This window comes from Micromonospora sp. CPCC 205561 (assembly GCF_036906775.1).
Taxonomy (GTDB): Bacteria; Actinomycetota; Actinomycetes; order Mycobacteriales; family Micromonosporaceae; genus Micromonospora.
Map to the genome: position 1 here is coordinate 57,672 of NZ_JBAKHV010000012.1, position 54,081 is coordinate 111,752.

A 54,081-nucleotide genomic window follows, 5' to 3' on the forward strand; every position below is an offset into this window, starting at 1 on the left:
CCGCCGGTGGCCGTGGTGGTGGCCGCCGGGCCGCCGCTGGTCGCGGTGAGCCGCCGCACAGCCGGTCACGCGCGTCGACCCGGCACCGTCACCACCGTCGAGGCGCGGCGGACGCGCGACGGACGGAACGGAGGAAGCCCATGCGGGTACTGGTCACCGGGGCGAGTGGTCGGCTCGGGCGGGTGGTGCTGCCCCGGCTCGGCGCCGAGGGCTGGGAGGTCCTCGCGACGAGCCGACGGGCGCGTACCGGGTCGCCGGTGCGGTGGGTGGAGGTCGACCTGGCCACCGGGGAGGGGCTGGCGGGGGCGGTCACCGGCGTGGACGCCGTACTGCACCTGGCCTCGTCGCCGAACCGGGGGCGGCAGACCCGCCGGGTGGACGTGCTGGGCACCCGCCGGCTGGTCGTCGCCGCCGGCCAGGCGGGCGTACGGCACCTGCTCTACGTCTCGATCGTCGGGGTGGACCGGGTGCCGATCCCCTATTACCGCCACAAGCTCGCCGCCGAGCAGGCCGTGGCGGCCGGGCCGGTGCCGTGGAGCGTGCTGCGGGCGACCCAGTTCCCGGAGTTCCTCGACGGGATGCTGCGCGGGGCGAGCCGCCTCGGCCCGGTGATCGGTGATCCGGCGGTACTCGCCCAGCCGGTCGACCCCACCGAGGTCGCGGACCGCCTCGTCCGGCGGCTCGCCGCCGGCCCGCTGCGCGGCATCGAGGAGTACGGCGGCCCCGAGGTGCTCCGCTTCGACGCGGCGGCCCGCGCCTGGCGGGAGGCCCGCCGGTCGCGCCGTCCGCTGCTCCCGGTCCGGATCCCCGGGGCGGTCGGCCGCGCCCTGCGCTCGGGCGGCCTGGTCACCGAGGCCACCCCGACGGGCACCCGGAGCTGGGCCGACCACCTCGCGGACACGTACGGGGGAACCGGCGCAAGATGAACGCCCCGCGCGTTCGCGTCCGACCTACCGTGACGCCATGCTCGTCATGGTCACCACCGTCGTCCTCTACGTCGCCGGCTTCGTCTTCCTCTACGGCGTGATCCGGCTCGCCGTCCGGCACGCTCTCGAGGAGATGGAGGTGCGTCGGGTCCAGGCCGAGCGGGCGGAGGAGCGGGCCGCCGCGCGGGACCGCTCGCTGCTGCGCGAGAACGGCTTCCTCACCGGCGGCTGACCGGGGCGTCCCGGCCTGCCGTTACGGCAGCCCGGGACGGAGCCGGTGGTGCGGGCTAGAAGTCGGCGGCCACGGCGAGGTTGAACTTGTCGATCGCCTCCTTCTTCTCCGGCGGGAGCGCCTCGACGTCGATCCGGTCGGTCTCGCTCCGCTCGTCGTGGGTGTCGACACCGTTGATCAGGTGGGCGACGATCGAGTTCGCCTCGTCGGTGGTGAAGCCTGCGTCGGTCAGGATGTGCAGCGGAAGGTCACTCATGCCGGAGGCCGGTACCCGGCGCGATCCGGTTCCACACGCCGTACGGAGCGATCCCGGGGTGGATAGGGGTGACCCCCTGCCGGCGGTCGGCTCCGGTCACCCGTGGTCCCGTGCTGCCCCGGGCGCGGACGGGTGCGAGGATCGCAGGCGTGATGGGGACGCTGAAGACCGAACCCGCCCGTAGCCGGCTCGACCTGCTGGCCCCGCCCGTGGCCGCCGCCCTCGGGCAGTGGCCCGCCGAGGCGCCGGTGGACGCCGACGACGTGCTGGTGGCACCGATCGACGCCGAGTTGGCCGACACCGCCGCCTTCTGCGCCGCCTACGAGGTGGGGTTGGACGTGTCGGCCAACTGCGTGGTGGTGGCCGGCAAGCGCGAGGGCGTCGTCCGCTACGCGGCCTGCGTCGTGCTGGCCACCACCCGCGTCGACGTCAACGGCGTGGCCCGCCGGGCTCTCGACGTGCGTAAGGCGAGCTTCGCGCCGATGGCCGACGCGGTGGAGCTGACCGGCATGGAGTACGGCGGCATCACCCCCATCGGCCTGCCGGAGCAGTGGCCGATCCTGGTCGACGCGCGGGTGATCGCCGCCCCGCACGTGATCATCGGATCGGGCGTACGGCACAGCAAGATTGCACTGCCTGGCCCGGCGCTCGGCGCGCTGCCCGGGGCGCAGGTGGTGGAGGGCCTGGCCAGGTCGGCCTGAGCACTTACGTTCATCGATACCGTTGCACGTGAAACATCGCGTCGATCAATGTCCGGCCGGCTCTCGGCGTCGCGGGGCCGGCGGCCCGGGCCGTCGCGGCCCGGCGGGGCCGGCGGCTCAGCGGGTTCGACGGCTCAGTGGGGCTCGGCCTCGCGGCGGTCCGCCTCGGCCAGAGCGGCGAGCAGGGTCTCCGGTTCCTGGGCGCCGGTGACCGCGTACCGGCCGGCGAGCACGAAGGTCGGCACGCTGGTCACTCCGATCTGCCGGGCGGTGGCCAGCTCGTCGGAGAGTTCCGCCACCAGCTCGTCGGAGTCGAGGAAACGGCGCGCCTCGGGGGCGTCCAGACCCGCCTCGGCGGCCAGCGCGGCGAGGGCGTCGCGGGAGCCCACGTCCACGCCGTCGGTGAAGTGGGCGCGGTAGAGCGCGTCGACCGTCTCGGCGGCGCGTCCACGCTCGGTGGCCCAGGAGACCAGGCGATGCGCGTCGAAGGTGTTCGCGGCGAGCGCGCGGTCGAAGTCGAGCTTCAGGCCGAGCTGGGCCGCCACCTCCGTCACGTGCCCGAACATCTGCCGGACCCGCTCCGGCCCGCCGAACCTCGCGGCCATCGCGTCGACGAGCGGACGCGGCTGCGGCACCGGCGACGGGTCGAGCTGGAACGGCCGGTAGCGGACGGTCACCTCGCCGTCGTACGACTTCAGGGCCTGCTCCAGCCGACGCTTGCCGATGTAGCACCAGGGGCACACGACGTCGGCGTAGATCTCGATCTCCATGCCGGGTGACAACCCTCCGGTCAGCTGACCTGTTCCCGGACCTGCCGCTTGAGCCGGGCCAGAATCGCGGTGCCCCCGCGCACCCGCAGTGGGCTGATCGCCTGGGCGAGCCCCATCCGTTGGTAGAGGTCGTCGGGGACGGCGAGCACCTGGTCCGCGCTGGCACCGGCCAGCCCTTCCGCGAGGATGCCGGCGAAGGCGCGCGTGGTGGGCGCCTCCGGCGGGCAGTCGAAGAGCGTCTCCACCGTCTTCTCCGGGGTCACCCGGGCGCGCAGGAAGAACGCCGTCTGGCACTCCGGCACCTGCTCCATGCCCTCCCGGTCGGCGGAGCCGGCGGGCAGCGGCGGGATGACGTCGGCGTACTCCAGCAGCATCTCCAGCACCACGTCGCGGGGCGCGGCGGCGAACTCGTCGACGATCTCGGAAAGCCTGGCCGGCATGGATGACATGCCTCCGAGGCTACCGCCGTCGGAAGGGGACCCCTCCGCGACCGCGAACGTCGCGAGGGGCCCCTTCCGTACAGCTCAGACGGTGGGCGCCTGCTCGCTGATCTCGCTCAGCGCCGACTGCGGATCGAGCTGCATCGCGAGATCGCCGAGGGAGACGATCCCGACCAGCTTGCGCTCGCTGTCGCAGACCAGCACCCGCCGGATGCCCCGCTCCCGCATCAGGGCCGCCGCCTCGGCCGCGGTCGAGTGCTGCTCGATCATCACCACCTCGCGGGTGACGATCGAGCCGATCGTGGTGGTGGCCGGGTCGCTCCGCTCGGCCACCGCCCGGACCACGATGTCCCGGTCGGTGAGCATGCCGGCGAGGGTGGCGCCGTCGGTGACCACCACGTCGCCGATGTCCGCCTCCTTCATCACCCTGGCAGCCTCGTCCAGGGGGGTCTCCGTGGGCAGGTAGATGACCTGCTTCGTCATCACGTCGCTGACCCGGTAACCGGTCATGAGAGCCTCCAGAAACGCATACAGTCGATCAGACTGCGGTACCCCGTGGCGCATCCGCTACACCACGTCCCCGTTCCCGGTGTGCCCTTCCGGTGCGGTGTCGAGTCGTCCACCGTGAGTCGGCCCGAGCAGGCGGCGTGGGCCCTGGCCGGTCTCGCCGAGATGGTCGTCCGTGTTGCGCAGCAGGCAGCGGTCGATCGACAGGCAGCCGCACCCGATGCAGTCGGTCAGATCGTCGCGCAGGCGCTGGAGCTGGGCGATGCGATTGTCCAGTTCGGTCTGCCAGGTGCTGGAGAGCAGGGCCCAGTCCTCCCGCGTGGGGGTCCGCCCGCCCGGCAGGCCGGCCAGCGCCTCGACGATGAGCCGGAGCGGGATGCCGACCCGTTGGGCGGCCCGGATGAAGGAGACCCGCCGGATCACCTCGCGGGGGGTAGCGGCGCTGCCCGCCGCTGGTGCGCCGGCTCAGGATCAGCCCCTTGGCCTCGTAGAAGTGCAGCGCCGTGACGGCGACGCCGGTGCGGGCCGCGACCTGGCCGACGGTCAGTTCGGTGTGGTGGGGCGGAAGGCTGGCCATCTCGGCATGCTACCGACTTGACCTCGACCATGGTCGAGGTTGGACGCTCCACCAATGGAACGCATACGGATCGGAATCGTGGTGGGCTCCACCCGCCCCGGGCGGCGGGGCAGGGCGGTGGCGGACTGGGTGCACGAGGCGGCCCGCGAGCGGCACCCGGCCGTCGCGTTCGAGCTGCTCGACCTCGCCGACTTCGACCTGCCGCTGCTGGACGAGCCGCGCCCGGCGGTCTTCGGCGACTTCGCCGGGGAGCGGTTGGTTCCCGCCCCGCACCAGGAGCAGGTCCTGGGCGCGACGCTCGGCGAACTGCTCACCTGGACGGCCGCCCTGGCCCTGGTGCGGCGCGCCGCGTCGGAACCGGCCCACCCGGTGACCGGCCCGGCCCGGCCGACTTCGGACCCGGCCGGCCCGGCACCCGGCGCGGCCCACCCGCCGGCGGGCGCCGGTCGCCCGGCGGGGCACCGCTCGTGACGGGCGTCGCCGCGACGCCCGGCACGGCCGCCCCGGTCGCCGGCCGCCGGGTGGCGCTGGTCGTCCTGTTCGCCGGCTCCATGCTGACCGTCCTCGCGGGGGCGGTGCTGACCCCGGTGATCGAGCTGATCCGGAGCGAGCTGCGGCTCACCGGCACCGCCGCCGGGCTGGTCCTCACCGCGCACGGACTCTCCCTCGCCCTCGCCGGCCCGCTGGTCGGCCGGGCCATCGACCGGTGGGGGGTGCGCACCCCGCTGGCCCTCGGCCTGATCGGGTACGGGCTCGCCGGCGGCGCCGGCCTGGTCACCGAGAGCTACCCGTTGCTGATCGCCACCCGCCTGCTGTTCGGCGTCGGCGCGGCCGTGGTCTTCGCGGGAACCACGCTCGGCCTGCTCGACCTGCACGCCGGTGCGGAGCGCGACCGGGTGATGGGCCGGCGGTCCACCGCGATCAGCCTCGGCGGCGTGCTGTTCCCGCTGCTGGGTGGGGCGCTGGGTGGGCTCTCCTGGCACGCCCCCTTCGGCGTCTACCTGGTCGGGGTGCCGCTCGGCCTGGTCACGCTCTGGACGCTTCCGCGGCGGCGGCCGACCGGCAAGGTGCCGGGCGGCCGTCCGGGCCCGCCGGGGTCGATGTGGAGCCTGCTCCGCGGCCACCCGGCGCTCGTCGGCATCTACGGCCTCCAGGCGGTGACCAGCCTGCTGCTGTACGGGGTCCTGGTCTTCCTCCCGTTGCGACTGGCCGAGGTCGGCATCACCGAGACCGCCGTCGTGGCGGTCTTCACGAGCGCCCCGTCGCTGGTCATGAGCATCGTCGGGCTGGGCTACGCGCGGTCCCGGGCCCGCCTGGGCCACCTGCGGCTGCTCGCGGTCACCCTCGCCGTCTTCACGGTCGCGCTGGTCACCCTCGGGCTGGCCGGCGCCCCGGTGCTGATGCTCGTCGCGCCGGCCGTGTTCGGGATCGGCATGGGGCTGGCCGTGCCAGCGCTGACCGTCTTGGTGGCCGAGCACTCCCCGCCCGCCCGGCGCGGCCAGGCGACCGCCATGCTGGCCAGCGCGACCTTCGCCGGCCTCTTCGTCTCGCCCCTCCTGCTCGGGGCGATCCAGGAGGTCACCTCGACCCGCGGCACGTTCCTGGCCGCGGCGGCGTTGGCGGGTGCCACCCTGGTGCCGCTCGTCGTCCGCCTTCGTGGCCGGGACCGGTCCGGGCCGGCGGTCGAGGCGACGGGCGTCCCCTGCCGGGAGAACCACCGTGGTCGACGGCGACCACGCCGGAACGGGGGGTGCACCACCAGCACCCCGGGGAGCGGCTCGTGTGGACCCTCTGCCGGGTGAGTTCGACCCGTTGGCCCCGAAGACGGCCGGAGCCGTCGCGACACGGGGCGCGACGGCTCCGCGCGTCCGTCAGGAGCCCTGCCCGGTCGCGTCCGAGAACTGGCTCAGCAGGCCGGCGAGCCGTCCGGCCACCGCCGGGGCGTGCAGGTGCAGCCGGGCCACGTTGATGCTGTCCTCGCCGACCACGGCGAGCAGCGCCTGCGGGGCCACCGCGTAGACGCTCAGATATCCGGCGGCGTTGCGCACCGTCGACTGCTGGAAGTCGCCCTGCCCCAGCCGGAGCCCGACCTGGCGACCCAGCCCGTAAGTGGTGGCGGCGAGCGCCGCCAGGTCGTTCGGGTCGACGTCGGTCTGGAGGTTGTGCGTGATGAGCAGGCCGTCCACGCCGCCGAGGACGCAGCCGTGCACCCCGGGGATCTGGAGGCGCAGTTCCGACAACTCCTGCCGGATCGCCGGGTACGGCAGCGACGTGTTCCCGGACAGCGACGGCGGCAGCCGGCGCGGTTGCGGCAGCGTCCCCGTGCCGCGTGCGGTGCGGCGGGGAAGGGGTGTCTGGGTGTCGTCGATCCCGCTCACAACTCCAGGCTCTCCTCGATGGAGCGCAGCCGGTGGCGCGCCATCGCCAGGTTGGCGCCGTTCTTGCTGACCATCAGGTAGAGGAAGAGCCCCTTCCCGGTGCGGCTGGTCAGCGGGCGGATGAGGTGGTACTGGCTGCCGAGCGTGATGAGGATGTCCTCGATCTCGTCGTTCAGGTTCAGCATGTCGATGGTGCGCAGCTTGGCGCGGACGACGTCGGTGTTGCCGGCGGCCGCGACGGTCAGGTCGATCTCCCCGGTGCCTCCGGCCACGCCGAGCGTCATGCCGCTGTTGTAGTCGACGAGGGCGGCACCGATCGCGCCGTCGATGCTCATCGCGCTCTTCAGTGCCCCATCAAGGTTCGGCACAGTATTTCTCCCCAGGGACTGACGGGCGGCGTCACCATATGCTTTGCTGAGGGTCACTCGGCGGTGACAGGTGACACGGCCACGTGAGAATGGCTCGGACGAGGCTCGCATACCGGGGGTCACCGCGCATCCGGTAGCACCGCCATTCATCACACCGGCTCCTGCCGACCGGCCGACGGTCCGCATCCGCGATCGGTCCGGCGGATGGTCGATGTCGCGTCCGCCTGATAGGCCAGTCAGCACGCGGGAGCGTCTCCTCCCGCCCGCGGGAACGCCACGGCGCACCCGCGCCTGGTCCGGGTGGATGACCTACACCACGTTTGCCCGCGGCCGCCCCCCGCCGGCGGGCTCGCTGATGAAGACTGTCCCGCGTCGGGAAGGGACCCTTCCTCCACCGGAAGCGATCGCGACGTGCCCTTCCTCACCACAGCGGGGAGGGAACGCAGTGCGCTGGCGCAGTTACGTGGCGGTGGGGGACAGCTTCACCGAGGGCATGGACGACGCCTACCCGGACGGCAGCTACCGGGGCTGGGCCGATCTGGTCGCCACCCGGCTGGCCGCCGAGGTCGGCCCCGACTTCCGCTACGCGAACCTGGCCATCCGGGGCCGGCTCTTCCCCGGCGTGGTGGCCGAGCAGGTGCCCGCCGCACTCGCCATGAAGCCCGACCTGATCAGCTTCGCGGCCGGGGGCAACGACGTGCTCCGCCGCACCTTCGATCCGGACGCGCTGGTGGCCCGCTTCGACGACGTGGTGCGCCGGCTGCGCTCCGGCGGCGCGGACGTGGTGCTCTTCCGGTTCGCCGACGTGATGGCCCGGCTACCCGGTCAGCGGCTCGTCGCCCCCCGGGTCCAGCTGCTCAACCGTGCCGTCGGCGAGACCGCCGAGCGGTACGGGGCGATCCTGGTCGACCTGTACGCCGACGACGCCTACCTGAACCCGATGCTCTGGAGCACCGACCGGCTGCACCTCTCGGCCGCCGGGCACCGGCGGGTCGCCGCGCAGGTGCTCGACGCGCTGGGCGTCGGCTGCGACGAGGAGTGGCTGCTGGTGCCGCCGCGGCCGGCACCGACGCCCTGGCTGGCCGCCCGGGCCGCCGACCTGCGCTGGGCCGGGCAGCACCTGGCGCCGTGGATCAGGCGCCGGCTCACCGGCCGCTCCTCCGGCGACACCGTCACCGCGAAGCGCCCCACCCTCGACCCGATCGCCGACTGAGTCGTGCTCACCCTGCACACCGCGCCGCTGCTGCGGGCCGGGCCCGACGCCCCGCCCGCCGCCGGGGCGGCCGTCGTGGTCCGGGCCGACCGGATCCTCGCGCTCGGCCCGTTGGCCGAGCTGACGGAGGCGTACGCCGGGGCCCGGATCCGCCGCTGGCCGGGCACGCTCGGGCCGGGGCTGCTGCACGACGGGCCGGTGCCGGCCGCCGACACTCCCCGCGAGCGGGTGCACGCGCTGCTGCGCCGGGGGGTGACCGCGGTGCTGGCCGACCAGGTGACCGATCCCGCGCTGCGCGCCGCCGTGGACCGGGGCGACCTGCTGGTGCTGCCGGTCGCCGTACCTCCGGTGCTGGAATCCGGCGGGCGCGCGGACCTGGCCGTCCTCGACGCCCACGGTGCCTGCCTGGTGACGGTGGTGGCCGGCCGGATCGCCCACCGCCGCGCCTGAAGCCCGTCCCGCGCCGTCGACGGACCTACCGGCGTCGGCGGGCCCGTCGACGGTGCGTCGTCAGGAGATCCGGGTCCAGGTGCGCGTGACGCCGGAACCGACGCCGACGATTCGGGCGGAGGCCGTGGTCACGACGACCGTGTCGTCGCGCAGCACCTCGACGGACGGGCTCTCGTCGATGCCGGTGCGCAGCGCGGCGGTCACCGGGGGCGCGTCGACGTAGCGTCCGCCGGCCCAGAATCCGGCGCTGCCGTGGGCCCCGATGACGGCGAGGACCCCGCCGTTCGTGGCGGCGACGTCGGAGGTGCCGTCGGGCAGGCCCGGTCGTTGCTCCCACCGACCCCCGACCAACCGCCACACCTCCGTTGCCGCCGTCACGCTGAACTCGCTCTCGCTGGCGGTCACCAGCCAGGTGTCGGCTCCGTCGGGAGAGACGAGGAGTCGTCCGGCCCTCGCCCCCGTGCCGGTCGGCAGCTTCCGCCAGGTGGCCGCCTCGTCGTCGCTGACCAGGACGGTCAGCCGGCCTCCGTCGCGTACGGTCAGCCAGAGCCGCCCGTCGCCACCCTCGACGACCCGGTGGTCTGTCCCGCCGGTCAGGGGCACCGGGGGCTGCGGCCGCACGGGACCGGAGCCGATCCGCACCAGTTCTCCTCGGGGACACTCCATACCCCTCGTGCCCTGTCCGTCCCTCTCGGGGCAGCGGACGAAGAATCCGCTGCGGGTGGCGCTGCTCGCCTGCGTTACCGGCGGCGGGGAGCCGAACGGGTGGCGGGACCAGGCCGCGCCGCCGTCGGTGGTCACGAGGTACCCGTCGCCGACCCGCACCGTGAGCCTCCACTCGTCGACCGGCAACAGGTGCGCCAACCCGTTCGCGTCGGGGAGCGGGGTCGTCGGTCGCCAGGTCACCCCGCCGTCGGCGGTCCGCCCGACGGTCCGCCGGCAGTCGGTCGCGCCGGGATCGGGCCTGTCACAGGTGTCGAAGAGCGCCCAGCCGTTGCTGGCGTCGACGAATCGCAGTTCGGTCAGCCGGCCGGGCGTGCCGGGCAGGGAGACCTTCCGTTCGGGGAGCTTGCCGGTGGGTGTCGGCGACACGGCGGGGGCGGGGGTGGGGATCGGCGGGTCGGGGTCGGAGCCCCGGCCGGCGGCGAACGCCCCGGCCGGTCCGGCCAGGAGGAGAGCGCCCAGGCCCGCCAGCAGTCGCCCGCGACGTCGTCGCCGGTCGCGGACCCGGCGTTCGACCGCCGGTACGCCCGGCGGCCGGAAGCTGGCCATGGCGTCGGCCTCGAACTCGGCGAACATCTCGTCCAAGGCGTTCTCACGCACCGTGGGCCTCCTGCCGCTCGGTGAAGTAGGTGGCCAGCGTCGCCCGCCCCCGGGACAGCCAGGAGCGGACGGTGCCCTCGGGGGCGTCCATCTGGTCGGCGATCTCCGCGATGCTCAGGTGCGCCAGGTGGTGCAGCACGACGGCCCGTCGCTGACTGGTGGGCAGACCGGCCAGGGCCCGGCTCAGGGCCACCCGGTCCGGTTCCGGGCCGGGCACGTGTTCCTCCCGCTGCCGGGCCAGGTGCCGGACGGTGGTGCGGACCCGGCGCAGCCGGCTGGTGGCCAGGTTCCAGGCGACCCGGCGGACCCACGCGGAGGGGTCGTCGTACGTGCTGATCCGGTTCCAGCGCTCCAACACCCGGCAGAACGCCTCCTGGGTGAGGTCCTGCGCCTCGGCGTGGTCTCCCAGGTACGCGTAGAGCTGCACCGCCAGGCGGTGGAAGTGCGCCCGGTAGAAGTCGGCGAAGTCCACTGGTGACGCGGCGGCCCGGGGCGGCCCGGTCCGGTGCCGTACGGTCATGGCGATCCTCGATGGTCGGCGGGTCTCGCCACTGTCACGCGCGGCGCGTCGGATTCGCTGCACCGATTTCCGATGGCCGGTCGCCGGCCCGCGATCCGGCGTACCTTGGGGATCATGTCTGTGCCGAGCGATCCTGATCCCCGACTCCAGTCGTACGCGGACCCGCAGCGGTTGGTCACCACCGGGTGGCTGGCCGAGCACCTGGGCGACGAGGGCCTCGTCGTGGTCGAGTGCGACGAGGACGTGCTGCTCTACGACACCGGCCACGTTCCGGGTGCCGTCAAGGTGGACTGGCACACCGAGCTGAACGACCAGGTCACCCGCGACTACCTCGACGCGAGGAGCTTCGCCGAGCTGTGCGCCGCCAAGGGCATCGGCCGGGGCGACACCGTCGTCTTCTACGGCGACAACTTCAACTGGTGGGCCGCGTACGCGCTGTGGGTGTTCTCCCTCTTCGGCCACCCGGACGTGCGGCTGCTCGACGGCGGGCGGCAGAAGTGGGTCGCCGAGGGGCGCGAGCTGACCCGGGACAAGCCGGCCCGGCCGCACGCCGACTACCCGGTGCCACAGCGCAACGACGCGCCGGTCCGGGCGTACCGGGAGCAGGTGATGGCGCACGTGGCGGCGGGCCGTCCGCTGGTCGACGTCCGGTCGCCGGGCGAGTACACCGGCGAGATGCTGCACATGCCGGACTACCCGCAGGAGGGCGCGCTGCGCGGCGGGCACATCCCGGGCGCGGTCAGCAAGCCGTGGAAGTCCGCCGCCAACGACGACGGCACCTTCAAGTCGGCGGACGAGCTGCGCGGCATCTACGCCGATCAGCTCGGGCTCAGCCCGGACGACGACATCGTGGCCTACTGCCGGATCGGCGAGCGGTCGAGCCACACCTGGTTCGTGCTGCGGCACCTGCTGGGCTACCCGCAGGTGCGCAACTACGACGGCTCGTGGACCGAGTGGGGCAACCTGGTCCGGGCCCCCGTCGTCAAGGGCGACCAGCCCGGCGGCCTGGCGGACTGACGCCTCGGCCGCTCCCCGCGCGCCCGCTGCGGTCGCGCGGGGAGCGGCCCTCGCGGTGTACGCGGGCGGGGCCGACCCGGTCAACCGGCGGAGAGCGACACCGCCCCGAACAGGTTCCGCGTCACGCCCGTGATCTCGCGGGTCTCCGGCCGCCAGCGCAGCAGCCCGCCCGGGTTGTGGCGCAGCAGCACCGCGCCGTCCGAGTCCCAGCCGAGCACCTCGCAGCAGCCCTTCCAGCGGTCCCGCCCCAGGTCGAGCAGGTGGGTCACCACGTGGGTCTCGGCGTTCAGCAGCGCGACGCCCTCCAGCCCGCTCACGTTGCCGGTGGTGATCCAGCCGGCCCGGGCCATCCGGTCGCCGCGTTGCCAGCCCCGCCCGTAGAACTCCTCGACCCGGTGACCGGGCGGCAGCGCGCGGAAGTCGACCGCGCCGATGCTCCGGTACGTCCCGTCGCTGCCCCACCGGACCCGCGTCCCCTTCGGCGGCGTGCCGCCCAGTTCGTGCAGGACGTCCGGCGGGGCCGCCGGGTCGGGCGCGACCGCGTCCCAGGGCGACACGGGCAGCTTCCGGGCGGAGCCGGTGGCGCGGTCCAGCTCGTACGTGGTGTCGTCGTCGCCGACGAGCAGCCGGCCACCGGACCAGAGGACGTGCTCCAGGTAGCCCTTGAGCGGGTGGCGGCGAACGGCGGCGGTGGTCAGGTCGACCACGATCACCTCGTCGGTCTGGGCGAAGGCGGCCGTCCGCCCGTCCGGAGAGAGGCTCCCGGTCTTCAGGGGCACCGCCTCGTTGCCTCCGGCGTCACGGGTCGGGGCGGGGGTGACCACGTCGAGGTCGCGTACGACGCCGTCGTCGCCGAGCACCCGGATCCGGCCGGCGGCGCCGGAGCCCGGGTCGACCGGCTGGTGCAGCGCCAGCGCCCGGCGGACCGGGCGGGCCGAGAGTGTCGCGCCGACCGGGTCGCCGAGGCGGCCCAGCGGGTGCCCGGGATAGGCGAGGTCGGCCGGCGGCGTCTGCACGGGCACGGGGTGCGGGTTCGGGCTCCGGCTCGGCGTCGCGGTGGTGGCCGGCGGCGCAGCGGCGGGACGCAGGGCCACCGCCGCGCCGCCGGTGAGCAGGGCGACGGCTAGCACGGCGGTGCCGGCGGCCCGGCGGGCGCGCCGTAGGCGGCGGGCCCGCTCCCAGCCGCTCGCCGCCGGCCGGGCCGGCCGGACGTCGTCGGCGGCCAGGATCAGCAGCCGGTGCAGTTCCTCTTCCCTCACGGGTTCACCCCCACCCCGGTGACCAGGCCGTCGCCGGGCCGCCCCCCGTCGTGGCCGAGTTCCGGCGCCACCTCGCGGAGCCGGCGCAGCGCCGCGTGGCACTGGCTCTTGACGGTGCCGACGGTGACGCCGAGCGCCTCGGCGGTGGCCGCCTCGGTGAGATCCTCGAAGTAGCGCAGCACCAGCACGGCCCGCTGGCGGGGCGGCAGGTGACCGAGGGCGTCGCGCAGTGCCAGCCGCAGCGCCCCGTCGCCCTCCTGCGTGGCCCGCTCCGGCGGGTACGCGCTCAGCCACTCCCGGCGCCGCCGCCGCCACCAGGAGACGGCGTCCCGGTAGAGGATGGCCCGCACGTACGCGGCCGGGTCGCCGTGCCGCACGGCGGGCCAGCGCAGGGCCAGCTTGAGCAGCGCCTCCTGGAGCAGGTCCTCGGCCTGGTGCCGATTGCCGCAGACCAGGTAGGCGGCGCGCAGCAGCCGGTGCTGGTGGCACTCGACGAAGGTGACGTAGCTGTCCCGCCCGTCATCGGTCGCCGCCGCTCCCATCCGCCCTCCCTCCGGCCGGCCGTCGCTCTTCCGCGTCACCAGGCAGACGCACGGGGACCCGGAAAAGGTTGGGCGGCGACCGTCGATCGCGCGCGGACGTGCCGGGGCGGGGCGGCGGCCTAGGTGCGGTCAGGCGGCGGGCGTGCCCCGCAGGTAGCGCTGGATGGTCGGCGCGACCCAGGCGACCAGCTCGGCCGGGTCCGCGTCGGCGACCGGGGGCAGCCGGAGCACGTACCGGGTCAGCGCCAGGCCGAGGATCTGGCTGGCGACCAGCCCGGCCCGGCGCGGTGCCTGCGCCGGGTCGGGTGCGACCCGGGCCACGGCGGTGCCGAGCTGGTCGGCGCAGATGCCGCGCATCCGCTCGGCCGCCGCCGGGTTGGTGGCGGCCGTACGCAGCAGCGCGGCCATCGTCTCGTCGTTCTCCCACCGGTCGAGGAAGTGCCGGACGAGCAGCTCGCCGAGCCGTTCCGGCGGCACGTCGGTCAGCTCGGGCAGCCGCAGGTCGAACTCGGCCGCCGCCGCGAAGAGCCCCTCCTTGCTGCCGTAGTAGCGCATCACCATCGACGGGTCGATCCGCGCCTCGGCGGCGATGGCCCGGATGGTCGCCCGCTCGTAGCCGTCGGCGGCGAAACGCTCCCGGGCGGCCCGGAGGATCGCCGCCCGGGTGGCGTCGGAGCGGCGGGGACGGGTCGGCGCGGCCTCGGTCATGCCGACGACCGTATGCCAACGGTTGTTGACATTCCAGCCGCATCGGCCCTAGCGTTGCCAACATCGGTTGGCCAACATCTGTTGGCATAGGTGGACGCGGAGGTCGAGATGCTGCCCACGAGCACGGACGTACTGGTGGTGGGGGCCGGGCCGACCGGCCTGACCACCGCGCTCACCCTGGCCAGGCGGGGCGTACGGGTGAGCGTCGTCGACCGGCTGGACCGGCCGGCGCGCACCTCCCGGGCGGCCGTCGTGCACGCGTACACCCTGGAGACGCTGGACCGGATCGGCGCCGGCGCCCCCCTGGTGGCGCGCGGGCTGCGCTCGCCGGGGTTCACCGTGCGCGACCGCGACAAGCTGCTGCTCACCGTGCCGTTCCACACGCTGCCGTCCCGGCACGCCTACGCGCTGATGGTCTCCCAGGCGGTCACCGAGGAGGTGCTCGCCGGGCAGCTCGCCGCACACGGCGTCGCGGTGCTGCGGCCGTACGCCCTGACCGGGCTGACCCCCGACGCGGCCGGCGTGGCCGCCACCTTCGCGGACGGCGCCACGGTCCGGGCCCGCTACCTGGTCGGCGCCGACGGGATGCACAGCACGGTCCGGGAGCGGGCCGGGATCGGCTTCTCCGGCCCGGCCGGCGGGGAGGAGTCGTTCTCCCTCGCCGACGTCCGCCTGGAGAGCGCGCTGCCCCGCGACCGGGTGTCGCTCTTCCTGGCCCGCTCGGGCCCGCTGGTCTGGGCGCCGCTGCCCGACGGGGTGGTCCGGCTGGTCGCGGCGGTCGCCGACGCCCCCGCCACCCTCGACCGGACGTACCTCCAGGCGCTGCTCGACGAGCGCGGGCCGGCCCGCCGGCCCGACCGGGTGACCGAGGTGCTCTGGGGCTCCCGGTTCCGGATCCACCACCGGATCGCCGACACCTTCCGTCGCGGGCCGGTGCTGCTGGCCGGCGACGCCGGGCACGTGCACAGCCCCGCCGGTGGCCAGGGGATGAACCTCGGCATCGTGGACGCGGTCGACCTGGGCGGCACCCTCGCCGACGTGCTGGGCGGCGCGCCCGACACGCTGCTCGACGGGTACGCCGCCCGGCGCCGGCCGATGGCCGAGGAGGTGGTGTCCCTCGCCGCCCGGCTGACCCGGCTCGCCACCCTGCCGCCGGCCGCCCGACCGGCCCGCAACCTGCTGTTCCGTCTGCTCGGCGCCGTACCACCGGCCCGGCACCGGGTCGCGCTGCGCCTCTCCGGCCTGCACCACCGCCATGGAGCGAGCGGCTAGGCCACGCCGGTGGGCCCGGTGTGGCGGGACCGGGGTGGCGTGCTGCCCGCCCTGGCCGGCGTCGGCCGGCTGTTCCTGCTGGCCCTGCTCACCGCCGTGCCGGCGCGCCACCGGCGCGACGCCGCGACGCCCGGGGAATCGTGGCGGCGCGGCGTCGCCGAGGTGGGCGCGGTGGGCCGGCGTCGTGCTGCTCAACGCCACGGGCGCCGTCCTGGCCGGCCTGCTGTCCCGGTGCGGGTGGGCGCGGCGGAGGGTGCCGGCGCGGCCGGCCGCAGCACCCGCCACGCCGCGAGGGTGACCAGCACGAAGACCCCGGCCACCGCCGCCGCCACCGGTGCCACCCCGTACGCCGCGCCGCCCAGGCCGGCGAGCGTCGCCCCCACCGGCGCGGTGAGCAGGCCGACCAGTCGCTGGGCGGCGCCCACCCGGCCGAGCAGGGCGGCGGGCACGTGGCGCTGCCCGTACGCGGCCCACAGGCTGTTCCACACCGTCGTACCGGCCGCGAAGACGGCCAGCGCCAGCCCGCCGGGGAGCGGGTGCCGGGCCATCGCGAGCCCGGTGAGCGCGACGGCCTGGGCAGCGAGTACGACGCGCAGCGCGGGCACCGTGCCGAGCCGGGCGGCCAGCCGGCCCGCCCCCAGCCCACCCGCGAGGCCGCCGAGCACCGCGGCCGCGGTGAACAGGCCGTACCCGGTCGGCGACACCCGCAGCACGTCGAGCGCGTAGAGCACCAGCACCGCCATCAGCCCGCTGATCGCCAGGTTGCTCCCGGCGGTCACCACGGTCAACCGCCACAACGTGGCATCCCCCCGAACCCACCCCACCCCCTCCCACACCCCCCACCCACCCCCACCCCCACCCCCGCTAGCGGCGATCTTGCAGTTTCGGCCCCGACGGGGTGGCTTCTGGGCTGTTTTGTCGGGGCGGAAAGTGCAAGATCGCGGCGGACCGGGGGCGGGGGTGGGGGGCAGGGGCAGGGGCAGGGGCAGGGGCAGGGGGTGGGGGAGGGCGAGGGTGAGGAGGGCGGCGACGGCGAAGGTCAGGGCGTCGAAGACGAACGGGAGCGGCGCGGCCAGGGCGAAGAGCACCCCGGCGGCGGGGGCGCCGACGAAGCCCCCGGCCACCGCCGAGCCGGCCTGGAGGCGGCCGTTGGCCCGGGGCAGCGCGGCCGGCGGCACCACCGACGGGAGCATCGCGAACGAGGCGGCGTCGAAGAGGGTACCCAGCGTGGCCAGCAGGAAGGCCACCGTCACCAGCGCGACGACATCCGCCCGGTCGAGGGCGACGGCGGCGGCGAGGCCGCCCACCACGGCGGCGCGCAGCCCGTCCACCACGGCCATCGTCCGGCGGCGGTCCCAGCGGTCCGCGTACACGCCCCCGAGCAGGCCGAACAGCAGCGGCGGGAGCTGACCGGCGACGGTGACAGCGGCGATCACCCGGGGGTCGCGGGTCAGGGTCGCGGCCAGCAGCGCGAGTGCGGGCGTACGCAGGGCGTCGCCCAGCCGAGACGAGACGGCGGCGGACCAGAGCAACCGGTAGTCACGTCCGAGTGGAGGTGCGGTCATGCCGGCGAGCCTCGGCTCTCGACCGGGTCGAGGGTCAAGGAGCCGGGGCGCGCGTCCACCGGTCCGGACGTGAGCCAACCGACGGGTAACCGACCCTCCACGCTGAGCGCTCGCGGTCTAGGCTTGCCCGGTGACGGTGGAGCAGCAGGCACGGGGCAGAGCGAGCGGTGCCGCGGGGTCGGGCCGGCGCCGGTCCCGCAAGGACGAGATCCTGGAGATCGCGGTCGGTCTCTTCGCCTCCCGCGGCTACCACGGCGTCTCGATGGACGACATCGGCGCGGCCGCCGGGGTCACCGGCCCGGCGCTCTACCACCACTTCGCCGGCAAGGAGGCCATGCTGGTCGCCGCGCTGATCCCGGTCAGCGAGGAGCTGCTCGCCGGGGGCCAGGAGCGGTCCGCGGGCCACCCCGACGACCCGCGCGGGGCGCTGGAGTCGCTGATCGACTTCCACGTCGACTTCGCGCTGGCGAACCCGGCCGTGATCGCCCTGCACCTCAACGAGCTGGACCGCCTCCCAGACGAGCCGCGCCGCCGGATCCGCCGGCTCCAGCGGCTCTACGTGGAGGAGTGGGTGACCGTGCTGACCGCGCTGCACCCGGGCACGCCGGACGGCGAGGCGCGGGTGCTGGCCCACGCCGCGTTCGGCCTGATGAACTCGACGCCGTTCCTCGGCGGCGAGGTGGACCGTCGCCGCCGGGCCGAGCTGCTCCGCGCCGCCACCCTCGCCGCCCTCCTGACCCACCCCAACGCCTGACCGCGCCCTCCTGACGCAGCCCAACGCCTGACCTCCGCCCGGCACCGGACGCAGCAGGACCGGGTGCCGGCCTCGGCCCGGCACCGGCTGCCGGGCACGTGCGGCGGCGCCGGGCGGCCGCGTCGCGGGCCGCTCCGGCCGGGTGGGGGCGCGTCCCGTGGGGCACGGCCGCCCGGCCGTCGCGCCACCCGAGGCGCGGCACGCGACACGGCGCGACCGGCACCGCGGGAGTGGGCGGCTGCCCCCGACTCGTCGGCAGCACTCCGACCATGGTTCCCTGACATCCGTCCCGATCCCGGATGCTGGGAGGAATCATGATCGAGTCACTGCTGGTCGCCAACCGGGGCGAGATCGCCCGCCGGATCATCCGTACCGCCAGGCGGCTCGGCGTCCGCGCGATCGCGGTGCACTCGGAGGCCGACGCCGGCCTGCCGTTCGTGACGGAGGCCGACGAGGCCGTCTGCGTGGGCCCGGCCAACCCGGCCCAGAGCTACCGCGACGTCGAGGCCGTCCTCGCCGCCGCCAGGTCCACGGGCGCCCAGGCCATCCACCCCGGCTACGGCTTCCTGTCGGAGAACGCCGACTTCGCCCGTACCGTCGAGGCGAGCGGGCTGATCTGGGTCGGGCCCGGCGCGGACGCGATCACCGCCATGGGCGACAAGATCAATGCTCGGAACCTGATGGCGGCGGCCGGCGTGCCGGTCGCGCCCGGCACGACCGAGCCGGCGGCCGACCTCGACTCGGCGGTCGCGGCGGCGGCGGAGATCGGCTACCCGGTGATGGTGAAGGCCGCGGCCGGCGGCGGCGGCATGGGCATGGGCGTGGCCGTCGACGAGGCCGCGCTGCGCAGCGAGTACGACAAGGTGCGCTCCTTCGCCGAGCGGATGTTCGGCGACGGCTCGGTGCTGATCGAGCGGTACTTCCCCCGGGTGCGCCACGTCGAGGTGCAGATCCTGGGCCTGGCCGACGGCCGGGTGGTGGCGCTCGGCGAGCGGGAGTGTTCGGTGCAGCGGCGCAACCAGAAGCTGGTCGAGGAGTCGCCGTCCCCGGCGGTCTCCCCGGAGCTGCGCGAGCGGCTCCTCGCCGCCGCCGTGCGCGCGGGCGAGGCGGTCGGCTACCGCAACGCCGGTACGGTCGAGTGCCTGCTCGACCCCGCCACGCAGGAGTTCTTCTTCCTGGAGATGAACACCCGGCTCCAGGTCGAGCACCCGGTCACCGAGTACGTCTACGGCGTCGACCTGGTCGAGGAGCAGCTGCGCGTCGCCGCCGGCCTGGCCCCGACGTTCGACCCGGACGCGCTCGTCCCGCGCGGGCACGCCATCGAGCTGCGGATCAACGCCGAGGACCCGAAGCGGTTCCTGCCCGGCCCGGGCGCGATCACCGTCTGGACCGAGCCGACCGGCGAGGGCGTCCGCGTCGACTCCGGCTACGTCGCCGGCAACACGGTCACCCCGTTCTACGACAGCCTGATGGCCAAGCTCATCCTCAGCGGCGCCACCCGGGCCGAGGCGGTCGAGCGGGCGCGGGCGGCGGTCGCGGCGTTCGAGGTGGCCGGCCCGAAGTGCAACCTGCCCTTCTTCGCCGAGCTGCTGGAGAACGAGGAGTTCCTCTCCGGCGACTACGACACGGGCATCGTCGGCCGCATGCGCTGACGAGCCCCGGTCCGCCGGAGCGCTCTGTCACCCGCCCCCGCCGGCCGGACCGACGCGGCCCCCTCGACCGCGTCGGTCCGGCGGGCGGGGTGACATGCTGGAAGGCCCAGGACAGCACCGCGTCACAGTGAGGTGACCCCCATGGCGGAACTGCCAGCTTCCGTGTCGATCCGCGAGGTCGGGCCGCGCGACGGGCTCCAGAACGAGGAGCCGATCCCCACCGATGCCAAGGTGCGGCTGCTCGACGCGCTCTCCGGCACCGGGGTGAGGCGGATCGAGGCCGTCTCGTTCGTGCACCCGAAGGCCATCCCGCAGATGGCCGACGCCGACGAGGTGTGGCAGCGGGCGGCGCGGGCCGACGGCGTGCGCTACTCGGCGCTGGTGCCGAACACCCGGGGCGCGCAGCGGGCCCTGGCCGCCGGATTCACCGAGATCGAGGTGGTGGTCTCGGCCAGCGACACGCACAACCGGCGCAACGTGAACCGCTCCACCGCGGAGTCGCTGGACGACATCGCCGAGCTGATCGACCTGCTGCACGCCGCCGGCGCGCAGGCCGAGGTGATCGTGGCGACCAGCTTCGGCTGCCCCTACGAGGGCGACACCGACCCCGCCCGGGTGGCCGCCATCGTGGACCGGGTGGTCCGCGACGGCGCCGACCGGGTGGCCTTCGGCGACACCACCGGCATGGGTACGCCCCAGCGGGTCCGCGAGCTGCTGACCGCCGTACGCGACCGTAACGCGCACGTCCCGGTGCTGCTGCACTTCCACAACACCCGGGGCACGGCGCTGGCCAACATGCTGACCGCGCTGGAGCTGGGCGTCACCGAGTTCGACGCCAGCGTCGGCGGCCTCGGCGGCTGCCCGTACGCCCCGGGGGCCAGCGGCAACCTGGCCACCGAGGAGGCGGTGCACATGCTGCACGACATGGGCGTCGACACCGGCATCGACCTGGCCGCGCTGATCGAGGCGGCCGAGCTGGCCGAGGAACTCGTCGGCAGGAAGCTCCCCTCCGGCGTCCTCCGCGCCGGCCCCCGCACCCGCCTCACCCCCCTCCCCACCTAACCCCCCGCCCCCGCCCCACTTAGGCCGCGATCTTGCAGTTTGTGTCCCGCTGAATGCCGCGAATGCCGCATACCGGGGGCGGAAAGTGCAAGATCGCGCGAGAGGGGTGGGTGGGGACGGGGCGGAGCCGGGGGTGGGAGGGGGCGGGGTGGGGCGGGATGCGCTAACCTAACGATCGTTCAGGTCGGTACGGCGAGGGGGTCGGCGTGACGCTCGACGGTGAGGCTCTGGAGCAGCTGCGCAAGCGGGCCCGGGCCGGCGGTGCGGACAAGTACCACGCGGCCAACGCCGCCAAGGGCAAGCTCTTCGCCCGGGAGCGGGTCGCGTTCCTGGTGGACGAGGGCTCCTTCGTCGAGGACGGCCTCTACGCCAACGCGATGGCCGAGGGCCTTCCGGCCGACGGCGTGGTGACGGGCACCGCCACCATCGACGGCCGCCCGGTCTGCCTGATGGCCAACGATTCCACGGTCAAGGCCGGCAGCTGGGGAGCCCGCACCGTCGAGAAGATCATCCGGACCATCGAGCGGGCCTACTCGACCAGCGTGCCGATGGTCTACCTGGTCGACTCGGCCGGCGCACGGATCACCGACCAGGTCGACCTCTTCCCCGGCCGCCGTGGCGCCGGCAAGATCTTCTGGAACCAGGTCCGCGCCTCGGGCTCCATCCCGCAGGTCTGCGCGCTCTTCGGGCCGAGCGCGGCCGGCGGGGCGTACATCCCGGCGTTCTGCGACGTGGTGGCCATGGTCGACGGCAACGCCAGCATGTATCTCGGCTCCGACCGGATGGTCGAGATGGTCACCGGCGAGAAGACCACGCTGGAGGCCATGGGCGGCGCCAAGGTGCACTGCGCCGAGTCGGGCGTCGGGCACTTCCTCTGCAAGACCGAGGCCGACGCGCTCGACGTGGTGCGGCGTTACCTGTCGTACCTCCCGACGAACTGGACGCAGGCGCCGCCGGCCGCGCCCGCCGTCGCGGCGCCGGAGAAGGTCGACCTGGCCGCGCTGGTGCCGGCGAGCGAGCGGCAGGCGTTCGACATGCGGCGGTACGTCAAGGGCCTCCTCGACGACGGCTCCTTCTTCGAGATCCAGGCGCTCTGGGCCAAGGAGCTGACCATCGGCTTCGGCCGGCTGAACGGCGAGGTCGTCGGCGTGGTCGGCAACAACTCGATGTTCAAGGGCGGCGTGCTCTTCGTCGACTCGGCCGACAAGGCGACCCGTTTCGTGCAGCTCTGCGACGCGTTCAACGTGCCGCTGCTCTTCCTCTCCGACGTGCCCGGGTTCATGGTCGGCAGCGCGGTGGAGAAGCAGGGCATCATCCGGCACGGCGCCAAAATGATCACCGCGATCTCGGAGGCGACCGTACCCAAGATCTGCGTGGTGGTCCGCAAGGCGTACGGCGCCGGCCTCTACGCGATGGCCGGCCCCGGCTTCGAGCCGGACGCCACGATCGCGCTCCCCACCGCGAAGATCGCCGTGATGGGCGCCGAGGCGGCGGTCAACGCGGTCTACGCCAACAAGATCGCGGCGATCGGGGACGAGGCCGAGCGGGCGGCGTTCGTCGCCGCGAAGCGCGAGGAGTACGAGCGCGACATCGACGTGGTCCGGCTCGCCAGCGAGCTGGTGGTCGACGCGATCGTCGAGCCGCACGAACTGCGCGCCGAGCTGGTCCGCCGCTTCGCCGCCGCCCGCACCAAGGACCGGCAGTTCTCCCGGCGCCGGCACGGCGTCACCCCGGTCTGATCCCGGCGCCCGGCCCACCGGCCGGCGCGGGCCGGAACCGCACCAGCGACCCGTCCCGGCGTCACGAGCGCCCGGCGGCTGATCCCCACAGGAGGATTCCATGGACTTCCGGCTCACCGAGGAGCAAGAGGCGCTGCGCGAGAGCGTGCGGGAGTTCGCGCGCGAGGTGGTCGCCCCGGTCATCGCGGAGCACTACGAGAAGCACACCTTCCCGTACGAGGTGATCCGGCAGATGGGCAAGATGGGCCTCTTCGGTCTGCCCTTCGGCGAGGAGCACGGCGGCATGGGCGGCGACTACTTCGCGCTCTGCCTCGTCCTGGAGGAGCTGGCCCGGGTCGATTCCAGCGTGGCGATCACCCTGGAGGCGGCGGTCTCGCTGGGCGCGATGCCGATCTACCGCTTCGGCACCGAGGAGCAGAAGGCGCGCTGGCTGCCGAAGCTGCTCAGCGGCGAGGCGCTGGCCGGCTTCGGGCTGACCGAACCGGGCACCGGCTCGGACGCGGGTGGCACCCAGACCCGGGCGGTGCTCGACGAGTCCACCGACGAGTGGGTGATCAACGGGTCCAAGGCGTTCATCACCAACTCGGGCACCGACATCACCGCGCTGGTCACCGTCACGGCGGTCACCGGCACCCGCCCGGACGGCGCCAAGGAGCTCTCCACCATCATCGTCCCCTCGGGCACGCCGGGCTTCACCGTCGCGCCCGGGTACTCGAAGGTCGGCTGGAACGCCTCGGACACCCACGAGCTGACCTTCGACGACTGCCGGGTGCCGGCGGCGAACCTGCTCGGCGAGCGCGGCCGGGGCTTCGCCCAGTTCCTGCGCATCCTGGACGAGGGGCGGATCGCCATCGCCGCCCTGGCCGTCGGCCTCGCCCAGGGCTGCGTCGACGAGTCGATCCGGTACGCCAAGGAGCGCCACGCGTTCGGTCAGCCGATCGGCAACTACCAGGCGATCCAGTTCAAGATCGCCGACATGGAGATGAAGGCCCACACCGCGCGGCTGGCCTACTACGACGCCGCGGCGCGGATGCTCGCCGGCGAGCCGTTCAAGCGGCAGGCCGCGATCGCCAAGCTGCACGCCAGCACGATCGCGGTGGACAACGCCCGCGAGGCCACCCAGATCCACGGCGGCTACGGCTTCATGAACGAGTACCCGGTGGCCCGCTTCTGGCGCGACTCGAAGATCCTGGAGATCGGCGAGGGCACCTCCGAGGTGCAGCGCATGATCATCGCGCGCGACCTGGGCATGTGACGACGACGGGTCCGGCGGCGTCGGCGGTCGACACCGCGCCGCCGGGCCCGTCCGGCAGCCCGCGTCGCGCCGCCCCGTTGTCGGGTATCCGCAGCGGGGCGTCGGCAGGACGACGGTCGACTGCCGTCGGTCACACCCCCTCCGTACCCTTCCTGCGCATGACTCCCGATCATGGTCGATCGCGCCATCCGGGTGGTCGTGTCGGGCTGCCGGAGCTGCTGCGCGGGCACCGGCTCGCCGCCGGCCTCACCCAGGCCGAGCTGGCGGGTCGGGCCGGCGTCGGCGTCCGGACCGTCCGCGACCTTGAGCGGGGGCGCTCGTCCCGACCGCAGCGCACCACCGTCGAGTTGCTCGCCGGCGCGCTGGAGCTGACGGGGGCGGCCCGGTCGGCGTTCCTGGTCGCCGCGCGGGGGCCGGTCCCGGCCACCCCGCCGGTCACCCCGGGAGACGCGCCGCCGGCCGGCGCCGACGCCGACCACCTCGCGGGTACGCCGGCCGCGCTCCCGCCCCCGGTCGCGCTGATCGGTCGGGACCGTGACCTGACCGAGCTGGTCGCGCTGCTCACCGACGAGCGCGGGCCCCGGTTGGTCAGCCTGGTCGGGCTGGCCGGCGTGGGCAAGACCGCGCTGGCGCTGTCGGTGGCCCACGCGGCAGCGGGCCACCATCCCGGCGGGGCGGCGGGAGTGTTGATCGGCGAGGGCTCGGACGCCGCCGACGTGCTCTGCTCCTCGACCGCCGTCTTCGGCGCCGCCCGGATGCCCGAGCTGGCCGCCCGCCTGCACGGACGCTCGGCGCTGCTGCTCGTGGACGCGGCCGAGCGGGCGCCCGACGCGGTAGCCGAGACGGTGCACCGGCTCGCCCAGGCGGTGCCCTCGCTACGGGTCCTGGTCACCGGCCGACACCCGGTCGGCCTGCCCGGGGAGCGGGTGTGGCCGGTCGCCCCGCTCGACGTGCCGCCGCCGGGCGGCGAGCGGGACGGCCCGTCGGCGCTGGCCGGGTACCCGGCGGTGGCGCTCTTCACGGCCCGGCTCGCCCAGGTACGCCGGGAGCCGCCCGGCCCCGCCGAGCTGCCCGCCCTGGTCGCCCTCGTACGCCGCCTGGGCGGCCTCCCGCTCGCGATCGAGCTGATGGCGGCGCGGGGCCGGATCCTCGACCTCAACGAGCTGCTCGACCGGTACGGCGACCGCGTCCTCGACCTGGCCACCTCGTCCGGCCCGGCCGGGCGGCGGGGCTGGGACCCGATGGAACCGGGCCGGGCGGAGGGTCCACGGGCGGCGGTGGCGGAGACCCTGCGCGACGCGGTGGCGACCAGCTACCGCCTCCTCGCCCCGGCCGAGCGGGCCGCGCTGCGCCGGCTCGCCGCGTTCCGCAACCGCTGGTCGGTCGCGCTGGCCGAGGAGTTGCTCGCTGGTCCCGCCGACGGCGACGGGGCGCTGGTGGACCCCGTTCCGCTGCTCGACCGGCTTCTCGAACTCGGCCTGCTGAGCGTCCGGGGCAGCGGCCCGTTCCGGTTCCGCCTGCTCGACGCCGTGCGGGACTTCGCCGTCGAGCAGGCGACGGGCGCCGGCGAGCTGACCTCGATCCGGCGCCGGCACGCGCGCGTGGTCGCCGGACTGGTGGCGCGGGCCGCACCGGAGCTGGTCGGCACCGGTCTGCCTGCCGCGGTGCACCGGCTGGACGAGGTGACCGGCGACATCAGCTCGGCGCTGGCGCACGCCGCCGTCGACGAACCGTTGACCGCGTTGCGGCTGGCGGCGGCGCTGTCCCGATGGTGGCGGTTCCGGGGGCGGGACGTCCCCGGCCGGCAGTGGCTGCGGCGGCTGCTGGCCGATCCCCGTACCGCCGACGTCGACCCGACGCTGCGGGCGTGGGCGTCCCTGGGGGTGGCGCGGCTCGCCGCCGAGCACGGTGCCGGCGCGGAGGAGCTGCCCGCGGCGCGGTGGGCGCTGGCCGCGTTCCGGGAGGCCGGTGACCTCACCGGCGAGCTGGAGACCCGCACCGTGCTCTGCGCGCTGCTGGTCGCCCTCGGCGAGCACGACGAGGCGCGCGAGCAGGCCGAGGAGGTGCTGGCGCTGGCCGTCCGGGCGGGGCGGGTCCGGGACATGGCGGTGGCGCAGAACAACCTGACCTGGCACGACATCCGGGTCGGCGATCTGGCGACCGCCCGGCGCCGGCTGGCGGTGGTCGACCGGCTCGCCGCCCAGTGCGGGGAGCAGCGGCTACGGGTGCTCGCGCGGGCCAACCTCGCCGAGGTGTCCCGCCTCGAGGGTCGGTACGCCGAGGCCGTCGACCAGGGCCGGCGGGTGGTGGACGCGCTGGCGGACCTCGGCGATCCCAGCCATCGTCGCCGGGTGCTCGGCACGGTGGGACTGGCGTTGGCCCGGACCGGCCGGTACGCCGAGGCGGCCGAGGTGCTGGAGGAGCTGCGCCCGGCCCCGGGGCCGTCCGGGGCGGCCCCGGGCGCCGGTTGCTCCCGGGCGACCGCGACGCCCGGGGTGCGCCCGGAGGACGGGATCTGCGCGCTGATCGAGGGGAACCTCGCCCTGCACCGGGGCGACCGCGAGCTGGCCGCGGAGTGGTTCGCCGCAGCGGCGGAGGCGGGTGCCGAGGGTCAGGACCGGCGCGACGTGGTGGAGGCGCTGGTCGGGCTGGCCGCCAGCTCGGGGGATCGCGCCGTGCTGGTCGGCCTCGACCGGGCCTGCCGGCACAGCGGGGTCCGGTTGCTGCCGCACGAGGAGCAGCTGCTCGGGGCGCTCACCGCCGACCGGTACGCGCCGCCCGGGGAGATCGACCACGGTTGACGGCGCGGGGTCACGAGGTGGGACGGAACACGGCGTGGACCGTGGGTGGCGCGGGCGACGATGCCCTCTTGCTACCCCTCGCTCGTCGCCCGCGCCGTCACCCCCCGGTGCGTCCCCACTGCCCGAAGACTAGCCACCGATCGCCCGCGGATCCGTCCGGTTTGGTCGCCTATCGCCCCGTGGCCGCGACAGTTCTGCCGCTCTTTCTGCCGGTCGTCCACCGGCGGGCACCCCGCGGCCGGCGGGCCCGGCCGGACGGCTCGACAGGCCCGCCGGAGCCCCAGACGGGCGCGGGGTGGCGGTCGGTCCCGGTGGACGGGTCAGGGCGCGGTCGATCCGTCGCAGTGCGGGATCGGCTCGGTGCTGCCGGCGGTGGCGCCGGGGTGCACCGCGTCCCGCACCCGGCGCAGGCCGTCGAGCAGGGCGGTCAGGGCCTCCGGTTCGAGCTGACCGGTGAACCACTGCTCGATGATCCGCAGGTGCCCGGGCAGCGTCTCGTCGAGCCGTTGCAGGCCGGAGGCGGTGACGACGGCGAACGAACTGCGCCGGTCGGAGGGGCACGCCCGCCGGGTCAGCAGCCCGTCGCGTTCCATCCGGTCGACCACCCGCGTCACTCCGCTGGTGGAGAGCGACGTCTGCGCGGCCAGGTCGGTCATGCGTAGCTGGTTGCCGGGCGAGCGGGCGAGCCGGGTGAGCACCTCGAACTCGACCGGTGAGAGGCCGTGCTCCTCGTACTGGGCGGCGAAGCGGGCCGACAGGCCGGCGTGCGCCTCGACGAGCAGGCCGACGGCGGTGATCCGGGGGTCGTCGAACACGTTCTGTTTCACCCGTCCATCGTACCAGCACTTGACAGACGGAATATTGTTATGCGTATAGTTGCTCAAGCAGCCGTTGGGTTACTAAACAATCTTCCCCGGAGGGCAGTTCCATGACCAGCAGCATCGCACCGGTCACCCGCGACTGGGAGGGCCTGACCATCCCGACCGCCGGCACCTACCTGCTGGACGCGGCGCACCGGCGCGTGGGCTTCGTCGCCCGGCACATGATGGTCAGCAAGGTGCGTGGTGAGTTCGCCGACGCGACCGCCGTCATCACCGTCGCCGAGGACCCGGCGCAGTCCTCGGTCAGCGCCACCATCCAGGCCGGCAGCATCAACACCAACCAGGCCGACCGGGACGCGCACCTGCGCAGCGCCGAGTTCCTCGACGCCGAGAGCTTCCCGACGCTGGAGTTCCGCAGCACCGGCGTGAAGTCCCGCGACGGCAACGAGTTCGTCCTCGCCGGCGAGCTGACCATCAAGGGCGTCACCCGCACGGTCGACCTGGAGGTCGAGTTCGAGGGCGTCGGCCGCAGCCCGTTCGGTCAGGACATCTTCGGCTTCTCCGCCTCGACGGAGATCGACCGGGAGGACTTCGGCCTGACCTGGAACGTCGCCCTGGAGACCGGGGGCGTGCTGGTCGGCAAGAAGATCAAGATCGAGATCGAGGGCGAGGCCGTCCGGCAGGCCTGATCCGCCGTACCGTCTCCGGCCCGCGCCGCACCACGGCGCGGGCCGGACGCGTGTCCGGCCGACCCATGGGCCGCCTCCCGGGGGCGGTCGCCGGGTGGGTGCGATTTGTCACGACTCATTCCGGCCGCGGGCGGTGCCGGACGGCGCCGGCTGGGTAGAGATGCCGCCGGGATCAGCTCCGCCGGCGGTACGGTCGTCCCGGCCGGCGGATCACCGGGATCGCCTCTGGTCCCGACGATGCCGACGCTCCTAACCTGGAGTGTTCACACGCGCTTGCCGGGCCGGAACGGTCCGACTGCGCCTCGCGCCGGGAGGAAACATGGGCAGGGACGTCGAGCAGGGCGCCTTCTCCCGGGAGGATCGGGTCCGCTACCGGCACAAGGTCCGACGTTGCCTGGACGTCTTCGCCCTGATGCTCGACGACTTCGGCTTCGACGCCGACCGGCCGATGACCGGGCTGGAGATCGAGCTGAACCTGGTCGACTCGTCCGCCGAGCCGGCGATGCGCAACGACCAGATCCTCGCCGACATCGCCGACCCGCTCTTCCAGACCGAGCTGGGCCAGTTCAACCTGGAGTTGAACGCGCCGCCCCGGCTGATCGAGGGCAACGGGTTCGCCGACTACGAGCGGGACCTGCGGGGCAGCCTTTCCCGGGCCGACGAGCGCGCGGCCAAGTCGGACGCCAAGATCGTCCTGGTCGGCATCCTGCCCACCCTCACCGAACGCCACCTGGTCGAGGACAACCTCTCCACCAACGAGCGCTACCGGGTGCTCAACGACCAGATCGTCGGCGCCCGGGGCGAGGACATCGAACTCGACATCCGGGGCGTGGAGCGGCTGCAGACGCACACCGACTCGATCGCCCCCGAGGCCGCCTGCACCAGCCTCCAGTTTCACCTCCAGGTCGCCCCGGACAGCTTCGCCGACTACTGGAACGCCTCCCAGGCCATCGCGGGAGTGCAGGTGGCCGTCGGGGCCAACTCGCCGTTCCTCTACGGGCGCCAGCTCTGGGCGGAGACCCGGATCGCCCTGTTCGAGCAGGCCACCGACACCCGGCCGGACGAGCTCAAGGCGCAGGGCGTACGCCCCCGGGTCTGGTTCGGCGAGCGCTGGATCACCTCGATCTTCGACCTGTTCGAGGAGAACGTCCGCTACTTCCCGCCGCTTCTGCCGATCTGCGAGGACGAGGACCCGGTCGAGGTCCTGCACGCCGGCGGCGTGCCGGAGCTGGGCGAGCTACGCCTGCACAACGGCACCGTCTACCGCTGGAACCGGCCGGTCTACGACATCATGAACGGCCGCCCGCATCTGCGGGTGGAGAACCGGGTGCTGCCGGCCGGACCGACCGTGGTCGACATGCTGGCCAACGCCGCCTTCTACTTCGGGCTGGCGCGCGGGCTGGCGGAGTCCGACCGGCCCATCTGGAGCCAGCTCACGTTCAGCTCCGCCGAGGAGAACTTCCACGCCGCCGCGCGGCGGGGGATGGACGCCGTCCTGCACTGGCCCCGCCTCGGCGAGGTGCCGGTGACCAAGCTCGTCCTGGACGTCCTGCTGCCCACGGCCGCCGCCGGGCTCGACCGGTTCGGGGTGGCCCCGGCCGAACGGGACCGGCTGCTCGGCATCATCGAGCAGCGCTGCCGTACGGGCCGCAACGGCGCGGTCTGGCAGACCGAGGCGGTCTGGGCGGCGGAGCGGCAACGCGGCATGGACCGGGACGCCGCCCTGCACCACATGGTGCAGCGGTACGCCGAGCTGCAACGCGGCAACGAGCCCGTGCACACCTGGCCCGTCGACTAGCCGGCGCCCGCGTCAGCGGGTGCGGCGGCCGGATCTGGGCCGGCGGCCGGAGGTCGACGCCCCCGTCGGGTCGTCGGCGGACGGCTCGTCGCTCGGCGACCCACCGTCCCCGACCGACGGCGCGGGTGGGGCCCCGGCCGGGGCACCCGCCGTGACGACGGTCGTCGAGGCGGTGGCCGGCGCGTGACCCACGGCGGGCACCGGCACGGCCTCCCGGTCGACGGCGGGCTCCGGGGATGCCGGCCCACCCGTCGCGGTGGCGTCCAGCCCTGTTCCCGTGGTGCTGGCCCGGTCCGTCGGGGTGCCGCCCGGCGCCGTGGGGGTGCCGTCGGCGCCGGTTCCGCCGGTCGGGAGGTCGTCCGGCCGGTGCGCCGGGTCCGCCGGGTGGTCGGCGGGTTCGCCGGTGCGCTGCCGGGGCACCACCACCGCCGGGTGCGGCGCGGTGCGCCGGGCGGCCCGCTGGACGAGGGTGGCGACCGCGACGGCGCCACCGACCCCGACGATCACCGCGTACGGCGCGATCAGGTGCGCCGACACCTGCTCCGGGCTGATCGCGGTCAGCCTCGGCACGGCCAGGAAGTACGCGACCGCGACGAGCAGCGGCCCGGCCGCCCCCGAGACGGCCGCCCCGACCCGGTGGTCGGCGTGCCGCGCGTCGCGCCGGGCGGCGAGGACGCCGATCACCAGCGCGGAGCCGAGGGAGAGCAGCGCCCCGGGCCAGTAGAAGTAGTCCCGGATCCAGTACCGCCCGTCGTCGGGACCGAGCTGCCAGATGCCGAGCTGGGCGCTGGTCAGCCCGCGCCCGGCCAACACCCCGTCCACGACGGCGACCACGGCGAGCAGCCAGAGCCAGCCGACGGTGGCGAGCACGTTGCTCGCGGCGGCCCGCGAGCGCAGCGCCCAGACGGCCGTCAGCACCCCGACCAGCACGCCGACGGCCGCGTAGGCCGCGGCGACGTCCCGGGGCGAGCCGGTGTCCGGCACCGCCACCGCCGCCCGGGCCGGTACGGCCACCAGCAGCACGGTGACCAGCGCCCCCACCCCGGCGGCCACGGCGAGCGCGACGGACGCGACGACGCCACCGGGCGGCGCCGACCCCGTGGCCTCCGCGTCCGGTGCCGGGGCGCGCTCGCGCAGCCGCTGGGCGCAGACCGCGCCGCAGACCGTCGAGGTGGCCGCGATCCAGGTGGCCCAGATGAGGCCCGCCACCCAGGCGGTCGCACCGGCGGTCGCGTCCGCCGGCGCCCAGTTGATGATGCCCAACCCGTAGCCGAAGCCCAGTTGGGCCGCGCCCGCGCCGGCAGCGATGCCGACCGCGGTAGCGATCGATCCTCCCCAGCCCCGTCTGGCCATGCCGGGGAGCGTAACGTCCCGTGCTCGGCGCGGCGAGTCGTGACGGTCGCCCCGGTCGGCCGGCGCCGGGGTCGGCGGGTACGGTCGCCGGTGATCGAGGCGGGGTGGGCGGATGACGGACGAATACCCGGACGAGGGCACCGGCGCACGGGACGATGCCGGGCCGGGCCGGTCGGGCCTGCTGCTCAGGGGTGGGCTGGCCGTCGTGCTGCTCGCCGCCGTCGGGGCGACCGGCGGTTGGCTCCTGGCCGGTGGGGAGGACCGAGCGGCCCCGCCGACCATGGCGGAGAGCCTGCCTACCGGCACGCCGAGCGCCGCCCGCCCGTCCCCGGCCCGCTCGACACCGGCCGCTCCCCCGAAGAGCCCGCCGACCCGCTCCGCCGGGCTGACGGTTCCGCCGCTGGTCGGCGAGGACTTCACGGAGGCCCGGGACGAGCTGCGCGAGCGGCGGCTGGGCTGGCGGCTCGTCTTCGGCGGCGGCGTGGGGAGGACCGTGGAGCGCACCTCCCCCGAGGTCGGCACCGAGGTGCGGCCGGGCCGCACCGTGACGCTCTACGTGAGCGGGCCGGCGCCGGCCGCCACCGTGCCGGACGTGGTCGGCGACGACTGCGGTGACGGGGCGGACGAGCTCGTCGACGAGGGCTTCTACCCGCAGTACCGGTCGGGCCGGCAGGGCACGGTCACCCGCCAGGATCCGGCCGGCGAGAGCACGGGCCGGTGGAACGACCAGGTGTCGGTCTGGTGTGGCGACGACCCGGAGGACGGCGGCTCGGCCTCCCCGACACCGTGACGCTGATCCCGGCCGATGGCGCCCGGTACCGCTAGGTTGGCGGTCAGGGGCCACGACGCCCGCCCGGGCCGGGAAAGGACGTGCGATGAGCGACGACCGCCAGGAACCGCCCGCGGGTGACGACGACCGGACCCGTCCGCTGCCCCCACCGGGCACCGGCCGGGAGCCCGTCGACCGTACGCAGCGGCTGCCCGGCCCCGACGAGCGCGCCCCGGGCGCCGACGACGCGACCCGGCAGGTGCCGACCGACCGCACGGCCCCGATGGACCGTACGGCCGCCATGCCACCGGAGCGGTCCGGCGGCCCGGCGGCGTGGTCCGGCCGGGCGGAGGTGCCGCCGCCCCGGCCCGCCGACCCGCGGGAGGCCGAGTGGTACGCCGGGGAGCAGGGCTCGCGACGCTGGTGGCTGCCGATCCTTTGGGGCGTGATCGTGCTGCTGCTGCTCGGCCTGCTCGGCGTCGGGCTGTGGCTCGCCCTCCAGTCGACGGACGACGACGATCCGGGCGGGCCGCAGCCGTCCGCCTCCGCGACCCGGCCGTCGCCGACCACCGCCGCGCCGACCACCGCCTCGCCCACCTCGGCCCCGACCAGCTCGTCGCCCTCCGCGTCGCCGACCACGCCGGCCGCACAGCTGCCGATGCCGCCCGTGGTGAACCTGCCGTTGGAGACGGCGCAGGCGATCCTGGACGACCTCGGGCTGGGCCACCGGGTGGAGTACCAGGAGTCCGACCGACCCGCCGGCACGGTGCTCAGCACCGACCCGGAGGCGGGGGAGCTGATTCCCGACGGCGAGGAGGTCACGCTGGTGGTGGCCCGGGGCGCCGCCTCGCCGACCGGCGGGGTCACCCCCTCCGTCGAGCCGACCGCCACCCGGTGAGACGCTGAGGCCCGCTGGCCCGCCCGCGCGTCACCACATGCGCCGTCTCGTCCCGACGAGGCCGAGGCCGGCCAGCGAGATGGCCAGACCGAAGACACCGGACCAGAAGAGGGAACGGCGGACGTCGTCCGGCGAGGAACGGGCGGCCTGGGCCGGGACCTCCGGAGAACCGGCGGGCACGTCCGTGGCCGGCGCGGGACCGTCGGCCGCCCCGAGTGCCCCGGCTTCCTCCGCGTACGGGGCGTACGGGGCGTCGAAGGGCTCCGGCCCGGCGTCGTCGTCGGGCGGGCCCTCGTCCACCACGGTGATCTCCGGTGCCGGGACCGGGGTGGTCAGCCGTGTGGTGGACGAGAGGGCGGGGTCGCGGACCACGACCACCAGCGTGGTGGCGGCGCCGATCAGCGCCAGGAGTCCGAAGGCGTAGGCGATACGGGAGCGGTGGTGCCGCCGCGCGGCGGACAGATTGACCATGGCCATCCCAGGTTCGGGGTCCTGGACGCGCGGGGTGGAACGTGCCGGGGTGGGCGTACTTCATCCTATGGCGACGGCACGCCCACCGGCTGCCGATCGCGCAGGTCAGCCCACCCGGACCGGGGTACGGGCCACGGGCCGGCGCGGTGGGCGCACGGTGTGCGGCCGCGGCTCGGGAGCCGCCCGCAGCTGGCGCAGCCCCTCCCGCTGGACGAAGATCGACCGCCGGTTGACCGCGTCCCCCGAAGCGTTCAACTCGTAGCCGTCGAGCCAGATCCAGCCGTCGTAGGTGGGCCAGTCGAGCACCCGGATCACCCGGAACATGATGGGTCTGAGGAACTGGACACTCGCCGCGCGAGTCACGTGCAGTACGTCACCGGAGCGGGGCAGCACATGGGCTCCTGGGAAGGGTCGGCCGGCGGACGGGCCGGCGGTGCGGGTCGGGGGACGTCGATGGCCCGGTGGCGGGGTCGTGCCTCGTGGACCGGTGTGTCGCGCCGGTGGAGGTCGGGCCGTGCCCGCTGGTGGCGAGTCGCCACCCGACCAACACCCGGCTGCTCCGGGCGCCGCTCCCACCGCCGCAGTCAACTGGCGTGCAGCGGCGGGGTCATCAGCCCGGGGCAGGTCTGGTCTGTCAATGGCTGAGCGGCCCACCGGCACGCGTCCCACGGGCTGTGGGATCACCACAGCGGGGAAGCGGACGGAGACGGTGAGTAACTCGTGCCACACGGACAGACTGCATCAGCGAAGTGCTTCATGCAAGTTGCACGTCGACTTTTGCCGATAAGTGAGCGGCTCGCGCAAAGCAACGCTTGAAGCGGTTCACGTCTGCCCGGCACACTGGGGACCGGTTTCGCCCGTCGCGGCCGGCCGATGACCGGCACCACCCCCGCCGCGAACGATCGCCCGCCGTCCGACGGTCGCGCTCCCGGCGGGTGACGCGAGGATGGCGCGCGGCGAGGCGGAGGTGGATCGGGTGAGACCTGTCGAGGTGATCCCGTGAGTGAGCGGCGCAGCCCCACCATCCGCCGTCGTCGGCTCGGCGCCGAACTGCGCCGGCAGCGGGAGACGGCCGGGATCACCATCGAGGCGGTCGCCGAGCAGCTCGAGTGCTCGGCGTCGAAGGTCTCGCGGATCGAGACCGGCCACACCACGGCCACCCCGCGCGACGTGCGGGACATGCTGCGGATCTACGGCGTCGTGGGTGCCGAGAGCGACGAGCTGGTCCAGATCGCCCGGGAGGCGCGGCAGAAGGGCTGGTGGCACCCGTACAGCACGGTGCTGGTCGGCGCGTACGTCGGGCTGGAGGCCGCGGCCAGCTCGATCCGGGCGTACGAGCAGCAGGTGGTGCCCGGCCTGCTGGAGACGGAGGAGTACGCGGGCGCGATGATCCGGGCCGCCCGGCCCGACTTCACGCCCGACCAGGTACAGCAACGGGTGCGTGTCCGTCTGGGCCGTCAGTCGTTGTTGACGCAGGATGATCCGGTCGATCTGTGGGTGGTGCTCGATGAGGCGGTGGTAAGCCGTCCGGTGGGTGGGGACGAAGTGATGCGTGGCCAGCTCAAACGGCTGGTCGAGGTGGCGGAACTGCCGAACGTGACGCTCCAGATCCTGCCTTTCGAGGTGGGAGCGCACGCCGGCATGGACGGCACCTTCACGATCCTCAGCTTCCCGGAGCCCAGTGATCCGGATGTCGTGTACGCGGAGAATGCCACGGGTGGGCTCTTCCTCGAGAAGAGTGACGAACTGCAGAAGTACAGCTTCATCTTCGATCACATCCGCGCGGCGGCCATACGTCCAGAGGAGTCCATCGCACACATCGCGAAACTGGCAGAGGAGCCGTTGTGGAAATGGCGACCAAGGGGTTCCCCGTGGACCTGACGCAGGCGACGTGGTTCAAGAGCTCGAAGAGCGGGCCGAACTGTGACAACTGCGTGGAGGTGGCGTACGTGACGGGGGCGGTCGGCGTGCGGGACTCGAAGGACAAGGCGGGTCCGGCCCTGATCTTCGCCCCGGGCGACTGGCACGCCTTCGTCGCCGGCACCAGGGGCCGGGTGTTCGACCGGGCCTGACGTGTCCGTGGTGTGACGGGATGCCCCCGTCCGGCGACGACCGGGCGGGGGCATCGCCGTGCCGTTCGCCGGGCGGGCGGAACGACGCCCCACCGTCCCGTCGCCACATCGCGCCCGTGTCGTTGTACCCCTCGATACGGCGCTGGTCGACAACCCGCCGCACGGATCGGCAAACCGAGCGAGGCAGGCGAGACGGATGACGACGATCGGGTCAGAGAACCTCACCAACGGGCCGGGCAAGCCGGAACGGTTCGGGGGCAAGTACCGGGGGGCACGCCGGGACACCGTCCTGACCGAGGTGGTGTCCGCCGACACCGAGATGGGCGGCCGGGACGTCCCGGCCGGCCCGCCGGAGCAGGGTGGCTCGTCGCTCTCCCTGCCGTCGTTGGACCCGAGCCCCCTGACCGAGCCGTCCTTCCCGCCCGGTGGCTGGTCGACGGAGCCGACCGAGTCGCTGATCGACCACCCGCTGATGCGCGGGCTGCTGATGGAGCTGCCGCCGAAGGGCAGCGCCCCGCCGCCCGACTGGCTCGACCGCTGGTTCGAGGCGACCCGCGCGATCCTGGAGCTGCTATACGTGCAGGGGACTGGCCGCCCGCGCTGACGCCGTCCCCGCCGGCAGGGCCCGCTCGACGAGCCGGTTGTGTCGCAGCGCGTGGCGTACGCCGATGGCGGCCACGCCCAGCACGCCCAGGGTGATCGCCGGGCCGGTCACGCCCGGGCCGGAGAGCAGGCCCGGGGTGCCCGCCGCGGCCACCGCCGGCAGCATGGCCAGCCCGGTGAGCTGCACGGGGAGCCCGATCAACGGGTGTGCGGCGGCGGCCCGCAGGCCGTGCGGCGCCGGGGTTCCCGGCGCGGAGGCGAGCGCGCGGGCGCCGGCCCGGAGCCGGCGCATCCGGCGTACGCCGCAGGCCGCGACCACGAGCGCGGGGGCGGCGGCGAGGCCGAGCCCCGCGGCCGCCCGGTCCGCCGGGGTCGCGCCGGCGCTGGAGAGGCCGGCGACCAGCACGGCGGCCGTCAGGCCGAGGCCGGTCAGGGTCAGCGTGAGCACCCAACCCGTACGCCGGCGCAGGGCGAGCGCGTGGTCCAGCCGGGGCAGCCCGTCGGCGAGCCAGCCGGCGGCGAGCCAGACGGCGGCCAGCGGGAGCAGGACGGTGAGGTGACTCTCCATGACGGAGAGCATTGCCCGATCTCGACGTTCGTGAATCCGGGGTCGTCCCGGGTTCGTCCCGTAACCCCCTCCCGTAGGGGACATCCTCCCGGTGTTATGGGTAAGCCGACATGTTTGCATTCCCGTTCACCGCTCTACCCTCAGCTTGATCGGCATTCATCGATCCACTCGTCACGGGCAGTCGGACGGTCGGGCGCCGGTCGGAGGGAGTTAGAAGATGGGTCTTCCACGCAGGTCCGTACTCGTCGGGGTGGCCGCGCTGGCGATGGTCGCCACCGCGACGCCCGCGATGGCCGCCGAGCCCACCGGCACGATCCGTGCCGCTGGGGGCGCCACCGCGGTGGCCGACAGCTACATCGTCGTCTTCAAGGACAGCTCGGTCGCCCGCAGCAGCGTCGGTGACACCGCGCAGCGGCTGGTCGGCCGGCACGGTGGCGCGGTCGCGCGGACCTACGGCGCCGCCCTGCGCGGGTTCGAGGTCCGCGTCGGCGCCAGGGCCGCCGCCCGGATCGCCGCGGATCCCGCCGTGGCGTACGTCGAACAGAACCACACCGTCTCGATCTCCGGTACCCAGACCAACCCGCCGTCCTGGGGCCTGGACCGGATCGACCAGCGGGCCCTGCCGCTGAACAGCTCCTACACGTACCCGAACACGGCGAGCAACGTGCACGCCTACATCATCGACACGGGCATCCGGTTCAGCCACAGCGACTTCGGCGGCCGGGCCACCTCCGGCTTCGACGCCGTCGACGGCGGCTCGGCCGACGACTGCAACGGCCACGGCACGCACGTCGCCGGCACCGTCGGCGGCTCGGCGTACGGGGTGGCCAAGGGCGTCCGGCTCGTCGGCGTACGGGTGCTGAACTGCCAGGGCAGCGGCACGAACGCCGGCGTCATCGGCGGTGTCGACTGGGTCACCCAGAACGCGGTCAAGCCGGCCGTGGCCAACATGAGCCTCGGCGGCGGCGCGAACGCCTCGCTCGACACGGCCGTACGCAACTCCATCAACTCGGGCGTGAGCTACGGCCTGGCGGCCGGCAACGACTCCGGCGCCAACGCCTGCAACACGTCGCCCGCCCGGACGGCCGAGGGCATCACCGTCGGCTCGACAACCAACACCGACGCCCGGTCGTCGTTCTCCAACATCGGCACCTGCGTGGACATCTTCGCGCCCGGCTCGTCGATCACCTCGGCGTGGCACACCAACGACACCTCCACCAACACGATCAGCGGCACCTCGATGGCGACGCCGCACGTGGTCGGCGCGGCGGCCCTCGTGGCCAGCGCCAACCCGGCCTGGACGCCGCAGCAGGTCCGCGACTACCTGGTGAACAACGCCACCAGCAACGTGGTGGGCAACCCGGGCACCGGCTCGCCCAACAAGCTGCTCTACGTCGTCAACGGCGACACCCCGCCGACCAACGACTTCTCCGTCTCGGTCTCGCCGACCTCCGGCTCGACCGCGCCGGGCGGCTCGGTGACCGCCACGGTCGCCACCGCCACGACCAACGGCTCCGCCCAGTCGGTGAGCCTGTCGGCCAGCGGCCTGCCCTCCGGGGCGACCGCCTCGTTCAGCCCGGCGACCGTCACCTCGGGCGGTTCCTCGACGCTGACCATCAGCACCTCGGCGAGCACCCCGCCCGGCACCTACTCGGTGACCGTGACGGGCACCGCGGCCTCCGGCAGCCGGACCGCGACGTACTCGCTGACGGTGACCGGCACCGGTGGCGGCGGCTGCTCCGGCAGCAACGGCACCGACGTCGCGATCCCGGACACGAACGTCGCGGTGAACAGCTCGATCGTGATCTCCGGTTGCGCCCGCAACGCCTCGTCGGCCTCGACCGTCGCGGTGAACATCGTGCACACCTACCGTGGTGACGTCGTCATCGACCTGGTCGCCCCGGACGGCTCGTCCTACCGGCTGAAGAACAGCAGCTACTTCGACGGCGCGGACAACATCAACGCCACCTACACGGCGAACCTGTCGAGCGAGGCGGCGAACGGTACCTGGCAGCTGCGGGTGCGGGACGCCTACGCCGGCGACACCGGCTACCTCAACACCTGGACCCTGACCCTCTGACCTGACGACGCTGGCGGGCCCCGGTCGGACTCCCGGCCGGGGCCCGCCGTCGCGTCACCACCGGATCGCCGGCAGCCCGACCGGCGGGGGCTGGTCACACTCCGAGGCTCCGTCGGAGCCAAGGCGGTTCACCCGCCACTCTCGGAACCGACGGTCTGCTCCGCCCGGCCGTGCGTACGCCGGCATCGTCAGGAGGTCGCGGCCGACCGTCCGCTGCGGTCGCCCGGCCTCGCCTCGCGCCCGGGTCGGGGGGTCAGCACCCGGGGACCGGCCTCGGTGATCGCGACGGTGTGCTCGGAGTGGGCCGAGCGCGAGCCGTCCGCGGAGCGGATCGTCCAGCCGTCCTCGTCGAATCTGATCTTGTCGGTGCCGCGGCAGAACCACGGCTCGATCGCGATCGTCAGGCCGGGCTTGAGCTTCATCCCCCGGCCGGGGCGGCCGTCGTTGGGCACGTGCGGGGCCTCGTGCATCGTGCGGCCGATGCCGTGCCCGCCGAACTCGTTGTTGACCCGGTAGCCGTAGCGGCGGGCGACCTCGCCGATGGCGGCGGATATGTCGCCGAGCTGACTGCCCGGCCGCGCGGCGTCGATCCCGGCCTGCAACGCGACCTCGGTGGCCTCGATCAGCATCAGGTCGTCCGGGGCGGGGGTGCCGATGACGGCGGAGAGCGCGGAGTCGGCGACCCAGCCGTCGATCCCGACCGCCATGTCGATGCTCAGCAGGTCACCGTCGCGCAGCGCGTAGTCGTGCGGCAGGCCGTGCAGCACGGCGTCGTTGACCGACAGGCACAGGACGTTGCGGAACGGGCCGCGGCCGAACGACGGCGTGTAGTCCCAGTAGCAGGACTCGGCGCCACGCTCCCTGATCCGGCGACGGGCGTGGTGCTCAAGGTCCATCAGGTTGACCCCGACGGCGGCGAACTCACGCAGCTCCGCCAGCAGCTCGCCGACGAACTGGCCGGTCACGGCCATCCGATCGATCTCCTCGGCGGACTTAAGTTCGATCACGATCAACCTTCCCTCTCCCAGGCGGTATATTTATACCACGCGGATCGGGGCGTCCGCCGGGTCCGCATTGCCGGCCCGGGTGGGCGGATCTATCCTGCTCACATGGTTCGCCCACCGCTCACGCCCGAACAGATCGCAGCGGGGCAACGTCTCGGGGCGGCGCTTCGGGTCGCGCGAGGCGGCCGCAGCCCGGTCGAGGTGGCCCTGGCGGCCGGCATCTCCCCGGAGACGCTGCGCAAGATCGAGGTGGGCCGGCTCCCGGCGCCCGCGTTCGGCACCGTGGTCTGCCTCAGTGAGGTCCTCGGCGTCGCGCTCAGCGACCTGGCCGAGGTGTGGCTGGCCGACCTGCGCGTCCGCGAGGCGTCCTGAGCGACTGATCGAGGCGGTCCGCGGAGCTGGCCGCCGACCGGCACTGCGATCGACCCGGCACCCCCGGATAAAAGGACGGCAGGTGTCGGCCCTGTTCCGCGGGCCGTCACCTGCCGTCCTGTCGCGCTGCGACCCCGCCGGGCGGGAGCGGCCGGGCGGGAGCGGCCGGACCCCGCACGCCGCCACGGCCCCCCGGCGCTCCTAGACGGCGAAGGTCGCCGGGCGCTCGGTGGCCGGGGCCGGCGGCTTCGCCTTCCACAGCCCCGTCTTCTGCCCGGCGAGCCGGGTCAGGTAGGCCGGGTTGAGGATCACGTAGCGGCGCCAGAGCCGCTTCGGCTCCAGGCCGAGGCGCCAGAACCACTCCAGGCCCGCCCGCTGCATCCACGGCGGGGGCTGGCGCAGCAGGCCGGCGTGGTAGTCGAAGGCCGCCCCGACCGCCATCAGCGGCATGTCCAGCAGCGGCCGCATGGCGTACGTGAAGACCTCCTGGCGCGGACAGCCCAGCCCTACCAGTACGAGCCGGGCACCGCTGGCCCTGATCCGGTCGGCGATCTCGACGTCCTCGCCCGGTTGCACCGCCCGGAACTTCGACGGCTCCACCCCGGCGATCTTCAGCGCCGGGAACATCCGCTCCAGCGCCGGGATCAGCCGCGCCAGGGTCTCCTCGGTCGAGCCGTAGAGGTAGACCGGCAGGCCCTCGTCGGCGAACCGGGAGAGCACGTGCAGGGTCAGCGTCGGGCCGTAGACCCGGTCGTTGAGCCCGGCGCCGTGCAGCAGGTTGAGCGCCCAGCGCACCGGCTGGCCGTCGGGGGTGACCACGTCGAAGGAGTTCAGCCGGGCGTTGTGCGCCGGGTCGAGCACCCCGGTCATCACGCCGTGCACGGCGAGCGCGGTCAGCGCCAGCGGGCGGCGCTCCTGCGCCGCGGCCACCACCCGCTCGGTCGCCGCGGCGTAGTCGGTCGCGTCGACCAGGACGCCGAGGACGTTCCGCTTGCCCTTCGCCATCATGCTCCCGGCACCCACTTGTCGACGTTGGCCTCGTAGATCTCGCGCATGATCATCGGCACGTCGTAGACCTGCTTCCACTCGGGGTAGTCGGCCTGGAACGCCTCGTTCGAGCCGATCCACCACTTGTGGTCGCCGATCCGGTTGGCCTCGACGTACTCGGTGACCATCTCCTGGCCGGTGATCTCCTCGGCCAGCGCGAACGCCTCCCGGTTGGAGGTGTTGGAGTGCCGCCCGCCGCCGAGGTTGTAGACGGCGGCCGGGCGCGGGTCGCGGAAGAACGCCTCGAACGCGGAGACCACGTCCGAGCTGTGGATGGCGTCGCGGACCTGCTTGCCCCGGTAGCCGAAGATCTTGTAGGTGCGGCGCTCCATGTTGGCGCGCATCACGTAACCGAGGAAGCCGTGCAGCTCCGTCGCCGAGTGCGCGGGGCCGGTCAGCGTCCCGCCCCGGAAACAGGCGGTCCGCATGCCGAAGTAGCGGCCGTACTCCTGCACCATGACGTCCGCCGCGACCTTCGAGGCGCCGAAGATCGAGTGTAGGCAGGCGTCGATCGACATGTCCTCGCGGATGCCCTGCTCGTACGGGTGCCCCGGCTCGATCTCCCACCGGGTCTCCAGCTCGACCAGCGGCAGGCTGTTCGGCCGGTCGCCGTAGACCTTGTTGGTGGAGCAGTGGATCACCGGCGCCTCGGGGCAGTGCTCGCGCACGTTCTGCAGGACGTTGAGCGTGCCGGCGGCGTTCACGTCGAAGTCGGTGAACGGGTCGCGCACCGCCCAGTCGTGCGACGGCTGGGCGGCGGTGTGGATCACCAGGGCGACGTCGGTGCCGTACCGCCGGAACAGCTTGTCGAGCGCGGCCCGGTCGCGGATGTCGATGCTGTGGTGGGAGTACGCGGAGCCCAGCTCGTCGGTCAGCCGCCGCACGTTCCAGGCGGTCGACGCCTCCTCGCCGAAGAACTCCTGCCGCATGTCGTTGTCGATGCCGACGACGTCGAGACCGAGGCCGGCGAAGTGCCGGACCGCCTCGGAGCCGATCAGCCCGCCCGATCCGGTCACGAACGCGACACTCACACGCCACTCCTGGTCCATCGGAGGCAGAAACCATCGGAGCATAGCGTGACGTACGGCACGCCCCGAAACGTCGCGAGGGCCCCGCATCGCTGCGGAGCCCTCGCGTATTGGTGGGGAAGGGGGGAGTTGAACCCCCACGCCCTTTCGGGCACACGGACCTGAACCGTGCGCGTCTGCCATTCCGCCACTTCCCCGTGGCTGACCTCGAACACTGTAATGTGTGCCGGTTTCGCTGTCTCCAGCGGGCCCCGGACATGCTACCCGGTCCGTGATCGTCGCGTCGATCGGTTACCGTCCGTAGAGCGGTTACCGTTCGTGGCGGACGAAAGAGTAGCACGGCAACATCGGCCCTTCCGAACGGGCCGTCGTCAAACGGCCGAGCGGCGTGTGAGCTGCGCGCGCGCCGGCCGGATACCATCATGTCCTCGGGACCCGAGGAGGAGCCGGTGAGCGTGCTGCAACGCTTCGAGAAGCGTCTGGAAGGCCTGGTCGAGGGGGCCTTCGCCAAGGTCTTCAAAGGGGTGGTCCACCCCGTGGAGATCCTCAACGCCATGCAGCGGGAGGCCGAGGCGCACAAGGCGATCCTGGCCGGTGGGCGCACGTTGGTGCCCAACCGCTACGTGATCGATCTCTCGCCCTACGACCACAGTCGTCTGGCGCCGTACGCCGCCGCGCTGGCCCAGGAGCTGGCCCAGTCGCAGGCGGAGTTCATCGGCGAGCAGGCCTGGACGGTCTACGGCGACGTGATCGTCGAGATCGAGCGCGGCGAGGGGCTGGACACCGGCATGTTCCGGGTCACCGCCGAGGTCTACACCGGCGGCGAGGTCGCCCCGGTCTCGGCGCCCGGCTACGACGCGGGCCCGCCCGCCTACCCCGCGTACGACCAGGGTGGTGGCTACGGGCCCCCGCCCGGCCACGGCGGCGGGCGCAACGTGCGGCTGGTCTCCGGCGACGGGCGCACCTACCCCCTCCAGATGGGCTCGACCGTGATCGGCCGCGGCGACCAGGCCAACCTGCGCCTGCCCGACGTCGGCATCTCCCGGCGACACGCCCGGCTGGACTTCGACGGCGGCCAGGTCGTGCTGACCGATCTCGGGTCGACCAACGGCACCATGGTCAACGGCCAGCGGGTCTCCGCCGTCGCGCTCAACCCCGGCGACATGATCCAGCTCGGCACCACGACCCTGACCTTCCGCGTGGACGGCTGACCCGCCTTGCCGGAACTCGTCATCACCGTCGCCCGGTTCGGGTTCCTCATCCTGCTGTGGATCTTCGTGTTCACGGTGGTCGGCGTGATCCGCCGGGACCTCTTCGCGGGCGCCCGGTCCGGCCGGCTGGTGGCCGCCCCCCGGGCGGTCGGCGCCTCGCTCGGGCAGGCGGCGAAGCCGGCGAAGGCGAAGCGGGGCAGGGCGGCGCACCAGCTCGTGGTGACCGCCGGTCAACTGGCGGGGACCCGGATCACCCTCGGCGAAGCGCAGATCACCATCGGCCGGGCCGAGGACTCCACCCTCGTCATCACCGACGACTACGCCTCGGCGCGGCACGCCCGGCTGGTGCCGCGCGACGGTCAGTGGTTCGTCGAGGACCTCGGCTCGACTAACGGCACCTACCTGGATCGCGCTAAGGTCACCGGACCAACCCCCGTCCCCCTCGGCGTGCCGATCCGGATCGGCCGCACTTCTCTCGAATTACGGCCATGACTCTGACCCTGCGCTATGCGGCCCACAGCGACCGCGGTCTGATCCGTGACGGTAACCAGGACTCCGTCTACGCCGGGCCGCGGCTTCTCGCCGTCGCCGACGGCATGGGCGGCATGGCCGCCGGTGACGTCGCCAGCAACATCGTCATCGGTGCCATGGCGCCGCTCGACGAGGACGTCCCGGGTGACGCCCTCGTCGACGCGCTGCGTTCGGCCGTGGGCACCGCCAACCAGCAGCTCCGCGACACCGTGGACGCCAACCCACAGCTGGAGGGGATGGGCACCACGCTCACCGCGACCCTCTTCTCCGGCAGCAAGCTGGGCATGGTCCACATCGGTGACTCGCGGGCCTACCTCCTGCGCAACGGTGAGTTCGCGCAGATCACCAAGGACGACACGTACGTCCAGATGCTGGTCGACGAGGGCCGGATCAGCGCCGAGGAGGCGAGCAGCCACCCCCAGCGCTCGCTGCTCACCCGGGCGCTGGACGGCCGCGACATCGACCCCGAGTACAGCGTCCGTCAGGTGCTCCCCGGCGACCGCTACCTGATCTGCAGCGACGGCCTCTCGGGCGTGGTGAGCGCCGACACCATCGGCGACACGATGCGCGAGTACACCGACCCGCAGCAGTGCGTCGAGCGGCTGGTGCAGCTCGCCCTGCGCGGCGGCGGGCCGGACAACATCACGGTGATCATCGCGGACGCCACCGACCACGACATCGTCGAGGCGAGCCCGATCGTGGGCGGCGCCGCGGCACGGGACCGGGGCATGGCGACCTCCGCCGACGTCTCGACGCCGGCGGCCCGCGCGTCCGCCCTCTCCGCGCCCCGGCCCCCCGCCCCCGAGGAGCCGGCGGCCAACGCCGACGACGAGCCGGAACGCCGCAGGCACCGGCCGGTACGGGCCGCCGCGATGTCCCTGGCGCTGCTGGTCCTGCTCGGTGGCGCCATCTTCGGCGGCTGGAGCTACACCCAGCGGCAGTACTACGTCGGCGCGACCGAGGACGGCCAGGTCGCCGTGTTCCGGGGCATCCAGGGCGAGATCGCGGGCATGGACCTCTCGACCGTGCACTCCACCAGCCCCGCCGACCTGGAGGACCTGACCCTGGCCGCCCAGGAGCAGGTCAAGCAGGGCATCCCGGCCAAGAGCCAGCCGGACGCCGAGCGGCGGTTGGCCGAGCTGACCAGCGACGACCCGCTGAACCCGAACCTCAAGCCCGTCTGCCCGTCGAGCCCGGGCGCCGTGGTGGTCACCGCCACCCCGACGCCCACCCCCGCCCCGGCGACGCCCGATCCGAAGCCCAGCGCGAGCGCGACGGGCAGCAGCCGGCCGAGCATGCCGGCCACGCCGACCATCACACCCGACGCCACGCCCTCCGACACCGTCTCGCCGGCGCTCGATCCCGCCGCGTGCCGGTCGCCGGAGTAGGCGCCGGCTCGATCCGAGGACGATCCTTGACCGCAGCGGCCATCCCGGCACCCTCGCCCGCCAGCACGGGCGAGCAGTCCGGCGTACGCCTGGCCCGGTCCCGGCGCAACGCCGAGCTCGCGCTGCTGCTGGTGGCCATGGTGCTGGTGGCCGCCTACGGCGCGATGGTCGAGGCGAAGGTCCTCGACACGGTCACGGCCGACTTCTGGATGCCGGCCGCCGCGCTCACCGCCGTCTTCCTCGGTCTGCACCTGGTGATCCGGTTCCTGGCGCCCTACGCCGACCCGGCGCTGCTGCCCGCCGTGGCCCTGCTCAACGGACTCGGGGTGGGCTTCCTGCGCCGGCTCGACCTGGGTAAGGCCGCCCCCGCGGAGCGGGAGGAACTGGCCATCTTCGCCGGCACCGGCGGCCGGCAGCTCGCCTGGACGCTCGCCTCGGTCATCCTGGCCGCCGGCCTGCTCGCCCTCATGCGCGACCACCGCTCGGTGTCCCGCTACGCGTACACCCTGGGGCTCGCCGGCATCGTGCTGGTGATGATCCCGGCGGTACTGCCCAGCCGGTTCTCCGAGATCAACGGCGCGAAGCTCTGGATCCGGGTGGGCAGCTTCTCCATCCAGCCCGGCGAGTTCGCCAAGCTGGCGCTGCTGGTCTTCTTCGCCTACTACCTGGTGCGCAAGCGCGAGGTGCTGTCGCTGGCGAGCCGCCGGTTCCTCGGCATCGACTTCCCCCGCGGGCGCGACCTGGGCCCGGTGGTCGTGGTCTGGCTGATCAGCGTGCTGGTCCTCGTCTTCGAGAAGGACCTCGGCACGTCGCTGCTCTACTTCGGCATGTTCGTGGTGACGCTCTACATCGCCACCGAGCGGGTGAGTTGGCTGCTCATCGGTCTGGTGCTCTTCTTCGGCGGCGTCTACCTGGCGTACGTGCTCGGCGACGTGGTGGGCGGGCCGTTCGCCAACTTCTACCTGCGGGCGCAGATCTGGCTGGACCCGTTCGCCGATCCCTACGAGGACGGCTACCAGCTCGTGCAGGGGCTGCTCGCGCTCGGCACCGGCGGCCTGTTCGGCGCGGGCCCGGGCGGCGGCCAGCCGGGCCTGCTCCCCGAGGTGCAGAACGACTTCATCTTCGCGGGCATCGGTGAGGAGATCGGCCTCTTCGGCCTCTCCGCGCTGCTCGTCGTCTACCTGTTGATCGTCGAGCGGGGGCTGCGGGCGGCGCTGGCGGTGCGGGACTCGTTCGGCAAGCTGCTGGCCGGCGGCCTGGCCTTCACGCTCGGCCTCCAGGTCTTCGTGATCGTCGGCGGGATCAGCAAGCTCATCCCGCTGACCGGTCAGACCACCCCGTTCCTTTCCGCCGGCGGTTCCTCGCTGATGGCCAACTGGCTGCTCATCGCGGTCCTGCTCCGGATCTCCGACGGCGCCCGCCGGCCCGTCACCGGCGCGGGCGGCAAGGCGAACCGCCCGTCCGGCGGCCCGCCCGAGCAGCTGCACGGTGCCCCCACGGAGGTGATCAGGCCGTGAACGCACCCCTGCGCCGCGTCGGCGTCGTCGTGATGGTCCTGTTCGGTCTGCTCTTCGCGAACCTGAACTGGATCCAGGCCTACAAGGCCGACGAATACCGCACCAGCGACTACAACGGCCGCGTCCAGGTGGCCGAGTACGAGCGCCGGCGCGGCAACATCGAGGCGGGCGGCACCGCCTTCGCGCTCAGCAAGGAGACCGACGGCGAGCTGAGGTTCCAGCGCAGCTACCCCGGCGGGGCGAAGTACGCGCACGTGCTCGGCTACAAGCCGGTCAACCTCGCCGACACCGGCATCGAGGAGTTCGAGAACGACTTCCTCGCCGGCACGAGCGACCAGCTCATCGCGAACCGGGTCAAGGACATGTTCACCGGCGACCAGACCGGCGGCGGCAACGTGCTGCTCACGGTCTCCAAGCGGGCCCAGGACGTCGCGTACGAGCAGCTGCGGAACAACCGCAACGACGCCTCCAAGGGCGCGGCCATCGCCGTCGACCCGCGTACCGGGGCGGTGCAGGCGCTGGTCTCCATTCCGAGCTTCGACCCGAACCCGCTGGCCAGTCACAGCACCAACGAGGCCACGGCCGCCTACAACAAGCTGGAGCAGGATCCGGAGGGGCCGCTGAAGAACCGGGCCCTGGGCGAGGTGCTGCCCCCGGGCTCCACCTTCAAGATCGTGGTGGCCGCCGCGGCGCTGGAGAACGGCGTCGGCCAGGAGACGAGGATCCCGGCCGGGGCGAGCTGGACGCCGCCGACCTCGGGCACGCCGATCCGCAACGCGGCGCCGTCGATCTGCCCCGAGGACGAGGTCACCCTGATGAACGCGGTGACCGAGTCCTGCAACACGGGCTTCGCGCAGCTCGGCGTCCGGCTCGGCGCGGACAAGATCAAGGAGAAGGCCCGGCAGTTCGGCTTCGAGCAGGAGGACCTCACGGTCGGCCAGCTCGGCGAGGGCGGCCACCCGGTGGCCGCGAGCCGGACCGGCAGCATGGAGAACCCCGACGGCGGGGACAACCCGGCCGGTATCGCCCAGTCCTCGATCGGTCAGTTCGATGTGCGGATGACCCCGCTCCAGGGCGCCCTGATCGCCGCCTCGGTCGCCAACGGCGGCAGCCAGATGCGGCCGTACGTGGTGCGTCAGCTGCTGGCCCCGGACCGCACCACCAGCTACTACACCGCCAAGCCCCGCGAGCTGCGGCAGCCGGTCAGCGGCCAGGTCGCCGGCGACCTGCGGGAGATGATGGTCAGCGTCGTCGAGAACGGCACCGGCTCCGGGGCGAAGATCAACGGCTACACGGTCGGCGGCAAGACCGGCACCGCCCAGTCCGCCCCGGACCGGCCCGACCACGGCTGGTTCATCGGCTTCGCGCTGGACAAGAACGGCAATCCGGTCTCCGCGGTATGCGTGGTGCTGGAGCAGGCCGGCCCGGGCGGCAGCGCCGAGGCCGCCCGGATCGCCGGGCAGATCATGCGCGCCGCCATCGCCGACCCGGGAGGCCGCTGACATGCTCAGCCCCGGTGTGCAGCTCGGCAACCGCTACCGCCTCGACGAGCGGATCGCCAGCGGCGGCATGGGCGACGTCTGGCGCGGCACAGACCAGGTGCTCGGCCGCACGGTCGCCGTCAAGAGCCTGCTCCCGGCGCTGCTCGACGATCCCGACTTCGCCGAGCGGTTCCGCGGCGAGGCCCGGACCATGGCGACGATCAACCACCCCGGCGTGGTCGACGTCTACGACTTCGGCAACGACCAGCAGATCGCCTTCCTGGTCATGGAGTACGTCGAGGGTGACGCGCTCTCCTCCACCCTGGCCCGGGTCGGCCGGCTCACCCCGGCCCGCACGATGGCGCTCGTCGCGCAGGCCGCCGACGCGCTGCACGCGGCGCACGTCAAGGGCATCGTGCACCGGGACGTGAAGCCCGGAAACCTGCTGGTCCGCCCCAACGGCACGCTCGTGCTGACCGACTTCGGTATCGCCCGGTCGGAGCTGGTCGCCCAGCTCACCGCCGCCGGCTCGGTGCTCGGCACCGCCTCGTACATCTCTCCGGAACAGGCCACCGGCGGGGTCGCCACGCCCGCCTCGGACGTCTACGCGCTCGGCGTGGTCGCGTACCAGTGCCTCGCCGGCCGGCGTCCCTTCGAGGGTGACAACCCCCTCGAGATCGCGATGCGACACGTCCGGGAGGCCCCCCGCCCGCTGCCCGCCGACATCCCGCCACAGGTCCGGGCGGTCGTGGAGCGGTCCCTGGCGAAGGACCCGGCGGCCCGCTGGCCGAGCGCCGCCGCGCTGGCCGGGGTGGCCCGGCAGCTGAAGGCGCAGCTCTCCCAGCAGGCGCGGGCCGCCGGACAGCCCATCTCCGCCGCCCCGGCGTCGCCGGCCGCCCCGCCCGGTCGCGCCCAGGTGCCGCCGCCGCGTCCACCCGTCTCCGCGCCGCGCCCGCCGGTGTCGCCCCACCGCCCGCCGAACGCCGCCGCGCAGCCGCCGCGTCAGCCCATGGCGGCCCCCCGCCCGCCCGTCGCGCCGCACCGCCCCACCTCGGTCGCGCCCGCCGCGTCGGCGCCGCACCCGCAGATGGCCCCGCCCGGCTATCCGCGCGGCGCGGCGGCCGTGCCGCCGGCCCACGCCCGCCCGGCGCCGTACGCGGGACCGGCCTACCCGCCGGCGCCCCAGCAGGGTGGGCAGGGGTCCCGGCCCGGGATGGTGTTCCTCGCGATCCTCGTGGCCGTGCTGGTCCTGGTCTGCTCCGGCGTGATTTCCTACAACGTGCGGGAGAACGCACGGTCGAGCGCGGCCACCCCGCCGACGGTGGTGTCCGGCGCGCTGCGGCCCGACGGAAGCGACGATCCGGCCGGGACGTCGTACCGTCGACAGGGACCGCCCCGGTCGGGCGGCGACGAGACGAGCGAAGGACGAGAGACGCGATGACAGCGCAGGCCCGCCTGCTCGGTGGCAGGTACCAGGTCGGCGAGCTGCTCGGCTACGGCGGTATGGCCGAGGTGCATCGCGGTCGCGATCTCCGGCTCGGTCGGGACGTCGCGATCAAGATGCTCCGGACCGACCTCGCCCGGGACGACACCTTCCAGATGCGGTTCCGGCGGGAAGCGCAGAACGCCGCGTCGCTCAACCACCCGGCGATCGTCGCCGTCTACGACACCGGCGAGGAGACCGCGCCGACCGGCGAGACGCTGCCGTTCATCGTGATGGAGTTCGTCAACGGGCGGACCCTCAAGGAGGTGCTGGGCGCCGAAGGGCGGCTCCAGCCGCGCCGGGCGCTGGAGATCTGCGCCGACATGTGCGCCGCGCTGGAGTTCAGCCACCGGCACGGCATCATCCACCGGGACATCAAGCCCGGCAACGTGATGCTCACCCAGACCGGCCAGGTCAAGGTCATGGACTTCGGCATCGCGCGGGCGTTGGCCAGCGGCGCCACCACCATGACCCAGACGAGCGCGGTCATCGGCACGGCGCAGTACCTCTCCCCGGAGCAGGCGCGCGGTGAGGCCGTCGACGCCCGGTCCGACGTCTACGCCGCCGGCTGCGTGCTCTTCGAGCTGGTCTGCGGGCACCCGCCGTTCGTCGGTGACAGCCCGGTCAGCGTGGCCTACCAGCACGTACGGGAGGCCCCGCCGACGCCGAGCGACATCAACCCGGACGTCACCCCCGCGGTCGACGCGATCGTGCTCAAGGCGCTGTCGAAGAACCCGCTGAACCGCTACCAGAGCGCCGGCGAGATGCGGGCCGACCTGCTCCGCGCCGCCGCCGGCCGCCCGGTGATGGCCACCCCGGTGCTGCCGCAGGAGGAGACGGCCCAGCTCGCCCCGGCCGCCGCGGGTTACGCGGGCGCGCCCGGCGCCCCGCAGACCCGCCAGATGCCGGCCCGGGTCGGCGACCCGCGCCGGCGGAAGGCGTCGTCCTGGCTGATCGCGACGTTCGCCGCGGTGGGCGTCCTCGCGGTGATCGCCCTCGCCGCTGCCCTGCTCAGCCAGCGTGGCGACGAACGGGTCAACGTCCCCACGGTCACCGGGCTGACGCAGCAGGAGGCGTTCGCCCGGATCCAGCAGGCCGGCCTGGTGCCCAAGGAGGGCGAGCAGGTCTTCAACAAGACCTGCAAGAAGGGCCAGGTGGTCACCCAGACCCCGGCCGCCGCCGCGCAGTTGGAGGCCGAGCGCGAGGTGGTCGTGCAGGTCTGCGGCGGCCCCGCCACGAAGACCATCCCGACCGACCTGGTGGGCGCCACCTACGAGAGCGCCAAGGCGCAGCTGGAGGCGGCGGGCTTCGAGGTCCGGCAGGAGCCGAAGGACAGCCCCAAGGAGGCGGGCCAGGTCCTTGAGGTGAAGCCCGAGGAGGGCAAGCAGGTCGCCGAGGGCACCGTCGTCACCCTCACCGTCTCCAGGGGCAACGTCGGCCAGGTGCCGAACGTGGTCAACTCCTCCGAGAAGGACGCCCGGGACGAACTGGTGCGGGCGGGCTACAAGGTCGACGTCGAGCAGGGCCGTGAGGTGCCGCCCGACCAGGCCGGCCGGGTCACCTCGCAGTCCCCCCGCCCCAACACCCCGCTCCCCAAGGGCAAGACCGTGACGATCGTGGTCACGGTGCCGCAGGCGGAGCCGACGCCCACCGACTCGGCGACGCCGTCGCCGAGCGCCACCCCGACCACCCCCGGTAACGGCGGCGGCGGTGGGCTCCCGCTGCCGACCACCCCGCCGATCCGGCTCCCCGAACGGTGACGTCCGCCAGGTGACCCCCGTGGGCGCGGCTGCCGGGGTCGCGGTTCCGGCTGCCCGGTGGCGGCGACGCCTGACCCGCGCGGCCGTCCTGGGCCTGGTCGCGCTGCTGCTCGCCAGCCTCCCCTGGCTCTGGACGACGACCACCGCTCGCGGCCACCTGCACGACGAGGCCGGGGCGCCGGCCGCCGACGTGGTGATCGTGCTGGGCACGGCGGTGGCGGCGGACCGGCACCGCCCGGGAGAGCGGCTCGCCGGTCGCCTGGAGACCGCCGCCGCGCTGGTGAACAGCGGGCGGGCCCGGGTCGTCCTGGTGTCGGGCGACGGCGGCGGAGCGTCCGGCGACGAGCCGGCGGCGATGACCCGCCACCTGAGCGAGCGGCTCGGCGTCGACCCGCGCCGCGTCGTCGCCGACCCGTACGGCCTGGACACCTACGACAGCTGCGCCCGGGCACGCGACGTGTACGGCGTCGAGCGCGCCCTGGTGGTGACCCAGTCCTACCACCTCTCCCGCGCGGTGACGCTCTGCCGGAACCTCGGCCTGGACGTCGACGGGGTGGCCGCCCGCTGCGACGGCTGCGGGCCCGCGCTGCTCGTCGGCAAGGCGGTACGGGACTACTTCGCCAGCGGCAAGGCGGCCTGGGACGCGGTCCGCCGCCGGCCGCCCGCCGTCAGCTCGCCCGCCGACCCGGCGGTCCGGGAAGCCCTGCGGAGCTGACCGGCCGGCGGAAGGCGATCCGCCCCGGAAGGCCGGCGCCCTCGTGCCGGCGCCCCCGTGCCGGCTCGCCTGTCGGCCCGTCAGGCGGTGGCGAAGGCGGCGCGGCGGCGCGCGTCCACCTCGGCGGCCAGCTCCGGGGCACGCTCCAGCGCCTCCGGGTGGCCGCAGGTGGCGAGCCAGTTCGCCAGCATCAGGTGGCCGCCCTCGGTCAGCACCGACTCCGGGTGGAACTGGACGCCCTCGATCGGCAGCGTCCGGTGTCGCATCGCCATCACCACGCCGGAGCCCGTCCAGCCGGTGACCTCCAGCTCCTCGGGCAGCGTCTCGGGCAGCACGGTGAGCGAGTGGTAGCGGGTGGCCGTGAACGGGTCCGGCAGGCCGGCGAGCACCCCGACGTCGTGGTGGCGCACCTCGGAGGTCTTGCCGTGCAGCAACTCGGGGGCGCGGGCCACGGTGGCGCCGAACGCCTCGCCGATCGCCTGGTGACCCAGGCAGACGCCGAAGATCGGCAGCTCGCCCGCGTACGCGCGGATGACGTCCAGGCAGACGCCGGCGCGGTCGGGACTGCCCGGGCCGGGCGAGAGCAGGACGCCGGTCGCGCCGAACCTGCCCACCTCGGCGACCTCGATCTCGTCGTTGCGCCGGACCTCGCAGTCGACGCCGAGCTGGCCGAGGTACTGGACCAGGTTGAAGACGAACGAGTCGTAGTTGTCGATGACCAGGACACGCATCAGGGGCTCACTCGTCCGGGGAGGCAGGCGGGGTGTTGTTCTGCTCGGTGTCGTACGGCAGGTCGTGCTCGTCGCCGGGGGGTGGGGCGTCGCCGCCCCCGGGCACCACGTCGCCGGCCGGGTCGCCGGAGTCCTGGGTGACCTGCACGTCGTCGAAGGGCAGCAGGGGCTCGGCCCACGGGAAGACCACGTACCAGAGCAGGGCCACCATCGCGCTGGCGATCAGCAGGCTGCCGACGAGCTTGCCGGGCGTGCCGAAGGGGAGCTTGCGCCAGATCCAGCCGTACACCGTCTAGCCCCCCAGCTCCGCCGGGCGTCCCGCCGACTTCGGCTGGCTGCGGGCCAACTGGGCGTGGACGATCAGGCGCTGGTAGTTGTCGAACTTCGGGTTGCAGGTGGTCAGGGTGAGCATCGACTTGGTCGGCTTCTGCCCCGGCCTGCCCGGCACGGGCGCCACCACCTCGACCTGGGTGGGCTTGACGATCCGGCTCTGGGTCACCTTGTAGACGTGCCAGTCGTTCTTGCCCTCCACCACGATGGCGTCGCCGTCGTTCAGCTCGTCGAGCCGCCAGAAGGTGGCCCGGTTGCGGTGCCCGGCGACGGAGAAGTTGCCGACCTGGCCCGGCATGGCGCTGGAGGGGTAGTGGCCCGGGGCGTAGCGGATGTCCTTCTGGGTGACGCCCTCGACGACGACCCAGTTCTTGTCGAGCTTGGGGATGTGCAGCCCGGCGATCGGCCTGCCCTGCACGGGCGGCTTCGGCTTGGTGGACGCGCTCGCCGACGGTGCCACCGTCGGGTCGCCCTCGGGCCCCCACGCCTGCGCCAGCTGCTGGCTGAGGTCGTTCTGGTGGGCGTCGACGATCGCCGACTTGCCCCAGACCTCGTAGCCGGCGAAGAGCAGCACGACCAGGCCGAAGGTGATCAGCAGCTCGCCGCTGACGCGGATGCCGGTTCGCAGGCGGGAGGCCAGCGACGGCCGGGTGAGCTCCGAGTAGACGCTCTTGTAGCCCTCGCCGGTCTGCTCCGGGCGGAGCTGGACCACCCGTTCGCCCCGGCGCGGGCGGGACTGCTCGGGGGTGGGGTCGGGGCTCTCCGGCTCGTCGGACTTCGGGGGGCGCGGCACGGCCCCCATCAGGGCGGTCGGCTCGACGAGGGCGGCCGGGCCACTCGGCGTACGCCGGGTGACGGCCGGGATCAGGGCGGTGGCCTCGGGGTCGGCCGGGCGGTCGGGGCCGGCCGGGGCCGGCGGGCCGGCGGCGGACGCGCCCACCTTCGGGATCAAGGCGGTCGGCGCGTCGGTGATCGGCCGGCCGCCGTGGGCGGCGGCGCGGTCGACCGGCGGGCGGCGCCGGTGTTCCCGGTCGGGACCGGCGCCCCGCAGGGCGTCGGCCGGCGGGGCGGCCG

56 protein-coding genes, 1 tRNA gene and 1 pseudogene are annotated in these 54,081 nt (G+C 74.0%); 32 read left to right on the forward strand and 26 right to left on the reverse strand.

What is annotated here, in order from left to right; genetic code table 11:
* The first annotated feature begins 140 nt into the window (after positions 1-140).
* Both V6V16_RS09715 and V6V16_RS09720 read left to right on the forward strand, forming a co-directional pair.
* Positions 141-926 (forward strand): SDR family oxidoreductase, encoded by a 786-nt coding sequence (locus V6V16_RS09715; protein WP_334561523.1) that lies wholly within the window; start codon positions 141-143, stop codon positions 924-926.
* A 37-nt stretch (positions 927-963) separates the two neighbouring features.
* On the forward strand, positions 964-1,158 hold the full coding sequence (locus V6V16_RS09720; RefSeq protein WP_334561524.1) for a hypothetical protein: 195 nt from the start codon (positions 964-966) through the stop codon (positions 1,156-1,158).
* A 55-nt stretch (positions 1,159-1,213) separates the two neighbouring features.
* Here the strand turns inward: V6V16_RS09720 and V6V16_RS09725 are convergent, their stop codons facing one another.
* Complete coding sequence (locus V6V16_RS09725; RefSeq protein WP_334561525.1) at positions 1,214-1,414, reverse strand: hypothetical protein; 201 nt, start codon at positions 1,412-1,414, stop codon at positions 1,214-1,216.
* A gap of 152 nt (positions 1,415-1,566) precedes the next feature.
* Here V6V16_RS09725 and V6V16_RS09730 point away from each other — a divergent pair, with 152 nt between their 5' ends.
* A complete protein-coding gene (locus V6V16_RS09730) occupies positions 1,567-2,115 on the forward strand; it encodes a YbaK/EbsC family protein (protein WP_334561585.1) in 549 nt (182 codons plus the stop codon).
* A gap of 134 nt (positions 2,116-2,249) precedes the next feature.
* Here the strand turns inward: V6V16_RS09730 and V6V16_RS09735 are convergent, their stop codons facing one another.
* The 5 genes and pseudogenes from V6V16_RS09735 to V6V16_RS27895 all read right to left on the reverse strand — a co-directional run.
* Positions 2,250-2,885 carry a DsbA family oxidoreductase gene (locus V6V16_RS09735; RefSeq protein WP_334561526.1) on the reverse strand — a complete coding sequence of 212 codons (636 nt, stop codon included), beginning with the start codon at positions 2,883-2,885 and terminating at the stop codon, positions 2,250-2,252.
* A 20-nt stretch (positions 2,886-2,905) separates the two neighbouring features.
* The gene (locus V6V16_RS09740) at positions 2,906-3,334 is read right to left on the reverse strand and encodes a SufE family protein (protein WP_334561527.1); all 429 of its coding nucleotides are present in this window, start codon (positions 3,332-3,334) and stop codon (positions 2,906-2,908) included.
* A gap of 75 nt (positions 3,335-3,409) precedes the next feature.
* Positions 3,410-3,835: a CBS domain-containing protein gene (locus tag V6V16_RS09745; RefSeq protein WP_334561528.1), complete on the reverse strand. Its 426-nt coding sequence runs from the start codon at positions 3,833-3,835 to the stop codon at positions 3,410-3,412.
* Positions 3,836-3,892: 57 nt separating this feature from the next.
* Positions 3,893-4,255 carry a redox-sensitive transcriptional activator SoxR gene (gene soxR, locus V6V16_RS09750; protein WP_442934059.1) on the reverse strand — a complete coding sequence of 121 codons (363 nt, stop codon included), beginning with the start codon at positions 4,253-4,255 and terminating at the stop codon, positions 3,893-3,895.
* A 58-nt stretch (positions 4,256-4,313) separates the two neighbouring features.
* A pseudogene (locus tag V6V16_RS27895) lies at positions 4,314-4,409 on the reverse strand (hypothetical protein); the annotation flags it as partial.
* A 54-nt stretch (positions 4,410-4,463) separates the two neighbouring features.
* Here V6V16_RS27895 and V6V16_RS27900 point away from each other — a divergent pair.
* The gene (locus V6V16_RS27900) at positions 4,464-4,880 is read left to right on the forward strand and encodes an NADPH-dependent FMN reductase (protein ID WP_442934060.1); all 417 of its coding nucleotides are present in this window, start codon (positions 4,464-4,466) and stop codon (positions 4,878-4,880) included.
* The gene (locus V6V16_RS09760; protein WP_334561529.1) at positions 4,877-6,211 is read left to right on the forward strand and encodes an MFS transporter; all 1,335 of its coding nucleotides are present in this window, start codon (positions 4,877-4,879) and stop codon (positions 6,209-6,211) included. Before V6V16_RS27900 ends, V6V16_RS09760 begins: the two co-directional genes overlap by 4 nt.
* 69 nt (positions 6,212-6,280) lie before the next feature.
* Here the strand turns inward: V6V16_RS09760 and V6V16_RS09765 are convergent, their stop codons facing one another.
* Both V6V16_RS09765 and V6V16_RS09770 read right to left on the reverse strand, forming a co-directional pair.
* Positions 6,281-6,787 (reverse strand): roadblock/LC7 domain-containing protein, encoded by a 507-nt coding sequence (locus tag V6V16_RS09765; protein ID WP_334561530.1) that lies wholly within the window; start codon positions 6,785-6,787, stop codon positions 6,281-6,283.
* A complete protein-coding gene (locus tag V6V16_RS09770; RefSeq protein WP_334561531.1) occupies positions 6,784-7,155 on the reverse strand; it encodes a hypothetical protein in 372 nt (123 codons plus the stop codon). Before V6V16_RS09770 ends, V6V16_RS09765 begins: the two co-directional genes overlap by 4 nt.
* A gap of 445 nt (positions 7,156-7,600) precedes the next feature.
* On the opposite strand from V6V16_RS09770, the gene V6V16_RS09775 reads away from it, so the two are divergent.
* The gene (locus tag V6V16_RS09775) at positions 7,601-8,368 is read left to right on the forward strand and encodes an SGNH/GDSL hydrolase family protein (protein WP_334561532.1); all 768 of its coding nucleotides are present in this window, start codon (positions 7,601-7,603) and stop codon (positions 8,366-8,368) included.
* Between the two features lie 3 nt (positions 8,369-8,371).
* The gene (locus V6V16_RS09780; RefSeq protein WP_334561533.1) at positions 8,372-8,818 is read left to right on the forward strand and encodes an imidazolonepropionase-like domain-containing protein; all 447 of its coding nucleotides are present in this window, start codon (positions 8,372-8,374) and stop codon (positions 8,816-8,818) included.
* Positions 8,819-8,878: 60 nt separating this feature from the next.
* On the opposite strand, the gene V6V16_RS09785 is transcribed toward V6V16_RS09780, so the two are convergent.
* The gene (locus V6V16_RS09785) at positions 8,879-10,141 is read right to left on the reverse strand and encodes a hypothetical protein (protein WP_334561534.1); all 1,263 of its coding nucleotides are present in this window, start codon (positions 10,139-10,141) and stop codon (positions 8,879-8,881) included.
* Positions 10,134-10,661 (reverse strand): SigE family RNA polymerase sigma factor, encoded by a 528-nt coding sequence (locus tag V6V16_RS09790; RefSeq protein ID WP_334561535.1) that lies wholly within the window; start codon positions 10,659-10,661, stop codon positions 10,134-10,136. The genes V6V16_RS09785 and V6V16_RS09790 overlap by 8 nt, the downstream gene beginning before the upstream one ends.
* Positions 10,662-10,775: 114 nt before the next feature.
* On the opposite strand from V6V16_RS09790, the gene V6V16_RS09795 reads away from it, so the two are divergent.
* Positions 10,776-11,678, forward strand: a complete 903-nt coding sequence (locus V6V16_RS09795; RefSeq protein WP_334561536.1) for a sulfurtransferase — start codon at positions 10,776-10,778, stop codon at positions 11,676-11,678.
* A gap of 80 nt (positions 11,679-11,758) precedes the next feature.
* Here V6V16_RS09795 and V6V16_RS09800 read toward each other — a convergent pair whose 3' ends face one another.
* The 3 genes from V6V16_RS09800 to V6V16_RS09810 form a co-directional block, all read right to left on the reverse strand.
* Entirely contained in the window at positions 11,759-12,937 is a 1,179-nt protein-coding gene (locus V6V16_RS09800; protein WP_334561537.1) for a hypothetical protein, read from the reverse strand.
* Complete coding sequence (locus V6V16_RS09805; RefSeq protein WP_334561539.1) at positions 12,934-13,479, reverse strand: SigE family RNA polymerase sigma factor; 546 nt, start codon at positions 13,477-13,479, stop codon at positions 12,934-12,936. The genes V6V16_RS09800 and V6V16_RS09805 overlap by 4 nt, the downstream gene beginning before the upstream one ends.
* Before the next feature lie 129 nt (positions 13,480-13,608).
* Positions 13,609-14,187, reverse strand: coding sequence for a TetR/AcrR family transcriptional regulator (locus tag V6V16_RS09810; protein ID WP_334561540.1), 579 nt, complete (start codon positions 14,185-14,187; stop codon positions 13,609-13,611).
* A gap of 90 nt (positions 14,188-14,277) precedes the next feature.
* On the opposite strand from V6V16_RS09810, the gene V6V16_RS09815 reads away from it, so the two are divergent.
* Complete coding sequence (locus V6V16_RS09815; protein ID WP_334561541.1) at positions 14,278-15,459, forward strand: FAD-dependent oxidoreductase; 1,182 nt, start codon at positions 14,278-14,280, stop codon at positions 15,457-15,459.
* A gap of 191 nt (positions 15,460-15,650) precedes the next feature.
* Here the strand turns inward: V6V16_RS09815 and V6V16_RS09820 are convergent, their stop codons facing one another.
* Positions 15,651-17,024 (reverse strand): MFS transporter, encoded by a 1,374-nt coding sequence (locus V6V16_RS09820; protein ID WP_334561542.1) that lies wholly within the window; start codon positions 17,022-17,024, stop codon positions 15,651-15,653.
* A gap of 130 nt (positions 17,025-17,154) precedes the next feature.
* On the opposite strand from V6V16_RS09820, the gene V6V16_RS09825 reads away from it, so the two are divergent.
* From V6V16_RS09825 to V6V16_RS09850, 6 genes are all read left to right on the forward strand, one after another.
* A complete protein-coding gene (locus tag V6V16_RS09825; protein WP_334561543.1) occupies positions 17,155-17,778 on the forward strand; it encodes a TetR/AcrR family transcriptional regulator in 624 nt (207 codons plus the stop codon).
* Between the two features lie 314 nt (positions 17,779-18,092).
* Positions 18,093-19,430, forward strand: a complete 1,338-nt coding sequence (locus V6V16_RS09830; RefSeq protein WP_334561544.1) for an acetyl-CoA carboxylase biotin carboxylase subunit — start codon at positions 18,093-18,095, stop codon at positions 19,428-19,430.
* A gap of 150 nt (positions 19,431-19,580) precedes the next feature.
* Positions 19,581-20,492, forward strand: a complete 912-nt coding sequence (locus V6V16_RS09835; protein ID WP_334561587.1) for a hydroxymethylglutaryl-CoA lyase — start codon at positions 19,581-19,583, stop codon at positions 20,490-20,492.
* Between the two features lie 206 nt (positions 20,493-20,698).
* Complete coding sequence (locus V6V16_RS09840) at positions 20,699-22,231, forward strand: acyl-CoA carboxylase subunit beta (RefSeq protein WP_334561545.1); 1,533 nt, start codon at positions 20,699-20,701, stop codon at positions 22,229-22,231.
* 100 nt (positions 22,232-22,331) lie between these two features.
* Complete coding sequence (locus V6V16_RS09845) at positions 22,332-23,486, forward strand: acyl-CoA dehydrogenase family protein (protein ID WP_334561546.1); 1,155 nt, start codon at positions 22,332-22,334, stop codon at positions 23,484-23,486.
* A gap of 158 nt (positions 23,487-23,644) precedes the next feature.
* Complete coding sequence (locus V6V16_RS09850) at positions 23,645-26,287, forward strand: ATP-binding protein (RefSeq protein WP_334561548.1); 2,643 nt, start codon at positions 23,645-23,647, stop codon at positions 26,285-26,287.
* A gap of 320 nt (positions 26,288-26,607) precedes the next feature.
* Here V6V16_RS09850 and V6V16_RS09855 read toward each other — a convergent pair whose 3' ends face one another.
* Positions 26,608-27,114 (reverse strand): MarR family winged helix-turn-helix transcriptional regulator, encoded by a 507-nt coding sequence (locus tag V6V16_RS09855; protein ID WP_334561550.1) that lies wholly within the window; start codon positions 27,112-27,114, stop codon positions 26,608-26,610.
* Positions 27,115-27,215: 101 nt separating this feature from the next.
* Between V6V16_RS09855 and V6V16_RS09860 the strand changes: the two genes are divergently transcribed.
* Entirely contained in the window at positions 27,216-27,797 is a 582-nt protein-coding gene (locus V6V16_RS09860) for a YceI family protein (RefSeq protein ID WP_334561551.1), read from the forward strand.
* Between the two features lie 319 nt (positions 27,798-28,116).
* A complete protein-coding gene (locus V6V16_RS09865; protein WP_334561552.1) occupies positions 28,117-29,595 on the forward strand; it encodes a glutamate--cysteine ligase in 1,479 nt (492 codons plus the stop codon).
* A gap of 12 nt (positions 29,596-29,607) precedes the next feature.
* On the opposite strand, the gene V6V16_RS09870 is transcribed toward V6V16_RS09865, so the two are convergent.
* Positions 29,608-30,948, reverse strand: a complete 1,341-nt coding sequence (locus V6V16_RS09870) for a hypothetical protein (protein WP_334561554.1) — start codon at positions 30,946-30,948, stop codon at positions 29,608-29,610.
* A 112-nt stretch (positions 30,949-31,060) separates the two neighbouring features.
* Between V6V16_RS09870 and V6V16_RS09875 the strand changes: the two genes are divergently transcribed.
* Positions 31,061-31,738, forward strand: coding sequence for a PASTA domain-containing protein (locus V6V16_RS09875; protein WP_334561556.1), 678 nt, complete (start codon positions 31,061-31,063; stop codon positions 31,736-31,738).
* An 85-nt stretch (positions 31,739-31,823) separates the two neighbouring features.
* The gene (locus V6V16_RS09880) at positions 31,824-32,615 is read left to right on the forward strand and encodes a PASTA domain-containing protein (RefSeq protein ID WP_334561558.1); all 792 of its coding nucleotides are present in this window, start codon (positions 31,824-31,826) and stop codon (positions 32,613-32,615) included.
* Between the two features lie 30 nt (positions 32,616-32,645).
* On the opposite strand, the gene V6V16_RS09885 is transcribed toward V6V16_RS09880, so the two are convergent.
* Together V6V16_RS09885 and V6V16_RS09890 are read right to left on the reverse strand one after the other, a co-directional pair.
* Complete coding sequence (locus tag V6V16_RS09885; protein ID WP_334561559.1) at positions 32,646-33,092, reverse strand: hypothetical protein; 447 nt, start codon at positions 33,090-33,092, stop codon at positions 32,646-32,648.
* A 99-nt stretch (positions 33,093-33,191) separates the two neighbouring features.
* Positions 33,192-33,479, reverse strand: a complete 288-nt coding sequence (locus V6V16_RS09890) for a hypothetical protein (RefSeq protein WP_334561561.1) — start codon at positions 33,477-33,479, stop codon at positions 33,192-33,194.
* 606 nt (positions 33,480-34,085) lie between these two features.
* On the opposite strand from V6V16_RS09890, the gene V6V16_RS09895 reads away from it, so the two are divergent.
* The 3 genes from V6V16_RS09895 to V6V16_RS09905 all read left to right on the forward strand — a co-directional run bounded on the left by V6V16_RS09895 (position 34,086) and on the right by V6V16_RS09905 (position 35,762).
* The gene (locus V6V16_RS09895) at positions 34,086-34,967 is read left to right on the forward strand and encodes a helix-turn-helix domain-containing protein (RefSeq protein ID WP_334561562.1); all 882 of its coding nucleotides are present in this window, start codon (positions 34,086-34,088) and stop codon (positions 34,965-34,967) included.
* Positions 34,937-35,158 carry a DUF397 domain-containing protein gene (locus V6V16_RS09900; RefSeq protein WP_334561564.1) on the forward strand — a complete coding sequence of 74 codons (222 nt, stop codon included), beginning with the start codon at positions 34,937-34,939 and terminating at the stop codon, positions 35,156-35,158. The genes V6V16_RS09895 and V6V16_RS09900 overlap by 31 nt, the downstream gene beginning before the upstream one ends.
* A 196-nt stretch (positions 35,159-35,354) precedes the next feature.
* A complete protein-coding gene (locus tag V6V16_RS09905) occupies positions 35,355-35,762 on the forward strand; it encodes a hypothetical protein (protein ID WP_334561566.1) in 408 nt (135 codons plus the stop codon).
* Here V6V16_RS09905 and V6V16_RS09910 read toward each other — a convergent pair.
* The gene (locus V6V16_RS09910; RefSeq protein WP_334561567.1) at positions 35,730-36,329 is read right to left on the reverse strand and encodes a hypothetical protein; all 600 of its coding nucleotides are present in this window, start codon (positions 36,327-36,329) and stop codon (positions 35,730-35,732) included. The two genes, V6V16_RS09905 and V6V16_RS09910, sit on opposite strands and share 33 nt — an antisense overlap.
* 217 nt (positions 36,330-36,546) lie before the next feature.
* On the opposite strand from V6V16_RS09910, the gene V6V16_RS09915 reads away from it, so the two are divergent.
* Entirely contained in the window at positions 36,547-38,409 is a 1,863-nt protein-coding gene (locus tag V6V16_RS09915) for a S8 family peptidase (protein WP_334561568.1), read from the forward strand.
* Positions 38,410-38,597: 188 nt separating this feature from the next.
* On the opposite strand, the gene map is transcribed toward V6V16_RS09915, so the two are convergent.
* Complete coding sequence (gene map, locus V6V16_RS09920; protein ID WP_334561569.1) at positions 38,598-39,416, reverse strand: type I methionyl aminopeptidase; 819 nt, start codon at positions 39,414-39,416, stop codon at positions 38,598-38,600.
* Positions 39,417-39,518: 102 nt separating this feature from the next.
* Between map and V6V16_RS09925 the strand changes: the two genes are divergently transcribed.
* Positions 39,519-39,785, forward strand: a complete 267-nt coding sequence (locus V6V16_RS09925; protein WP_334561570.1) for a helix-turn-helix domain-containing protein — start codon at positions 39,519-39,521, stop codon at positions 39,783-39,785.
* A 201-nt stretch (positions 39,786-39,986) separates the two neighbouring features.
* On the opposite strand, the gene V6V16_RS09930 is transcribed toward V6V16_RS09925, so the two are convergent.
* From V6V16_RS09930 to V6V16_RS09940, 3 genes are all read right to left on the reverse strand, one after another.
* Positions 39,987-40,793 carry a WecB/TagA/CpsF family glycosyltransferase gene (locus tag V6V16_RS09930; RefSeq protein WP_334561589.1) on the reverse strand — a complete coding sequence of 269 codons (807 nt, stop codon included), beginning with the start codon at positions 40,791-40,793 and terminating at the stop codon, positions 39,987-39,989.
* Complete coding sequence (locus tag V6V16_RS09935; protein WP_334561571.1) at positions 40,790-41,905, reverse strand: NAD-dependent epimerase/dehydratase family protein; 1,116 nt, start codon at positions 41,903-41,905, stop codon at positions 40,790-40,792. The genes V6V16_RS09930 and V6V16_RS09935 overlap by 4 nt, the downstream gene beginning before the upstream one ends.
* 66 nt (positions 41,906-41,971) lie before the next feature.
* A tRNA-Leu gene (locus V6V16_RS09940) sits at positions 41,972-42,057 on the reverse strand.
* Between the two features lie 225 nt (positions 42,058-42,282).
* Here V6V16_RS09940 and V6V16_RS09945 point away from each other — a divergent pair.
* From V6V16_RS09945 to V6V16_RS09980, 8 genes are read left to right on the forward strand one after another with little or no spacing between them, the layout of a single operon-like run.
* Positions 42,283-43,071 (forward strand): FhaA domain-containing protein, encoded by a 789-nt coding sequence (locus V6V16_RS09945; RefSeq protein ID WP_088996759.1) that lies wholly within the window; start codon positions 42,283-42,285, stop codon positions 43,069-43,071.
* Between the two features lie 6 nt (positions 43,072-43,077).
* Entirely contained in the window at positions 43,078-43,563 is a 486-nt protein-coding gene (locus tag V6V16_RS09950) for an FHA domain-containing protein FhaB/FipA (protein ID WP_111134465.1), read from the forward strand.
* Complete coding sequence (locus tag V6V16_RS09955; RefSeq protein ID WP_334561575.1) at positions 43,560-44,990, forward strand: BofC C-terminal domain-containing protein; 1,431 nt, start codon at positions 43,560-43,562, stop codon at positions 44,988-44,990. Before V6V16_RS09950 ends, V6V16_RS09955 begins: the two co-directional genes overlap by 4 nt.
* A gap of 26 nt (positions 44,991-45,016) precedes the next feature.
* Entirely contained in the window at positions 45,017-46,507 is a 1,491-nt protein-coding gene (locus tag V6V16_RS09960) for an FtsW/RodA/SpoVE family cell cycle protein (RefSeq protein ID WP_442934061.1), read from the forward strand.
* The gene (locus tag V6V16_RS09965) at positions 46,504-48,009 is read left to right on the forward strand and encodes a peptidoglycan D,D-transpeptidase FtsI family protein (RefSeq protein ID WP_334561576.1); all 1,506 of its coding nucleotides are present in this window, start codon (positions 46,504-46,506) and stop codon (positions 48,007-48,009) included. The genes V6V16_RS09960 and V6V16_RS09965 overlap by 4 nt, the downstream gene beginning before the upstream one ends.
* A 1-nt stretch (position 48,010) precedes the next feature.
* Positions 48,011-49,429 carry a protein kinase domain-containing protein gene (locus tag V6V16_RS09970; protein ID WP_334561577.1) on the forward strand — a complete coding sequence of 473 codons (1,419 nt, stop codon included), beginning with the start codon at positions 48,011-48,013 and terminating at the stop codon, positions 49,427-49,429.
* Positions 49,426-51,231, forward strand: coding sequence for a Stk1 family PASTA domain-containing Ser/Thr kinase (pknB, locus tag V6V16_RS09975; RefSeq protein ID WP_334561578.1), 1,806 nt, complete (start codon positions 49,426-49,428; stop codon positions 51,229-51,231). The genes V6V16_RS09970 and pknB overlap by 4 nt, the downstream gene beginning before the upstream one ends.
* A gap of 19 nt (positions 51,232-51,250) precedes the next feature.
* Entirely contained in the window at positions 51,251-51,946 is a 696-nt protein-coding gene (locus V6V16_RS09980; protein ID WP_334561579.1) for a SanA/YdcF family protein, read from the forward strand.
* 80 nt (positions 51,947-52,026) lie between these two features.
* Here V6V16_RS09980 and V6V16_RS09985 read toward each other — a convergent pair whose 3' ends face one another.
* From V6V16_RS09985 to V6V16_RS09995, 3 genes are all read right to left on the reverse strand, one after another.
* A complete protein-coding gene (locus V6V16_RS09985) occupies positions 52,027-52,677 on the reverse strand; it encodes an aminodeoxychorismate/anthranilate synthase component II (RefSeq protein WP_334561580.1) in 651 nt (216 codons plus the stop codon).
* A gap of 7 nt (positions 52,678-52,684) precedes the next feature.
* Positions 52,685-52,966, reverse strand: coding sequence for a hypothetical protein (locus V6V16_RS09990; RefSeq protein ID WP_334561581.1), 282 nt, complete (start codon positions 52,964-52,966; stop codon positions 52,685-52,687).
* A 3-nt stretch (positions 52,967-52,969) separates the two neighbouring features.
* Positions 52,970-54,081: class E sortase (locus V6V16_RS09995; protein WP_334561582.1), on the reverse strand; the 1,112-nt coding region annotated here is incomplete at its 5' end.

What these genes read in the sequence shown, in the direction of transcription:
- V6V16_RS09945 (WP_088996759.1), top strand. Translation starts at nt 42,283, where the DNA reads ATGTCCTCGGGACCCGAGGAGGAGCCGGTGAGCGTGCTGCAACGCTTC.
- V6V16_RS09845 (WP_334561546.1), top strand. Translation starts at nt 22,332, where the DNA reads ATGGACTTCCGGCTCACCGAGGAGCAAGAGGCGCTGCGCGAGAGCGTG.
- V6V16_RS09865 (WP_334561552.1), top strand. Translation starts at nt 28,117, where the DNA reads ATGGGCAGGGACGTCGAGCAGGGCGCCTTCTCCCGGGAGGATCGGGTC.
- V6V16_RS09885 (WP_334561559.1), bottom strand. Translation starts at nt 33,092, where the DNA reads ATGGCCATGGTCAATCTGTCCGCCGCGCGGCGGCACCACCGCTCCCGT.
- V6V16_RS27900 (WP_442934060.1), top strand. Translation starts at nt 4,464, where the DNA reads ATGGAACGCATACGGATCGGAATCGTGGTGGGCTCCACCCGCCCCGGG.
- V6V16_RS09830 (WP_334561544.1), top strand. Translation starts at nt 18,093, where the DNA reads ATGATCGAGTCACTGCTGGTCGCCAACCGGGGCGAGATCGCCCGCCGG.
- V6V16_RS09790 (WP_334561535.1), bottom strand. Translation starts at nt 10,661, where the DNA reads ATGACCGTACGGCACCGGACCGGGCCGCCCCGGGCCGCCGCGTCACCA.
- V6V16_RS09900 (WP_334561564.1), top strand. Translation starts at nt 34,937, where the DNA reads ATGGCGACCAAGGGGTTCCCCGTGGACCTGACGCAGGCGACGTGGTTC.
- V6V16_RS09860 (WP_334561551.1), top strand. Translation starts at nt 27,216, where the DNA reads ATGACCAGCAGCATCGCACCGGTCACCCGCGACTGGGAGGGCCTGACC.
- V6V16_RS09725 (WP_334561525.1), bottom strand. Translation starts at nt 1,414, where the DNA reads ATGAGTGACCTTCCGCTGCACATCCTGACCGACGCAGGCTTCACCACC.
- V6V16_RS09875 (WP_334561556.1), top strand. Translation starts at nt 31,061, where the DNA reads ATGACGGACGAATACCCGGACGAGGGCACCGGCGCACGGGACGATGCC.
- V6V16_RS09735 (WP_334561526.1), bottom strand. Translation starts at nt 2,885, where the DNA reads ATGGAGATCGAGATCTACGCCGACGTCGTGTGCCCCTGGTGCTACATC.
- V6V16_RS09905 (WP_334561566.1), top strand. Translation starts at nt 35,355, where the DNA reads ATGACGACGATCGGGTCAGAGAACCTCACCAACGGGCCGGGCAAGCCG.
- V6V16_RS09805 (WP_334561539.1), bottom strand. Translation starts at nt 13,479, where the DNA reads ATGGGAGCGGCGGCGACCGATGACGGGCGGGACAGCTACGTCACCTTC.
- V6V16_RS09870 (WP_334561554.1), bottom strand. Translation starts at nt 30,948, where the DNA reads ATGGCCAGACGGGGCTGGGGAGGATCGATCGCTACCGCGGTCGGCATC.
- V6V16_RS09820 (WP_334561542.1), bottom strand. Translation starts at nt 17,024, where the DNA reads ATGACCGCACCTCCACTCGGACGTGACTACCGGTTGCTCTGGTCCGCC.
- V6V16_RS09720 (WP_334561524.1), top strand. Translation starts at nt 964, where the DNA reads ATGCTCGTCATGGTCACCACCGTCGTCCTCTACGTCGCCGGCTTCGTC.
- V6V16_RS09880 (WP_334561558.1), top strand. Translation starts at nt 31,824, where the DNA reads ATGAGCGACGACCGCCAGGAACCGCCCGCGGGTGACGACGACCGGACC.
- V6V16_RS09740 (WP_334561527.1), bottom strand. Translation starts at nt 3,334, where the DNA reads ATGTCATCCATGCCGGCCAGGCTTTCCGAGATCGTCGACGAGTTCGCC.
- V6V16_RS09985 (WP_334561580.1), bottom strand. Translation starts at nt 52,677, where the DNA reads ATGCGTGTCCTGGTCATCGACAACTACGACTCGTTCGTCTTCAACCTG.
- V6V16_RS09915 (WP_334561568.1), top strand. Translation starts at nt 36,547, where the DNA reads ATGGGTCTTCCACGCAGGTCCGTACTCGTCGGGGTGGCCGCGCTGGCG.
- V6V16_RS09795 (WP_334561536.1), top strand. Translation starts at nt 10,776, where the DNA reads ATGTCTGTGCCGAGCGATCCTGATCCCCGACTCCAGTCGTACGCGGAC.
- V6V16_RS09935 (WP_334561571.1), bottom strand. Translation starts at nt 41,905, where the DNA reads ATGCTCCGATGGTTTCTGCCTCCGATGGACCAGGAGTGGCGTGTGAGT.
- V6V16_RS09930 (WP_334561589.1), bottom strand. Translation starts at nt 40,793, where the DNA reads ATGATGGCGAAGGGCAAGCGGAACGTCCTCGGCGTCCTGGTCGACGCG.
- V6V16_RS09925 (WP_334561570.1), top strand. Translation starts at nt 39,519, where the DNA reads ATGGTTCGCCCACCGCTCACGCCCGAACAGATCGCAGCGGGGCAACGT.
- pknB (WP_334561578.1), top strand. Translation starts at nt 49,426, where the DNA reads ATGACAGCGCAGGCCCGCCTGCTCGGTGGCAGGTACCAGGTCGGCGAG.
- V6V16_RS09730 (WP_334561585.1), top strand. Translation starts at nt 1,567, where the DNA reads ATGGGGACGCTGAAGACCGAACCCGCCCGTAGCCGGCTCGACCTGCTG.
- V6V16_RS09715 (WP_334561523.1), top strand. Translation starts at nt 141, where the DNA reads ATGCGGGTACTGGTCACCGGGGCGAGTGGTCGGCTCGGGCGGGTGGTG.
- V6V16_RS09955 (WP_334561575.1), top strand. Translation starts at nt 43,560, where the DNA reads ATGACTCTGACCCTGCGCTATGCGGCCCACAGCGACCGCGGTCTGATC.
- V6V16_RS09810 (WP_334561540.1), bottom strand. Translation starts at nt 14,187, where the DNA reads ATGACCGAGGCCGCGCCGACCCGTCCCCGCCGCTCCGACGCCACCCGG.
- V6V16_RS09745 (WP_334561528.1), bottom strand. Translation starts at nt 3,835, where the DNA reads ATGACCGGTTACCGGGTCAGCGACGTGATGACGAAGCAGGTCATCTAC.
- V6V16_RS09910 (WP_334561567.1), bottom strand. Translation starts at nt 36,329, where the DNA reads ATGGAGAGTCACCTCACCGTCCTGCTCCCGCTGGCCGCCGTCTGGCTC.
- V6V16_RS09850 (WP_334561548.1), top strand. Translation starts at nt 23,645, where the DNA reads ATGACTCCCGATCATGGTCGATCGCGCCATCCGGGTGGTCGTGTCGGG.
- V6V16_RS09970 (WP_334561577.1), top strand. Translation starts at nt 48,011, where the DNA reads ATGCTCAGCCCCGGTGTGCAGCTCGGCAACCGCTACCGCCTCGACGAG.